The organism is Streptomyces sp. PKA51, assembly GCF_057552455.1.
Genome location: NZ_BAAJPZ010000003.1, coordinates 1 through 56,574 on the forward strand (window position 1 = coordinate 1; position 56,574 = coordinate 56,574).

Consider the following 56,574-nt stretch of genomic DNA (forward strand, 5'->3'; position numbering starts at 1 on the left):
CGGGGGGGGGGGGGGGGGGGGGGGGGGGGGGGGGGGGGGGGGGGGGGGGGGGGGGGGTGGGGGCTGCGCTCTTCGCGGTGCCTGGTAGGACGTCGTAGCGCCCCGCACCCGGCGCCAGGAGCGAAGAGCGCTTTACGCCCCCACCAACCCCCGCCCCACCCCGCCCCCTCCCGCCGTCCCCCACCTGCCGGTTTGCGGGCACGCAAAGCCGCGCCTGGTTGTGGGCAATCGTCCCGCTGGGCGGGACGGGTGGGCACAACCCGCCCACCGGGCCGCACCCGGACACCGTGCCCCCGGTTCGGGGTGATGAGGCGGGAGCCCGTCGCGGGCCGGGCCCGCGACCTCGTATGGTCGTACCCGTGTTGGAGGAGATGCGGATCCGGTCCCTGGGCGTCATCGACGACGCGGTCGTCGAGCTGGCGCCCGGTTTCACGGCGGTCACCGGCGAGACCGGTGCCGGCAAGACCATGGTCGTCACCAGCCTCGGGCTGTTGCTGGGCGGCCGTGCCGACCCGGCGCTCGTGCGGGTGGGTGCGAAGGCGGCCGTGGTGGAGGGGCGGCTCGCCGTGGACGGGGGTTCCTCCGTGGCGCTGCGGGCCGAGGAGGCCGGCGCGGAGCTGGACGACGGCACGCTGCTCGTCAGCCGTACCCTCTCCGCCGAGGGGCGTTCGCGCGCCCACCTCGGCGGGCGGAGCGTGCCGGTGGGGCTGCTGGGGGAGCTGGCCGACGACCTGGTGGCGGTGCACGGCCAGACCGATCAGCAGGGTCTGCTGCGGCCGGCGCGGCAGCGGCAGGCCCTCGACCGGTACGCCGGTGATGCCGTGGCCGCCCCGCTGGCCAAGTACGCGGATGCCTATCGGCGGCTGCGGGCCGTCTCCGCCGAGCTGGGCGAGATCACCGAGCGGGCGCGTGAGCGTGCTCAGGAGGCCGATCTGCTGCGCTTCGGCCTGGAGGAGATCGCCGCCGTCGAGCCGCGGGCCGGCGAGGACGTCGAGCTGGCCGCCGAGGCGGAGCGGCTCGGGCATGCCGAGTCGCTCGCCTCGGCCGCCACGGCCGCGCACGCGGCGCTGGCAGGGGATCCGGAGGATCCGGAGGGCGTCGATGCGACGACTCTCGTCGCCGGCGCGTGCCGGGCGCTGGAGGCCGTGCGTGCGCACGATCCCGCGCTGGCCGCGCTCGCCGACCGGCTGGGTGAGCTCGGGATCCTGCTGGCCGACGTCTCCGGCGAGCTCGCGGGGTACGCCTCGGATCTCGACGCCGACCCGCGCCGGCTGGCCGCCGTCGAGGAGCGCCGGGCGGCGCTGACGCATCTGACCCGCAAGTACGGCGAGGACGTCGGCCAGGTCCTGGCCTGGGCCGAGGCGGGTGCCGCCCGCCTGGCCGAGCTGGACGGCGACGACGACCGCATCGGCGAGCTGACCGCCGAGCGCGACGTTCTGCGCGCGGAACTGGGCGAGCTCGCGCAGGTGCTGACCGATGCCCGTACGGAGGCGGCGAAGCGATTCGCCGAGGCGGTCACCGCCGAGCTCGCCTCGCTGGCCATGCCGCACGCGCGGGTGACGTTCGCCATCCGGCAGAACGAGGTCGCCGACCCGGCGGCCGGCATCGAGGTGGGCGGCCGCGCGGTGGCCTACGGTCCGCACGGCGCCGACGACGTCGAGCTCCTGCTCACCCCGCACCCCGGGGCGCAGCCCCGGCCCATCGCCAAGGGCGCCTCCGGCGGTGAGCTGTCGCGGGTGATGCTGGCCGTGGAGGTCGTCTTCGCCGGTTCCGATCCGGTGCCGACGTACCTCTTCGACGAGGTGGACGCCGGTGTCGGTGGCAAGGCCGCCGTCGAGGTCGGCCGGCGTCTGGCCCGGCTCGCGCAGTCGGCGCAGGTCGTCGTGGTCACGCACCTGCCGCAGGTGGCCGCCTTCGCCGACCGTCACCTGGTGGTGGAGAAGACCCACGACGGCTCGGTGACGCGGAGCGGCGTGAAGATCATGGAGGGCGAGGACCGCATCCGCGAGCTGTCCCGGATGCTCGCGGGCCAGGAGGACTCGCAACTGGCCCGCGCCCACGCCGAGGAGCTGCTGCAGACGGCGCGGGCGGGGCGCTGACGGCAGGCGGGTAGCCTGGGCGGGCACATGATCATAAGGAGTGACATGCCCGCCCGGCCCCGCATCCTGTACGTGACCGACCTCGCCTACCAGGCGCGCGGCCGCAGGTACTGCGACGAGGACATCTTCCTGACCGCCCGGCTGCGCGAGGACTTCGACGTCGCCCTGTGCCACCCGCTGGACGCCGCGGAGCTGATGGCGGGTTTCGACGCGGTGGTCGTGCGCAACAGCGGGCCGGTGCTGCACTACCAGGCCGCGTACGAGGACTTCCGCGCCCGCGCGCTGCAGGCGGGGGTGCGGGTGTACAACCGGCTCACCGGCAGGGCCGACATGGCCGGCAAGCAGTACTTGGTGGACCTCACCGCGGCCGGGCTGCCCGTCATCCCCACCGCCGACCGGGCCGAGGACGTGGGCCGGCTGCCGCAGGCCGATCGGTACGTCGTCAAGCCGAAGGCCGGCGCGGACTCCATCGGCCTGCGCCTCGTCGACGCCGCCGAGCTGCCGGGGCTGGAGTACGGGGACGTCCTCGTCCAGCCCTGCATCGACTTCCGCTACGAGGTGTCGTTCTACTTCGTCGACGACACCTTCCAGTACGCGCTGTACGCCCCCGACCCGGACAGGCGCTGGGAGCTCGAACGCTACGAGCCGACGGCGGCCGACGTGGACTTCGCCCGCCGCTTCGTCGACTGGAACGCGATCGGCCACGGCATCCAGCGCGTCGACGCCTGCCGGGCGCCGGACGGCGCACTGCTGCTGGTCGAGCTGGAGGACCTCAACCCCTACCTGTCGCTGGACCTGCTCGACGAGGCGGCGCGGGAGGCGTTCGTGACCGCGTTCAAGCAGGCCCTGCACCGGCTGGTGGCCGCATGAGGACGCTGCTCACGGCTGCGGCGGCGACGCGCGGGACGTACGAGATCGTGCGGCGGATCCGGCCCGGGCTCGGGGCGCGCACCAACCGGGCGGGGCGGACCGTTCATCTGTGCGCCGGGCCGGCCGCGGTGCTGGGGACGGCCGTCGCCGTCGGTGCCGTGCGAGGCGTTCCGGGCCGGCACCGGGCCGCGGGGGCGCTGGCCGTGCTCGCGGCGGGGGCCTGCGGGGCGTACGACGACGTGGCCGGCGACCACCGGCGGGGCTTCCGGGCCCACCTGGACGCCCTGCGCGGGGGCGAGGTCACCAGCGGCGCAGTGAAGCTCTTCGGCATCGGCGCGGCCGGACTGGCGGCGGGGGCCGTGCTCAAGCGCAAGCCGCTCGACCGGTTGCTGGCCGGGGTGGTCATCGCCGGGGCGGCGCACGCCGTCAACCTGCTGGACGTGCGTCCCGGACGGGCCGGCGGTGCGGTCCTCGCGCTGGCCGCGGGCGGGATGCTGCGGGGCGCGCCGGGGGCGTCCGCGGTGGCGGGGGCGGCGGGTGTGCTGCTGCCCGACGACGTCGCGCAGCGCACGATGCTGGGCGATGCGGGGGCGCATGCGCTGGGGGCGGGACTGGGGCTGGCCGCGGTCGCGGCCAACGGCCGCGCGGGCCTTGCGGTGCACGCCGCGGTCCTGACGGCGGCGGCCGTCGCCGCGGACGCGCGCTAGGGCGCGGTTCTGCGGTGCCGTTCTGCGGTTGCCGCCGCGTGGGCGCGACACGGCAGCCCGTCTGCGGGCGCGTCGTGGCCGTTCGCGCAGTTCCCCGCGCCCCTTCGGGGCGCCGTGGGCTGGTGCAGTGCCCCGTCAGGGGCGCGGGGAACTGCGCGACAAGCCACCGACGGCCCGCAGTCGACGTGCCACCCGACAAAGACCCGCCGGACAGGCGCTAGCGGTCGGTCGGTGCCGGTACGAGCCCGTCCGCTACCAGGCCCGCGAGCACGGCTTCGCCGAGGGCGCGGACGGCCGACTGGGGCCGCACCATGACCGTGAACTCCTTGATCCGCCCGTCCTCGGCGAAGTGCAGCTGATCGATGCCGTGGATCTCCTTGCCGCCCGCCCGGGCGCGGAAGACCAGCACCGCCGACGGGGCGGACGTGCCGTCGCCGCTGGTGTGCGCGGTGCCGGTGTACCGGCCGACGTAGCGGAAGTCCTCGAACGTGCGCAGCAGGACCTTGAAGAGGCCCAGCACCATCGGCCTGCCCTCGAACGGCGTGAACTTCACCGGGCTGTAGAAGCGGATGTCCTCGGTGAACAGGTCGTCGAGCGCCGCGAGGTCGCGGCGGTCGACGGCGGAGCGGAAGCGGTCTGCGGTGGTCATCCGGCACTCCCGAAGTCACGAAGTAGTCATGAAGGTGATTAGTCATTTTCATGACTACCATGAGGAGCGCGAACGGCGACAGAGGCAGGAAAGGACGGATCCGATGGCGCTGCGCCATGCCGTACTGGCGGCACTGCTCGACGGAGAACTCAGTGGCTACCAGCTCACCAAGGCATTCGACCTGGGCATGGCCAACTTCTGGCACGCGCAGCCGCAGCAGCTCTATGCCGAGCTGAACCGGCTGGAGAAGGACGGCCTCATCGCGGGCCGCGAGGTCGTCCAGGAAACCCGGCCCACCAAACGGCTCTTCCACGTGACCGACGCCGGCCTGGCGGAGCTGGAACGCTTCACGTCCGCCACCGCGAAGCCCTCCTTCATCCGCGACGACCTGCTCGTGAAGGTCCAGGCCGCCGACCATGTCGACACCCCCGCCCTGATCGCGCAGCTCACCGAGCGGGCCGCCGTGGCCCGGGCACGGATCGAGCTGTTCACCGACCTGCTGCGCACCATGCGGGGCGAGCGCACGGAGGAGGAGTTCCTGCGCCACGGCGAGCGCATCGGCCCCTACCTGACCTGCACCCGCGGCCTGGCCTTCGAGGAGGGCAACCGTGACTGGTGCGAGCGGACGATCGGGATCCTGAGCGAGAGGCAGGCTGCTCGTGCCCGGCACTGACCTGCCCTACGAGCGCTACGTCGCCCTCACCCTGCCGGCCGGGTCGGCACCCGACGCCCCGATACGGAATCCCCAAAGCGGGTGAATCCGAAGAACTGCGGGCGAGGTGGGACGGGCCGGTCCCGCGGGGATGGCCCTCCTGCCGCGTTCCCGCCTGGCATCCTGGCCTTGAGCACCCCGCCCCGTACGCCCGCCCGACGTCGAGCCAGGAGCCCCCACCGCGTGAGCAGCACACCCGGCCCCGCCCACGCGCGGCCGCCTCTGCACGCCGTACAGGTCCTGGGCAGCGGGAGCGGCGGCAGCGGCGCGCACGTGCGGTCGCTGACCGGTGGGCTCGTGGCGCACGGGCTGCGGGTGACCGTGTGCGGGCCGCAGGTCGCCGAGGAGCGGTACGCCTTCACCGAGGGCGGCGCGGAGTTCAGCCCGCTCGTGCCCGAGGGCAACGCCCTGGCCGTCGGCGGGATCCGGGCGGCGAGCACCGGTGCCGACGTGGTGCACGCGCACGGCCTGCGCGCCGGCATGCTCGCCGCCCTCGCACTGCGCGGCCGCAGCACGCCGCTGGTCGTCACCTGGCACCGGCGCGTCCGGGCGCACGGGGCGCGCACGCACGTCGTACGGCTGATGGAGCGGCAGGCCGCCCGCGCCGCGGCCGTGGTGCTGGGCGCCTCCCCCGACCTGGTCGACCAGGCCCGGCTGCGCGGTGCGCGCGACGCCCGCCTCGCCCCGGTGGCCCTGCCCGCGCCGCGGACGGTGCCGGACGAGGACGAGTGCGTACGGCTCAAGGCCCGCGCCGAACTCGGCGCGACGGGGCGGTCCCTGGTGATGACCGTCGGGCGCCTGGAGCCGGGCCAGGGTCACGGGCCGCTGCTGGACGCCGCCCGCGCATGGCGGGAGATGGACCCCGAGCCGCTGCTGGTGGTGGCGGGCGAGGGCGGCGAGCGCCCCCGGCTGCAGCGGCGGATCGAGGACGAGCAACTGCCCGTCCTCCTCCTCGGCCGCCGCGACGACGTGCCCGAGCTGCTGGCCGCGGCGGACGTGGTCGTCATGCCCAGCCGCTGGGAGGCCCGGTCGCTGCTCGCGCAGGAGGCGCTGTACGCGGGCGTGCCGCTGGTGGCGACGGCCGTGGGCGGCGTACCCGACCTCGTGGGGGACGCGGCCGAACTCGTCCCCTACGGGGACGCGGCGGCGCTCGCGCTGGCCGTGGAACGGCTGCTCGGCGACCCGGTGCGATGCGCGGAGCTCGTGGCGGCCGGGCGCCGGCTGACGGCCAGCTGGCCCACGGAGGCCGACACGGTGGCGCACGTGCTCAGCGTCTACGACGAGCTCGTACGCCCCTGAGCGGCCCCGGCCCGCGGACCGGGACCGCAGCGGCGGTCAGACGCCGTTCTTGACGGCTTCCACGAACGACGACCACGCGGATGCCGGGACGGCTATTGCCGGACCGTCAGGGCGTTTGCTGTCCCGGACGGGGACGACGCCGGAGGGGGCGAATGCGGGGGCCCATTCGACGCAGGTTCCGCCGTTGCCGTCGCTGTAGCTGGACCTCACCCATATCGCGCGGTTGAGGTCGAGGGTGGTGCTCATGGGTGTACGCCTCCATAACGTGCCGGATGAGGGACAGGGAGTCAGGAAGGGTCAAGGCGTTTGCGCGTAGCCGCTCATACGTTGCCCGCGCTTCCTCGACCGTCTCCAGCGAGTCGTGCACCTGCCCCTGCACATAGCTCTCCGCGTACAGAACTTCTCTCCGGTCCTGCCGCTTGAGCAAGATAAACGGCGTTCCCCTGGCTGGAGAGCCGAAGGTGAAGACCTGGACCGTGATGCTCGGGTGCTCGGAGGCCGTCACCAGGTGCTGGAGCTGCCTGCGCATGACCTCTGGACCACCCACGCCGGACCACAGCACGGCTTCGTGCAGAACGACCCAGAACGATGGCGGATTGGGGGCGTCGAACACTTCTCGGCGCCGCAGGCGGTCTTCTACCCGCTGTTTGATCCGGCTTTCCGGATCGTTCGGACGGGCGGATCGGTACACGGCTTCGGCGTATTCAGGGGTCTGGAGTATTCCGGGGATCAGGACGGGCGAGTAATCACAGATGCTCAGCGCCTCCCGTTCCAACTGCAGATACGGGATCAGCCATGCCGGATTGCCCGCGTCCGCGGCCCGCTGGCGCATGCGCGCGTACGTGCCCGGCGTACCGAACACCCGGTCGCACTGTTCCGCGAACTGGGCGCTGGCCAGCTGCGTGCCCTGCTCGACCTTGCTCACGTACGGCTGCCGGCACAGGAGCTCGGACGCCAGTGTCGTCTGTGTCCACCCCAGTGCTTCACGCGCGGCCTTGATCTCCCGGCCGAACTCCTTGGCGGGCGTGTCGTGCTCCTCGGGTGAATCCTCGATCATGCGTCCAACCCCCCTGATTCCAATATCAGTTGGAATGCAACATAGCCTTTTCGGCCGGGCTGCGCGGGTGGAGTCTGAGTCTCACGGTTGATGCCCGCCCGCATCGGGCGGAACACATGGAGGCTCGAACATGAAGGCGAGTGGTCGTGTGGAAGTGATCTCGCTTCCGCACTCGTCCGGTCCCGGCAGCATCGTGGTCGGGGGGACGGTGCAGCGGTGTGCGGAGTGCGCCGCGGAACGGTCCCGGAAGAGGGAGGGCCGGTGGGGGTTCCTGCGGCGCTGGAGGGCGGGACGTCGTGCCAAGTGAGCCGTGCGCCGCATGGTCGCCCGAGCCGGGGGAGCTGATCACCGATCCCGTGCGGGACGCGGTCGGCAGGGTCGTCGGCCGGGACGGGCACGCGGTAGTCGTCGAACCGCTGGACGGCGGGCAGCCGTGGCACACCACGACCTTCCGGCCCGCCGACGCCAACGACCGGCTCAGGGCGCGCGTCGCGGTCCTCAACTGGGAGCGCCGCGGCGGGTGGAGCCGCATGCAGGGGACGAGGTGGGGAGCGTGATGATCGCCCTGCCGCCCGCGGCGCCGCTGACGTACCGCACCCCGGCCCCGTCCGCGGCCCAGGCCCCCGTGCCGGCGCCGGACGAGTCGGGGCCCGGCGTCCCCCGCACAGCGGGCCACCCGCCTTCCTCGCCCGCGGGGTGTTCACCTGCCCCGACCCCGCCCTGACCTGCGTGCCCGGTCATGGATGCGCGTATTCCCAGCACCGGGCCCAGGACTACGGAAGGATCGCCTGCATCGCAGCGCATCGTCAGGAGATTCCTTGACCGCCACTGTCCTCCTCACCGATCACCCCGCCTGGAGTCATCACCTCGATGGCACGGCGTCCCGCCTCATCACCTCAGGAACCGGCGCCAACTGGTATGCCCGCTGGTCAGGCACCACCCTGACGCTCAGCCCACTCGCCGGCACGGCAACGCCGGGACCCACGGCCCGCCTCACCCGGGCCGCAGACCTCCCCTCTCGAGCCCCCCGGGCATTGCTGGCCGGCCTGGCCCCCCTGGGGGCCGTGATGCGGTTGCCGAATCCTTCTCTGTGGGACGCGATCACCAGCGCCCTGTTGCGCCGCATCATTCGAGCCGAGCAGGCCCGCGCCCTGTACCGCCGCTGGTGCCTCACCTACGGGCCCCGTCACGACACCTCCACGGGGCCGGTCTGCGGTGTTCCGTGCCCGCGCACCGTTCTCGACCTGCACGAGAAGGCGTACGACGTCATTGGGGCACGCCTGCATCGCAAGGCGCTCACCGCCGCGGCGGTGGCTTATGTACGGCATGGTGAGGAGTGGATGCAACTCGACCCCGACGACCTGGTGAAGGTTCTGCAGGAGGTCCCGGGTATCGGGCCGTGGACCGCAGCGACTGCGGCTGCGGACTTCACGGGTGACTACTCGGTCTACCCGCACAGTGACCTGGCCGTGCGGACGTGGGCTCGTCAGGTTGCACCGGGCTTCGCCTGGCCCGAGGGCGAACGCGCCTTCGCCGCAGCCTGGCACCGGTGGGCGCCCGACCGGCTCCGGCTCCACGCTCTGACAACGTTCACACTCGCTTGGGGGATTCATGCCCGAACCGAGCACGACACGGACAGCAGCACATGACCTGATCTCCGGGGCCGATCCGGCCCGCACGCTCGACGCGGTGTTCGTCAACGCCCCATTACGCGACTATGCCCTGCGCCCGCGTACGAACGACTACACGCTTCCTGTGATCGGGATGGCTTACATCGCCACCTATGCTCAGCGGCGCGGCTTCAACGTCGGGCTCCTCGACGCCGAAGCGCATGGGCTCGGCATCAAGCAGGTCATCGACACAGTCAACACGGCCTGTCCCCGCTGGTTAGGGCTGAACCTGCTGGCTCCCACCTACGAGTTGTCCGCCCGTATCGCCGCCGGCCTGGACACCGGCATCAAGGTCATGGTCGGCGGCCACCACGCCAAGGCGATGCCCGCCCGCGTCCTGGGCGACCCCCGCATGAGGCAGGTGCAGGCACTTGTCCTCGGTGAAGCCGAGACGCGCGTCGCCGCTCTGTTGGAGGACCCGGGCCGGCGCAGCGACCTGCCCGGGGTGATGTGGCGGGACCGGCTCCTGGGCACCATCGCGTCAGGTATCGCCCGTCCGGGCAGCGGTGAGCTGTGGATGAGCCCCGACATCAACACCCTGCCCTTCGTCAGCCGCGCTTTCCTGCCCCAAGACCCGTATGTCAACGCGCACGGCCGGCGGGAGGCGAACATGGTCGGGGCGCGCGGCTGCCCGTACCAGTGCACATTCTGTGGTGCGGCAGCGCAGGTGAACCCGGATGTGAAGATCCGCGTTCGGACACCGGAAAACATCATCGCGGAGATGGACCACCTTCACCAGCAGTACCAGGTGACCGCGTTCCGGTTCGTCGACGATCTCTTCCTCGGCGCCCGCCGCGTCATCGCCACCATGATGGCCGCCTTCACCGCCCACCGCGTGGGGGAACGATTCACCTGGGACGCCACCGGCCGCATCAACGTCCTCGCCCGCGAGAGCGACACCACCCTCGACGCCCTCGTGGCCAACGGATTGAACGAAGTCGCGCTCGGCATCGAATCCGGCAGTGACCACGTCCTGGACGCCATGGACAAACGCATCACCGCCGACATGACCCTCACCGTGGTCCGACGCCTGATGGAACGCGGCATCAGCGTCAAGGGCTACTTCATCCTCGGCTACCCCGGCGAGACCCGCGACGACCTCGCCGCCACCGTCACGCACATTCACCGGCTCTGGGATCTCGACGACCGCCTGCCCGGCCGCTTCCGCGCCTCGGTCTTCGAGTTCCGCCCCTACCCGGGCACCCCCGTGTGGCATCAGCTCACCACCGCCGGCCACGCGCCGGACGACCTCCTCGCCTACAGCGACGTCGACCTCACCGACCAAGGAGCCGACGAGAGCATGCGCGCCCGCGACGAATTCAACTTCTCTGTCGGCATCCCCTTCGCCGACACGCCGCTGCAGGAGCTGCGCGCCACCCTGGCCGCTCTCACCCGCGAGCAGCACCAGCGCCTCGCCGGCGGAGGTGGAGTCGCATGAGTACGGGCATCTTCGTGACCGTGGACGGACCGGGCGGCTCTGGGAAGACCAGCGTCGTCGCCGCCCTCCACGCCGTGCTCGCCGCACGAGGGCACCGAGTCCATCCCACAGCCGAACCATCGACTTCATCGGTCGGCGTGTTCACCCGAGGCCACGCCGACCGGATCACCGGCCGGGCCCTGGCTTGCTTGGTGGCCGCCGACCGTCACCATCATCTCGACCACGAGATAGGGCCTGCCCTTGAGCAGGGGTACACCGTCGTCTGCGACCGCTACCTCGCTTCCACCTCGTCCTCCAACGCCTCGACGGCGTGCCGGAGGACTACCTCCTCGCTCTCAACGCGGGCATTCGGCTTCCCGATCTGGCCGTCATCCTCGCCGCCGAGCCCAAGACCATCGCAGAACGCCTGGCGGCTCGCGGGGCACATCACCGCTTCGAGCAGGACTCCGTGACACCAGCGCGAGAGATCGCCCTCTACCAGGACGCCGCTCGAACTCTTGGGCGACTCGATGTCCGCGTCGTCACCGTGGACACCGACACCCGCACTCCAACGGAGGCAGCCGAACAGATCGCCGGATACCTGCATCACCGGGCCGATAGCGTCAGCGGCAGCACTGCCCGCTGAACAGCCCCACGGAGAAGCGCAGTCATGGATCAGCACACCTGGGACACCGTCGACCGCCTCAAGGATTGGCTGGACGACAACAACCCTGCCCATGAGCAGACCCACCGCACCATGCGTGTGCTGAAGCTCGCCGAAGAGGTGGGCGAAGTCGCCCAGGCCGTCATGGGTGCCACCACTTACAACCCCCGCAAAGGCGCCAGCCACACCTGGCAGGACGTCGAAAAGGAACTCTGCGATGTCGTGATCACTGCCATGGTCGCCCTGCGCACTCTCACCCCCGACGCACACAAGGTCTTCGCCGAACGCCTCGAAACGGTCGCTGCCCGCTCCCTCACCCCCTAACCCACGTGATGACGCGCCCGCAGGGCGAGGTTGAGGGAGAGCACCGTGTGCGGGGCGTCCAGGTCGGCGCCGAGCAGGCGCGCGATGCGGGCCAGCCGGTCGTAGAGGGTCTGCCGGTTGACGTGCAGTTCCCGGGCCGTCTCGGCCTTGCGGCCGGCGTGCGCCAGATACGCCTCCAGGGTCGGCAGCAGTACCGGGCGGGTCGTGCCGTCGTGCGCGAGCAGGGGGCCGAGGACGCGGTCGACGAAGGCCGCGAGGTCGCCGTGCGAGCGCAGCTGCCACAGCAGGACGTCCACGTCGAGGTGGCGCGCGTCGTGCCAGGGTCGTTCCGCCGCGTCCGGCAGGCCGCGCGCCGCCGTGGCCGCCTGCGCGGCGTGGCGCAGCCCGGCGCCGGCCGTGGCCCAGGTGGCGGGGGCGCCGGCGACGATCACGGGCGTGCGGCCGAGCGCCCGCTGGGCCCCGGCCCGCAGGGCGGCCGCGACCTTGGCGGCGACCGCCGGGCGTTCGGCTTCCCCGCGCAGTCCCACGAGCAGCGGTACCCGGCCCTCGGGGAGGCGTACGCCGAGGAGTACCGGCGCGCCGACCGCGGCGAGTTCGCGCTGCAGCGCGCTCGCCAGCGGCGCCCAGGACTCCGCCGGCACGCCGTCCGCGGCCAGCCGCATCACCACCGGCAGCAGCGGGCCCGGTCCGGGCCGGAAGCCCAGGACGCGGGCCTGCGCGGGGGCCTCCGACGCATCGAGCCGGCCCTCGGCGAGGTCGGTGAGGAAGTCGCCGCGCCCGCGGGCGGCCAGTTCCTCCTCCTGGCGGGCCTGCAGCAGGACGACGGCGAGCAGGCCCGCCGTGCGTTCGGCGGCGATCCGGTGGACGGGGGCGAGCGGCGCGTCGACCGGCAGCACCGTCAGCCGTCCGCGGGGGGTGCCCTCCGGCTGTCCGCCGGGGACGTCGACCACCACGCCGCCGCCCGGCACGGCACCGCGCAGGCCGTCCCACACCTGCAGCGCGTCGGCCGGGCCCGCCGCGTACAGCAGCCGTCCGTCGGAGCCCTGGAGGAAGACGGGGTTGCCCGCGAAGTCGGCGAACAGCCGCAGTACTTCGGGGACGCCGCCCCCGCCGAGGAGGACCTCGGTGCAGCGCCGGTGCACCTCGTCGGCGCGGCGCAGCAGCGTGTAGTGCGCGTTGACGAGCTCGGTGTGGATCTCCTCGGTGACGGCGACGAAGGGCACCTCGCGGTGCAGCTGCACGAGCGGCAGGCCGAGGGCGTGGGCGGTGTCCACGACGGCCGGGGGCAGCGTGGTGAAGTGGGAGCCGAGTTCGACGACGAGGGCCGCCACGTCCCGGTCGACCAGGCCCCTGACGAAGGCCCGCTGCTCGGCGGGCCGGCTGCCCAGGCCCAGGCCGGTGGTCAGCAGCAGTTCGCCGCCCTTGAGCAGGGCGGCGATGTGGGGCGCCTCGCAGGCGTGCACCCAGCGCACGGGGCGGTGCAGCGCTTCGCCGCCGGCCATCACCTGGGGCAGGCCGCGCTTGAGCGCGGGCAGCTCAAGGGCCCGTGCGACGGTGATCGTCTCCTCCATGCCGTGAACCTAGACCATCGGCCCGGCAGCTTTACTCTCTGTGCATGACAACCGGCATACCCGGCGTCGGCGCCGAGCCGTCCGCGCCCGCCCTCCCCGACCGCGCCGCGGTGCAGCGGCGCACCGTACGGGTCCTCGTCGCGGCCCAGGCCGTGGCCGGTCTCGGCATGGGTTCGATGCTCTCCTCCGGCGGGCTGCTGGTGGAGCGGCTCTCCGGTTCGGCCTCGCTGGCCGGCATCGCCACGACGCTGATCACGCTCGGGGCGGCGCTGGCCGCCGTGCCGCTGGCGGCGCTGTCCCGGGCCCGGGGGCGGCGGGCCGGGCTGGGCACCGGCTGGCTGCTGGCCGCGGCGGGCTCGCTCGTGGTCCTGGCCGCGGCCCGGCTGGGCTGGTACCCGCCCGCACTGGCCGGCATGCTCCTGATCGGCGCGGCCTCGGCCGCCAACCTCCAGTCGCGCTACGCGGCCACCGACCTCGCCGAGCCGGGCGCCCGGGCGGGCGCCCTGTCGGTGGTGGTCTGGGCGACGACGGTGGGCAGCGTGCTCGGCCCCAACCTCAGCGGCCCCGGCGAGCACACGGCCCGCCTGCTGCACCTGCCGCCCCCGGCGGGCACCTTCGTCTTCTCCGTCGCGGCGTTCGTGGCCGGCTGGGCCGTGGTGCACACCCGGCTGCGCCCGGACCCGCTGCTGATGCTGCCGGCACCGGCGCCCACGGACACCCCGGGCGCCCCGCGCTTCACGGCCCGCATGGGCGGCGCCCTGCGGCACGTACGCAGCTCGCCGGCCGCGCTGACCGGGCTGGGCGCGCTGGTCCTGGGCCATGCGGTGATGGTCGCGGTCATGACGATGACGCCGGTGCACCTCGCCCACCACGGGGCGTCGCTGAGCATCATCGGCTTCACGATCAGCGTGCACATCGCGGGCATGTACGCCCTCTCGCCCCTGGTCGGCAAGGCCGCCGACCGGCTGGGCCGGGTGCCGGTGATCCTGCTGGGGCAGGCGCTGCTGGTGGTCGCGGCCCTGCTGGCGGGCACGGCGGGCAGCCGGCCGTGGCCGGTGACGTCCGGGCTGTTCCTGCTGGGGCTGGGCTGGTCGTGCGCGACGGTCGCCGGCTCGACGCTGCTGAGCGAGTCCGTCGCCGCCGGGCACCGCCCGGAGGCCGAGGGGCTGTCCGACACCCTGATGAATCTGGTCGGCGCGGCGGGCGGTGCGCTCTCCGGACCCGTCCTGGCCGACTACGGCTACGGCGGGCTCAACGCGGCGGCAGCGAGCCTCGTCGTTCCGGTGACCGCACTGCTCGTACTGCCGCTCCGGCGCAAGTGAGGCCATGCGGCTGCCGGCCGCGCCCCGCGGCGGCCCCGCGCCCCATAGGGGGCGCGTACCCGGGCTCTCCGGCCGATCACGCAGCGCCCCGTAGGGGCGCGGGGAACTGCGCGATCGGCCACCGACGGCCCGCAGCCGACGCGCCACCCCGAGGCTCGGGGCGAAGCACAGCACCCCGTCTGCGGGCCCGTCGTGGCTTGTCGCGCAGTTCCCCGCGCCCCTGACGGGGCGAAACCCGGGTTCTCCGGCGGCGCTAGCCGCCGAAGGCGCTGGAGGCCGTCAGCCGCAGCGCGGTGTCGATCAGCGGCACATGGCTGAAGGCCTGCGGGAAGTTGCCCACCTGCCGCTTCAGGCGCGGGTCCCACTCCTCCGCCAGCAGCCCCAGGTCGTTGCGCAGGCCCAGCAGCTTCTCGAACAGCTGCCGGGCCTCGTCCACCCGGCCGATCATCGCCAGGTCGTCGGCCAGCCAGAACGAGCAGGCGAGGAAGGCGCCTTCGTCGCCCTCGAGACCGTCCACGCCGGCCTCGTGGCCGGCCGTGGGGTAGCGCAGGACGAAGCCGTCGGGCGTGGACAGCTCCCGCTGGATCGCCTCGATCGTGCCGATGACGCGCTTGTCGTCCGGCGGCAGGAAGCCCATCTGCGGGATGAGCAGCAAGGAGGCGTCCAGCTCCTTGGAGCCGTAGGACTGCGTGAAGGTGTTGCGCTCCTTGTCGTAGCCCCGCTCGCACACGTCCCGGTGGATGTCGTCGCGCAGCTCGCGCCAGCGCTCCAGCGGCCCGTCGACGTCGCCGGACTCGATGAGCTTGATGGTGCGGTCGACCGCCACCCAGGCCATCACCTTGGAGTGCACGAAGTGCCGGCGCGGGCCGCGCACCTCCCAGATGCCCTCGTCGGGCTCGGTCCAGTGGTCCTCCAGGTAGCCGATGAGCCGCAGCTGCAGCAGCGAGGCGTAGTCGTTGCGGGCCAGGCCCGTCATGTGGGCCAGGTGCAGGGCCTCGGTGACCTCGCCGTAGACGTCCAGCTGGAGCTGGCCGGCGGCGCCGTTGCCGACCCGCACGGGTGCGGAGTTCTCGTAGCCGGGCAGCCAGGGCAGCTCCGCCTCGCCGAGCTCGCGCTCGCCCGCGATGCCGTACATGATCTGCAGGTTCTCCGGGTCGCCGGCGACCGCGCGCAGCAGCCACTCGCGCCAGGCGCGGGCCTCCTCGCGGTAGCCGGTGCGCAGCAGCGAGGACAGGGTGATGGCCGCGTCCCGCAGCCAGGTGTAGCGGTAGTCCCAGTTGCGCACGCCGCCGATCTCCTCCGGCAGCGAGGTCGTGGGCGCGGCCACGATGCCGCCGGTGGGGGCGTAGGTCAGGGCCTTGAGGGTGATCAGCGAGCGGACCACGGCGTCCCGGTAGGGGCCGTGGTACGTACAGTGGCCCACCCACTCGCGCCAGAACTCCTCCGTGGCCTCCAGCGAGCCCTCCGGGTCCGGCAGGGCGGGCGGCTCGCCGTGCGAGGGCTGCCAGCTGATGGTGAAGGCGATGCGCTCCCCGGGCGAGACGGTGAAGTCGGAGTAGGTGGTCAGGTCCTTGCCGAAGGTGTCGGCGGTGGTGTCCAGCCACACCGAGTCGGGGCCGGCGACGGCCACCGTGCGCTCGCCCACCTTGTGCACCCACGGCACGACGCGGCCGTAGGAGAAGCGCATGCGCAGCGCCGAGCGCATGGGCACCCGGCCGCTGACGCCCTCGACGATGCGGATCAGCTGCGGCGCTCCGTCGCGGGGCGGCATGAAGTCGATGATGCGGACGGTGCCGCGGGGGGTGTCCCACTCGGACTCCAGCACGAGGGAGTCGCCCCGGTACCGGCGGCGATCGGCCCTGGGTGGCGCGGCCCCCGAGGGGTGCGCCGGGCCGATCCGCCAATAGCCGTGTTCCTCGGTGCCGAGCAGTCCGGCGAAGGCCGCATGGGAATCGAACCGGGGCAGGCACAGCCAGTCGGCCGTACCGTCCCGGCAGACCAGTGCGGCGGTCTGCATGTCGCCGATCAGTGCGTAATCCTCGATACGCCCGGCCACGTCATCTCCAGTCGAACGGCATCCAGGACCCCAAAGGGCCTCTGACGGTCAAGCGATCTTCGACGAGCTCTGTTCCGGGAAGGGCCCCTCCCAGCGGTAGCTGGGGAAGGGCGGGAAGTGCCGTGCCGGCCGGCTCGCTGCGTGTGTCCGAGCAGGATACGACGCGCAGTTGGGAGACGCGCGACGCTTGATGGGGGAACATGTGCCGAATGGGTGGCCCGGTGCGCGCCGGGAGCGCGCCCCGTGCGCGAGCGGTGAGGCCCCCGTGACGGACGGTTCCGTCCCAGCTCGGGCCGCGTCACCGGACGCGCCCGGCCCCTGGCGCTGATACCCTGGTACCCCGTGGACCGGCGGGCCAAAGACCCCCCGACCGCAGCGACGGCACCCCCGACGAACGGCAGGGTGATCGCCGGTACGCACCTTCACCTCGCGACCACGGGAGCCCCCCTTTGGCAATTGCCGCTAAGCCCACGACGACCAAGCACCTCTTCGTCACCGGGGGTGTCGCCTCCTCGCTCGGCAAGGGGCTGACCGCCTCCAGCCTGGGCGCGCTGCTCAAGGCCCGGGGTCTGCGGGTGACGATGCAGAAGCTCGACCCGTACCTCAACGTCGACCCGGGCACGATGAACCCCTTCCAGCACGGTGAGGTGTTCGTCACCAACGACGGCGCCGAGACCGACCTGGACATCGGCCACTACGAGCGCTTCCTCGACGTCGACCTCGACGGCAGCGCCAATGTCACCACCGGTCAGGTCTACTCCACGGTGATCGCCAAGGAGCGGCGCGGCGAGTACCTGGGCGACACCGTCCAGGTCATCCCGCACATCACCAACGAGATCAAGCACCGCATCCGCCGCATGGCCACCGACGACGTCGACGTCGTCATCACCGAGGTCGGCGGCACCGTCGGCGACATCGAGTCGCTGCCGTTCCTGGAGACCGTCCGCCAGGTCCGCCACGAGGTCGGCCGCGACAACGTCTTCGTCGTGCACATCTCGCTGCTGCCCTACATCGGCCCCTCCGGCGAGCTGAAGACCAAGCCGACCCAGCACTCGGTCGCCGCCCTGCGCAACATCGGCATCCAGCCCGACGCGATCGTGCTGCGCGCCGACCGCGAGGTGCCCACCGCCATCAAGCGCAAGATCTCGCTGATGTGCGACGTCGACGAGGACGCGGTGGTCGCCGCCATCGACGCCAAGTCGATCTACGACATCCCCAAGGTGCTGCACGCCGAGGGCCTGGACGCCTACGTCGTGCGCAAGCTCGACCTGCCCTTCCGCGACGTGGACTGGGCGCAGTGGGACGACCTGCTCGAGCGCGTCCACCAGCCCGAGCACGAGGTCACCGTCGCCCTGGTCGGCAAGTACATCGACCTGCCCGACGCCTACCTGTCGGTGACCGAGGCCATCCGCGCCGGCGGCTTCGCCAACAAGGCCCGCGTGAAGATCAAGTGGGTCACCTCCGACGAGTGTAAGACCCCGGCGGGCGCCAAGCAGCAGCTCTCCGACGTCGACGCGATCTGCATTCCCGGCGGCTTCGGCGACCGCGGCGTCAACGGCAAGGTCGGCGCCATCACCTACGCCCGCGAGAACAAGATCCCGCTGCTGGGCCTGTGCCTGGGCCTGCAGTGCGTGGTCATCGAGGCCGCCCGCAACCTGGCCGGCATCGAGGGCGCCAACTCCACCGAGTTCGACCCCGCCACCGCCCACCCGGTCATCTCCACCATGGCCGAGCAGATGGACATCGTGGCCGGCGAGGGCGACATGGGCGGCACCATGCGCCTGGGCATGTACCCGGCCAAGCTGGCCGAGGGCTCCATCGTCCGCGAGGTCTACGGCGACGCCCCGTACGTCGAGGAGCGCCACCGCCACCGCTACGAGGTCAACAACGCCTACCGCGGCGAGCTGGAGAAGAAGGCCGGCATCGTCTTCTCCGGCACCTCCCCGGACAACAAGCTCGTGGAGTACGTCGAGTACCCGCGCGAGGTGCACCCCTACCTGGTGGCCACCCAGGCCCACCCGGAGCTGCGCTCCCGCCCGACCCGCCCGCACCCGCTCTTCGCGGGCCTGGTGAAGGCGGCCGTGCAGCGCCAGCAGGGCTGATCGGTACGGTTGAGCCGGGGTGAGGGTCCCACGGGGCCCGCACCCCGGCTTTTCCGTATCCGCCGGGGACTTTGTTGGAAGGACCGCACATGGGCATCAAGGACACCGCCGAGGAGTGGCAGGTCACCGCGACGAGGACGCCGTTCCAGGGCGCCAAGACGGGGGTCCGCACGGACACCGTGGTGATGCCCGACGGGACCACCGCCACCCGCGACTACCAGACCCACCCCGGCTCGGTCGCCGTCCTCGCCCTCGACGACGAGGACCGCGTCCTGGTCGTCAACCAGTACCGCCACCCCGTCCGCCAGCGGCTGTGGGAGATCCCCGCCGGCCTGCTCGACGTGCCCGGCGAGCACCCGCTGCGCGCCGCCCAGCGCGAGCTGTACGAGGAGGCCCACGTCAAGGCCGAGGACTGGCGGGTGCTGACCGACGTCTACACCTCGCCCGGCGGCTGCGACGAGGCGGTGCGCGTCTTCCTCGCCCGCGGCATCTCCGCCGTGGAGGGCGAGCGCTTCGCCGTCGAGCACGAGGAGCTCGACATGCAGGTGGACCGGGTGCCGCTGGCCGAGCTGGTGCGCGGCGTCCTGGCCGGCGAACTGCACAACACCTGCCTGGTCGTGGGCGTGCTCTCGCTGGCCGCCGCCCTGGCCGGCGACGGCCTGCAGGCCCTGCGCCCGGCCGACGCGCCCTGGCCGGCCCGCCCCTACGAGGCCTGACGCCCCGCCCTCCGGGGCTGTTTGATGCGACGATAGGTCAACCCGAATAGGTGATCTTCGCAGCCGGGGGACCGCGTCGCCCCCGGCTGTTACCCGGACCTCACGACACGGTGAACTAGGCTCGAAGCGTTCCCGGCCGCGGCCGCGGCCGGGCTCGTGCGTGCAGGGAGTGGACCCGTGGCGACCCGTCAGCGACTCGCGCCCCAAGCGGCCTTCACGGCGGAGCGCGGGGATCTGTTCGTCGGGCGGCTGCGCGAGCTCAAGGAGCTGCGCGCCGACATCGTCCGCGCCGGACTCGACACCCTCTCCGGCCGCAAGCAACCGCGCGGCCGGGTGCTGCTCATCGCCGGCCGGCCCGGATCGGGCCGCACCGCGCTGGCCGAGGAGCTCGCCCGGCAGCTGGTCACGGACTACCCGGACGGAGTACTGCGCGCCCGGCTCACGGGCGCCGACGGGGAGCCGGTGCCCACCGAACGCACCGCCCGCGCCCTGCTGGCCGCCCTGGACGCACCCGTACCGGCGGGTGCCGAGGAGGACGAGCTCGCCCAGGCGCTGCGCACCGCCCTGAACGGCAAGCGGGTGCTGCTGCTCCTGGACGACGCCTCCGGCGCCGAGCAGGTCGAGCCGCTGCTGCCCGACGAGCCCGAGTGCCTGGTCGTGGCCGTCTCCCGCGGCCCGCTGACCGGCGTGCCCGACGTGCGCCCGTGCACCCTGGGCGGCCTGGACGCGCCGGCGGCCGTCGAACTGCTGGAGTGGTACGCCGGGCCCACCCGCATCACCTGCGACCCGGTGGCCGCCTCCCGGGTCGTCGAGGAGTGCTGCGGGCAGCCCGCGGCCCTGGTCCTGGTCGGCGGCTGGCTGGCCGCCCTGCCCAAGACGACGGTGGTCGACGCGGCCCGGCGGCTGCGCGAGCTGCCCCCGGCGGGCGGGGGAGAGGCCGCCGGCGGGCCGCTGGCCCGCGCCTTCTGGCTCGCCTACGAGGCGCTGCCGGCCCCCACCGCCCGCATGCTGCACCTGCTGGGCCTGGCCCCCGCCGGGCTGGCCGACGCGCACGTCGCCTCGGCCCTGGCCGGCTGCTCGCTGTCCACCGCCCAGTCCGCCCTGGAGGACCTGGCCGCCCGGGGCCTGCTGCGCGCCGAGGGCCCGGCCGGCGAGGGCGAGACCCTGCCCCCGCAGTACCGGGTGCCCGGCTGCCTCGCCGCGATGATCGACTCGCTGCTGCACGCGCAGGAGCGGCCGGCCGAGATCGAGCTGGCCCGGGCGCGGATGCTGGAGCGCACCGTACGGCAGCTGCACTCCTGCCGGGCGGCCACCGAGCGCGACGACCCGGCGGTCCGGCGCCGGATCGAGCAGCTGCCCCGGGCCCTGCGCTTCCCCACCCGGCAGGCCGCCGAGGAGTGGCTGCTGGGCCGGCTGCCGGCCCTGCTGGCCGCCGCCCGGCTGGCCGTGGAGGACGGCCGGCTCGACACCCTCGCCCGCCGGCTGGTCTCGGCGCTGACCCGGGCGCTGACCGCCCACCTCGGCCCCGAGACCGCCGCCCCCGAGCTGTACGGGCTGCACCAGCTCGTCCTGGACGTCGCCCGGCGCTGCGAGATGCCGCTGGAGAAGGCGGCGGCCCTGCTCAACCTCGGCGACCTCGACGCCCGGGCCGGGCGCACCCACGAGGCCCTCGAACGCTACCGCCAGGCGCTGCAGTCGGCGCGCGAGGCGGGCGACCCGTACGTCACCAGCCGGGCACTGGAGTCGGTGGCCGCCGCCCACCATGAGCTCGGCGACTGGCAGCGCGCCGCCGACTGGTACGGCCGGGGGCTGGAGCTGCGGCTGACCCGCGGCGAGCTGGCCGACGAGGCCCGGCTGTACGGGCGGCTGGGCACCGTCCACGAGTACGCCGGCCAGTGGACGGAGGCGCTGCGCGACTGGCGGGCGGCCGCCGCGGCCCACCGCAGGCTGCGCGACCGCGCCGGGCACGCCCGGGCGCTGGCCGAGGTGGCCCGGGTGCTGCACGGCGCGGGCCGCACCGTGCAGGCCCGGCGGGCCTTCCTGGAGGCGGCCGAGGCCGCCCGCGGTGCGGGCGAGACGGCTCTGGAGGCGGCGCTGCGGCTGCGCCTGGCCGAGGCCCTCGACCGGCTCGGCGAGCACCGGGCGGCCGAGGAGCAGCGTGCGCTCGCGGCCGACCTGTCGGCGCACCTGCCGGCCGAGCGGCCGGCCGTGCCGCCGCCGGCGGACGGCGCGCACGAGGGGCGGCGCCCCTAGGCCCTGACAGGACAACTCACCGTACCGCCGGTATCAAATCCTCGACCTACGAAACCAGTGGTCTCGGCCACAAAGATTGGTGATTTGCAAGGCTAGACAGCGCGCAATCCTTCATTAGACTGGCAAGGCCGCGACCGACGCGGTCTGCCCTGGTATGCCCGGCATATCGGGAATAGCCTGTCATTCTCTGATTCAAGGACCGTGATCGACGTGAAGGTCGGCATCCCCCGCGAGGTCAAGAACAACGAATACCGCGTGGCCATCACCCCCGCGGGCGTGCTCGAGCTGGTGCGCAACGGCCACCAGGTCGTCATCGAGAAGGGCGCCGGTCTCGGCTCCTCCATCACCGACGCCGAGTACGTCGGTGCCGGTGCGACGATCCTCGACAGCGCCGACGAGGTCTGGGCCACCGCGGACCTGCTGCTGAAGGTCAAGGAGCCCATTGCGGAGGAGTACCACCGCATGCGCAAGGGCCAGACCCTCTTCACCTACCTGCACCTGGCCGCCTCCCGCGAGTGCACCGACGCCCTGCTGGAGTCCGGCACCACCGCCATCGCGTACGAGACCGTCGAGCTCGCCAACCGCGCGCTGCCGCTGCTCGCCCCGATGTCCGAGGTCGCGGGCCGGCTGGCCCCGCAGGTCGGCGCCTACCACCTGATGCGCTCGGCCGGCGGCCGCGGCGTGCTGCCGGGCGGCGTCCCGGGCACCCACGCCGGCAAGGCCGTCGTCATCGGCGGTGGCGTCTCCGGCTGGAACGCCGCCCAGATCGCCATCGGCATGGGCTTCCACGTCACCCTGCTGGACAAGGACATCAACAAGCTCCGCGAGGCCGACAAGGTCTTCGGCACCAAGGTGCAGACGATCGTCTCCAACGCCTACGAGCTGGAGAAGGCCGTCGTCGAGGCCGACCTCGTCATCGGCGCCGTCCTGATCCCGGGCGCCAAGGCCCCCAAGCTGGTCACCAACGAGCTCGTCGCCAAGATGAAGCCCGGAAGTGTCCTTGTCGACATTGCCATCGACCAGGGCGGCTGCTTCGAGGACTCCCGTCCCACCACCCACGCGGAGCCGACCTTCACGGTCCACGAGTCCGTCTTCTACTGCGTCGCCAACATGCCGGGTGCGGTGCCCAACACCTCCACCTACGCGCTGACCAACGCCACGCTGCCCTACATCGTGCAGCTGGCGAACCTCGGCTGGCAGGAGGCGCTGCGTCGTGACGCCGCGCTGGCCAAGGGCCTCAACGTGCACGAGGGTCAGGTCGTCTACGGCCCGGTCGCCGAGGCGCACAGCCTTGCGCACGTCGAGCTGAACACCCTGCTGGGCTGACGCCAACCGCGCGCCGAACGCAGTCACTTACCCGGCCGGGCCTTGTTCGCGCAAGGCCCGGCCGGGGTGTTTCGCCATGCTTTGACCCGCCCGTGATTCTTCCGGGTTATCCGCCGTAGACCCTTGACAGAAGGGTGTTCGATTGCCGACACATCGTGCCGTCTCCGGCGGATTGTGTTGCTGCGGACCGCCGACACGCCATAGAGTCGCCAACCGTCGGCATGGTGTCACGCTGACCTATCTAGATGTTTCCTGGTCACCAAGGAGGTAGGACGACTTGTGAATGAGTCGACATTTGCTCCCGGGGGTGGTCACCCAGGAACGCTTGCGCAGGGCCCGAGTCCCGTGGGACTCCACGCTGTCGGCTCCGTCGCCGTCCAGACCTTCGCAGCGCACCAGAACATCCAGAGCACGACGACAGCCCACCAGAGCATGGACGGTCAACACGTGAACGCCATGGCCGGCGACACGGGCGCCATGGAGCCCACCAGCCTCGCCGACTACGAGGAACTGCCGGACGGTCACTTCTACGACCCCGACGCCGAGTACGAGCCCGACCCCGAGTACGCGGCCACCCTCGCCCCCGACGCGGCCCGGCAGCGCCGCGAGCGCATCGGCCCCACCGGGCGGCCCCTGCCCTACTTCCCGATCCCCGGACCGCTGGCCGACCACGGCCCGGCCAAGATCATTGCCATGTGCAACCAGAAGGGCGGGGTGGGCAAGACCACCTCGACCATCAACCTGGGCGCGGCGCTCGCCGAATACGGCCGCCGGGTCCTGCTCGTCGACTTCGACCCGCAGGGCGCGCTCTCGGTCGGCCTCGGGGTCAACCCCATGGAGCTCGACCTGACGGTCTACAACCTGCTCATGGAGCGGGGCATGTCGGCCGACGAGGTGCTGCTGAAGACGGCCGTGCCCAACATGGACCTGCTTCCCAGCAATATCGATTTGTCAGCGGCCGAGGTCCAGCTCGTCAGCGAGGTCGCCCGCGAGTCCACGCTGCAGCGCGCCCTCAAGCCCCTGATGGCCGACTACGACTACATCGTGATCGACTGTCAGCCCTCGCTCGGCCTGCTCACCGTCAACGCCCTGACGGCCGCTCACAAGGTGATCGTGCCGCTGGAGTGCGAATTCTTCGCCCTGCGCGGCGTGGCCCTGCTCACCGAGACCATCGAGAAGGTCCAGGAGCGGCTCAACCCCGAGCTGGAGCTCGACGGCATCCTCGCCACCATGTACGACTCGCGCACCGTGCACAGCCGCGAGGTGCTCGCGCGCGTCGTCGAGGCGTTCGACGACCACGTCTACCACACGGTCATCGGACGCACCGTCCGCTTCCCCGAGACCACGGTCGCCGGCGAGCCCATCACCACGTACGCCTCCAACTCCGTCGGCGCCGCCGCGTACCGTCAGCTGGCCAGGGAGGTGCTCGCCCGTTGTCACGCCGAGTGAGCCTGCCCGGCGCCGACGAGCTGTTCCGCACCACGGGCGGCATGGGACTGCAGTCCTCCAGCCCGCGCCGCAAGGCCAACGGCGAGACGCCGCCCCGCGTGCCGGGACCGGGCGACGCGCCCGACGGCGACCGGCCGGCCCCCGCCGCGCCGGCCGCGGCAGCGGCCGGCACCGGCCAGGAACAGGACACCGAACGGCGCCCCGCCCCCACCCGCAACGACGGCACGCCCGCCGCCGCCCCCGCCAAGCGCCGCGGCCGCGCCGCCGGCCGCCGGCCCAGCGGGCGCGAACGCCACGACGAGAAGATCACCGTCTATGTCTCCGCCGAGGAGCTCATGGACCTCGAACATGCCCGGCTGGTGCTGCGCGGCGAGCACGGGCTCGCCGTCGACCGCGGCCGCATCGTCCGGGAGGCCGTCGCCGTCGTCCTGGCCGACCTGGAGTCGCGCGGCGACGCGAGCATCCTCGTACGACGCCTGCGCGGCCGCTGACCCACCCCGCCGCGCTAGCCTCGGGCCGTACACCGCGCCCCCTCCCCTGGAACCCTCCATGCCCGCAGCCGCCCCCCACCCGGCCCGCCGCCACCTGGGCCGCGGCCCCGGCATCCCGACGCCTGCCGGCACCGACCACGACGAGGGCGGCCCCCACGAGGAGGACAGCCCCCTCGCCACCCCGCAGCCCGCGCCCGCCGCCCCGGCCCCGGCCCCGGCCGCCCCGGACGGAGCCGGTCCGGCCGAGGCGGAGGCCGAGGGGGGTCGGTTCAGGGTGCGGCTGGAGAACTTCGAGGGGCCCTTCGACCTGCTGCTGCAGCTGATCTCCAAGCACAAGCTGGACGTCACCGAGGTCGCGCTGTCCAAGGTCACCGACGAGTTCATGGCGCACGTCAGGGCCATGGGCGAGGGCTTCGACCTCGACGAGATCACCGAGTTCCTGGTCGTCGCCGCCACCCTGCTCGACCTCAAGGCCGCCCGGCTGCTGCCGGCCGCGGAGGTGGAGGACGAGGCGGACCTCGCCCTGCTGGAGGCCCGCGACCTGCTGTTCGCCCGGCTCCTGCAGTACCGCGCGTACAAGCGCATCGCCGAGATCTTCTGCGAGCGGCTGGCGCACGAGGACCTGCGCCACCCCCGTACCGTCGGCCTGGAGCCGCAGCACGCCGAGCTGCTGCCCGAGGTCGTCCTCGGCATCGGCCCCGCGCGCCTGGCGGAGCTGGCCGTCAAGGCCATGCAGCCCAAGCCCGCGCCCCAGGTGTACGTCGACCACATCCACGCCCCGCTCGTCAGCGTCCGCGAGCAGGCCGAGGTGGTGGTCACCCGGCTGCGCGCCGCCGGGGAGGCGACCTTCGCCGCGCTCACCGAGGACGCCCCCGACACCCTGACCGTCGTCGCGCGCTTCCTGGCCCTGCTGGAGCTCTACCGCGAGCGCGCCGTCGCCCTGGACCAGGGCGAGGCCCTGGGGACGCTCACCGTCCGCTGGACGGGCGCGCAGGACGCGGCACCGGTGGTGACGGACGAGTTCGACCGCGAGCCGGACCCGGAGCCGGAGGAGGAGAAGGCATGAGCGAGCAGACGTACGAGGCACCCCCACTGGCGCTCAAGCCGGCCCTGGAGGCCGTGCTCATGGTCGTCGACGAGCCGGCCACCGAGGAGCACCTGGCGAAGGTCCTCGAGCGCACGCGGCGTGAGGTCGCCGACGCCCTGCGCGAGCTGGCGGACGAGTACGCGGCCCAGGGCCGCGGCTTCGACCTGCGCGAGGTCGCCGGGGGCTGGCGCTTCTTCACCCGGGCCGCGTACGCGCCGGCCGTGGAGGCCTTCGTCCTGGACGGCCAGCAGGCCCGGCTGACCCAGGCCGCACTGGAGACCCTGGCCGTCGTCGCGTACCGTCAGCCGGTCAGCCGTTCGAGGGTCTCGGCGGTGCGCGGGGTCAACTGCGACGGCGTGATGCGCACCCTCCTGCAGCGCGGTCTGGTGGAGGAGGCGGGGACGGAACCCGAAACAGGTGCGATCCTGTACAGGACGACGAATTACTTTCTGGAGCGGATGGGCCTGCGCGGCCTGGAAGAGCTTCCCGAGCTCGCCCCGTTCCTCCCCGAGGCGGAAGCCGTCGAGGGCGACTCCCCGGAGGGAGTCCCGTCCTTCGACCCGGACGCCCCGGACCACGACGCAGACGACAAGACGGAACTTTGATGCGAAGCAGCGGCAGGAACAGCGGAAGCGGCAACCGGGACAACCGGGGTGCCCGAGGAGGGTCCCCCCGTCCGGGGTCCGGTGGCGGGCGCGCGGGCGGCGGCCGTTCCGGCGGCGGGCGCCCCGAGAGCGGCGGCCGCTCCGGCGGCGGCTACGGCGGCCGCTCCGAGGGCGGGCGTTACGACGGCGGTCGCGGCGGGGACCGTCGTGACGACCGTCGTGACGACCGGCAGCAGGAGCGTCCGCGCCGTCCGCGCCCCGAGGAGCGCCGCTACGACGTGGGTCCCGACGCCGAGCGCACCCGGGGCGGTGCCACCAGCGGCCGCACCGGCGGCCGCGGCGAGGCGGCCCGCGGCGGCGCCAAGGGCGGCCCCAGGCGCAGCTCCACGGCCGGCTCCGGCGGCCGCAGCAGCGGGCCCGCCCGCGGCCACGGCTACGCCCCCGCCCGCCCGCGCGAGCTCGACGCCAAGATCGAGGAGCGCAACCGGGAGCGGCACAACAAGCCGCAGGTGAAGACGCCCAAGACCTTCCCCGGCGCCGAGCAGGAGGGCGAGCGCCTGCAGAAGGTGCTGGCCCGGGCCGGCATGGGCTCGCGCCGCGCCTGCGAAGAGCTGATCGAGATGGCCCGCGTCGAGGTCAACGGGCGCATCGTCACCGAGCAGGGCCTGCGCGTCGACCCCGAGAAGGACGAGATCAAGGTCGACGGCCTGACCGTGGCCACCCAGTCGTACCTGTTCTTCGCCCTGAACAAGCCCGCCGGCGTCGTCTCCACCATGGAGGACCCCGACGGCCGCCAGTGCCTCGGCGACTACGTCACCAACCGCGAGACCCGGCTCTTCCACGTCGGCCGCCTCGACACGGAGACCGAGGGCATCATCCTGCTCACCAACCACGGCGAGCTGGCCCACCGCCTCACCCACCCGCGCTACGGCGTCCAGAAGACCTACCTGGCCGCCATCACCGGCCCGCTGCCGCGCGACATCGGCAAGCAGCTCAAGAGCGGCATCCAGCTGGAGGACGGCTACGCCCGCGCGGACAACTTCCGCGTCATCCAGCAGACCGGCAAGAACTACCTGGTGGAGGTCACCCTCCACGAGGGCCGCAAGCACATCGTCCGCCGCATGCTGGCGGAGGCGGGCTTCCCGGTCGAGAAGCTGGTCCGCACCTCCTTCGGCCCCATCGCCCTGGGCGACCAGAAGTCGGGCTGGCTGCGCCGCCTGACGAACACCGAGGTCGGCATGCTGATGCGCGAGGTCGACCTGTAGCAGGCCCTGCGCCCGGCCGGTCCGGGGGCCCCACCCCCGGACCGGCCGCAGGCGCGCTCACCCCGCCGACGCGCGGCGCACCCGTATGAGGAAGTCCGCCACGCGCGCCGTGTCCGGCTCCTGCGGCAGGGGACTGCCGGGCAGCGCCTCCTCGCACTCCTCGAACAGGCGCGTCGCCCACGCCTCCACGCGGTCCCACGGCACCTGTCCGTGCCGTACGGCCAGGAAGCGCTCCCGCTCCGCCCCCACGTCCGGCGTCAGCGTCCCGGTGCGCAGCAGCTCGCGGCACGAGGTGAGCAGCCGCAGCATGTGCATGGCCGGCTTCCAGCGGGGTGCCTCCGAGCGGAGTCTGCGGTGCTGGGCCTGCGCGTAGCCCGCGAAGCTCCGGTGGGCCCGCCGGGAGAGGAACGCCCCGCGCAGCTCCAGCAGCTCGCGGCCCGTGGCGTCCGCGTACTCCACCAGCGGGGAGTGGAGGACCTCGAGCGCGTTGGGGTTGGCCCGCAGGGCCAGCTCGCAGAAGCGTTCCAGCTCCCACGAGAAGCGTTCCTCCTCGGGCCCCTCCACGTGCGTGGGCGGCTTGGTCAGGCCCCAGAACATCGGGGTGGGGGCCACGAACACCCCGCGCCGGTCGGTGTCGCTGGCCTCCGTCGCCAGGCCGAAGGCACGTGAGCCCATCACGCACGAGTAGATCGTGTGCTGCTCGACGAGGGTGCGGCCCCCAGTCACGACCACACCACCAGCCCCGTCGCCCGGCCCTCCGCGTCGCGCTGGATCTCCATCATCCCGTCCACCGCGTCGCGCGCGATGCGGCCGTAGACGTGCGGGAAGAGGGTGCCGGGGGCGACGCCGGGGGGCGGGGCGGGGTCGGCGGCCTCCCAGCGGACGAGGACGCCGAGTTTGTGCTCGTCGATGAGCAGGACCATGAGCGGGCCCGGCACCTCGCGGTAGAACGCCGTCGCCACGGCCAGCGTGGTCGCCTCGTCCGGCGAGCAGTGGACGAAGCCCTCGTCGGCCAGGGAGGCGGGGGAGTAGGGGCGGTCGGGCACGGCCAGCCAGTCGTCCAGCGGGACCACGTGAAAGATCATGGCTCGTTTCTACCCGACTAGGCTGGGCGGCGTGAGAACCGCGCTTGTCATCGGAACCGGACTGATCGGCACCTCCGCCGCCCTCGCCCTGGCCGCCCGGGGCGTCCAGGTGCACCTGAGGGACCACGACCCCGCCCAGGCCCGGACGGCGGCCGCGCGCGGCGCCGGCACGGACCAGGCACCCGAGGGGCCGGTGGACCTCGCGATCGTCGCCGTGCCGCCGGCGCACGTCGCCGCGACCCTGGCCGAGGCGATCGGCGACGGCGTGGCCCGCGCCTACCTCGACGTCGCGAGCGTCAAGGGCGGCCCGCGCCGCGAGCTGACGGCCCTGGGCTGCGACCTGGGCCGCTACCTGGGCACCCATCCGATGGCGGGCCGGGAGCGCTCGGGGCCGATGGCCGCGAGCGCCGACCTCTTCGAGGGCCGGCCGTGGGTGCTCACGCCCACCCACGACACCGACACCGAGGTCCTCAACGTCGCCCTGGAGCTGGTCTCCTTCTGCCGCGCGGTGCCCGTGGTGATGGACGCGGACGCCCACGACCGGGCCGTCGCGCTGGTCTCGCACACCCCGCAGCTGGTCTCCAGCCTGGTCGCGGCCCGGCTGGAGGACGCCGACGAGACGGCGGTGCGGCTGTGCGGCCAGGGCATCCGGGACGTCACCCGCATCGCCGCCTCCGACCCGCGCATGTGGGTCGACATCCTCTCCGCCAACCCCGGCCCCGTCGCCGATGTGCTGGCCGCCGTCGCCGGCGACCTGGACGAGGCCGTACGGGCCCTGCGCGCCCTGGACTCCGCCGACGAGGACAAGCGCCTGGACGGCGCCGCCGGCATCGAGGGCGTGCTGCGGCGCGGCAACAGCGGGCGGGCCCGGGTGCCGGGCAAGCACGGCGCGGCCCCGGCCACGTACGAGACCGTCACGGTGCTCATCGGCGACCAGCCGGGCGAGCTGGCACGGATCTTCGCCGACGCCGGCCGGGCGGGCATCAACATCGAGGACGTCCGCATCGAGCACGCCACCGGCCAGCAGTCGGGTCTGATCCAGCTGATGGTCGAGCCCGGCGCGGTGGCCCCGCTGTCGGCCACGCTGCGGGACCGCGGCTGGTCGGTGCGCCAGTAGCGCGGCAGCGGCTGCGCGGGGTGGTCCGGCGAGCCAGTAACCTTGTGTGAGCCCACCGAAGGGCTCACCATCGACCACCCCGTGCACGAGGAAGGTGTCCGACACCGTGGAAACCGCCGCCCGGACCGCCCCGGCCGCTGTCGTCGTCGGCATCGACGGCCCCTCCGGCACGGGCAAGTCCAGCACCTCCAGGGCCGTGGCCGCCAAGCTGGGCCTGCGCTACCTGGACACCGGCGCCCAGTACCGGGCGATCACCTGGTGGATGCTGGCCAACGGCATCGACGTCGACGACGCCGCCGCCGTGGCCCAGGCCGCGGGCAAGCCCGTGCTCGTCTCCGGTACGGACCCGTCCGCCCCGACGATCACCGTCGACGGCGAGGACGCCGCGGGCCCGATCCGCACCCAGCGCGTGACCGCCGCCGTCAGCGCGGTCAGCGCGGTGCCGGAGGTGCGCACCCGGCTGACCGAGCTGCAGCGCGCCATCGCCGCCGAGGCCCCGCACGGCATCGTCGTCGAGGGCCGGGACATCGGCACCACCGTCCTGCCCGACGCCGACCTCAAGATCTTCCTCACCGCCTCGCCCGAGGCCCGCGCGGCCCGCCGCAGCGGCGAGCTCAAGGGCAAGGAGGCCGCCGACCTGGCCGCCACGCAGGCCGCCCTGATCAAGCGGGACGCCGCCGACTCCGGCCGCAGGACCTCCCCGCTGGCCAAGGCCGCCGACGCCGTCGAGGTGGACACCACCGACCTCACGCTGGAGCAGGTCATCGAGTGCGTGGTCACGCTCGTCGAGGAGCGACGCAGCCGAGATGCAGCGCAGGTCGAGGGTCCCGACCGAGGTACGAGGGAGGGGCACTCGGCCGGAGCGGAGTCGAGGCGGAGCGCGACCGAGGGCGCAGAGAAGCGGTCCGCGTGAGCGGCACCGGTGCCGCCGTCGGGCGGCGGATCGGCATCGGCCTGATGTACGGGCTGTGGAAGCCGCGCGTGCTGGGCGCCTGGCGGGTGCCCGCCGCGGGCCCCTGCATCCTGGCCGTCAACCACTCCCACAACATCGACGGGCCGATGCTGATGGGCACCGCGCCCCGGCCGGTGCACTTCCTGATCAAGAAGGAGGCCTTCGTCGGCCCCCTGGGCGCCTTCCTGCGCGCCATCGGTCAGCTGGAGGTGGACCGCTCGGGCGCCGACCGCACCGCGGTCACCCGCGCCCTGGAGGTCCTGGAGCAGGACGGCGTGCTGGGCATCTTCCCCGAGGGCACCCGGGGCGAGGGCGACTTCGCCGCCCTGCGCGGGGGCCTGGCGTACTTCGCGCTGCGCTCGGGGGCGCCGATCGTGCCCGTGGCGGTCCTCGGCAGCGCCGAGCGCAGGGGCCGGGCCATAGCGGCGCTGCCGCCGCTGCGCAGCGGCGTCGACGTGGTCTTCGGTGACCCCTTCGAGGCCGGCGACGGCACCGGCCGCCGTACCCGCAGGGCGCTGGACGAGGCGACCGTCCGCATCCAGCAGCGCCTCGCCGCCCACCTGGCGGACGCCAAGCGGCTCACCGGCCGCTGAACGAGACTTGAGTAGCGGGCCGTAAGGGTCCGCCGATGAAGAAGAACGAGGAACGGACTTCATGGACGACCAGATCCACACCGGCGACGAGCACGGTGAGCTTGGCGACGCCGAGTACGCGGAGTTCATGGAGCTCGCGGCGCAGGAGGGCTTCGACGCCGAGGAGGTCGAGGGCGCGCTCGGCGAGGCCGGCCACGGCCCGCTGCCGGTGCTCGCCGTCGTCGGCCGCCCCAACGTGGGCAAGTCGACCCTGGTGAACCGCATCATCGGCCGCCGCGAGGCCGTCGTCGAGGACCGCCCCGGCGTCACCCGCGACCGCGTCACCTACGAGGCCGAGTGGGCCGGCCGCCGCTTCAAGGTCGTCGACACCGGCGGCTGGGAGCAGGACGTCCTCGGCATCGACGCCTCCGTCGCCGCCCAGGCCGAGTACGCCATCGAGGCCGCCGACGCGGTCGTCTTCGTCGTGGACGCCACCGTCGGCGCCACCGACACCGACGAGGCCGTGGTCAAGCTGCTGCGCCGGGCCGGCAAGCCCGTCGTGCTGTGCGCCAACAAGGTCGACGGCCCCTCCGGCGAGGCGGACGCCGCCATGCTGTGGTCGCTGGGCCTGGGCGAGCCCATGCCCGTCTCCGCGCTGCACGGCCGTGGCACCGGCGACATGCTCGACGAGGTCCTCAAGGCCCTGCCCGAGGCCCCCGCGCAGACCTTCGGCAACGCCGTCGGCGGCCCCCGCCGCGTCGCGCTGATCGGCCGCCCCAACGTCGGCAAGTCCTCCCTGCTGAACAAGGTCGCGGGCGAGGAGCGCGTCGTCGTCAACGAGCTGGCCGGCACCACCCGCGACCCGGTCGACGAGCTGATCGAGCTCGGTGGCAAGACCTGGAAGTTCGTCGACACCGCCGGCATCCGCAAGCGCGTCCACCTGCAGGAGGGCGCCGACTACTACGCCTCCCTGCGCACCGCGGCCGCGGTGGAGAAGGCGGAGGTCGCCGTCGTCCTCATCGACGCCAGCGAGAGCATCTCCGTCCAGGACCAGCGCATCATCACCATGGCCGTCGAGGCCGGCCGCGCCATGGTCATCGCCTACAACAAGTGGGACACCCTCGACGAGGAGCGCCGCTACTACCTCGAGCGCGAGATCGAGACGGAGCTGCAGCAGATCTCCTGGGCCCCGCGGGTGAACGTCTCGGCGCAGACGGGCCGGCACATGGAGAAGCTGGTCCCGGCGATCGAGACGGCGCTGGCGGGCTGGGAGACGCGGGTACCGACCGGGCGCCTGAACGCCTTCCTCGGTGAGCTCGTCGCGGCCCACCCGCACCCGATCCGCGGTGGCAAGCAGCCCCGCATCCTCTTCGGCACCCAGGCGGGCACCAAGCCCCCGCGCTTCGTGCTCTTCGCCTCCGGCTTCCTGGAGGCGGGCTACCGCCGCTTCGTCGAGCGCCGCCTGCGCGAGGAGTTCGGCTTCGAGGGCACGCCCATCCACATCTCGGTGCGCGTGCGCGAGAAGCGCGGCCGCAAGAAGTAAGGACCCCTCCGACGGCCCTGGACCCCGCCCGCGGGTCCGGGGCCGCTTGCGCGCCCGGGGCGCTAGTAGCCGCCGTCGCGCTGGCCGCCGCCCGGCGGCAGCGCCGGCAGGGCCGCGCGCGGCCGGCCGTGGTGGTACGAGTCCCAGGCCGGGTTGTAGCCGGACGGCCCGTGGTACGGGGCCGGGCCGGTGAGCTGGCCGGCGGGGCCGTACCCGCCCCGGTGCGGGCCGAAGGCCTTGAACGCCAGCTCCTCCTCGCCCGATCGGTCCCCGGGCAGCGCGCGGAACGAACGGCGGTACTCGGCGCAGAGGGCGTCGTAGATCGGGGTCACCGATGCGGTGTGGCTCTCCGCGTAGGCGTCGCGGGGTGGCCGCATGCCGGGGATGGGGTGCGGGTACGAGGACCGGGCTGGTTCGTATGAGTACACATCCCTGCCAACGACCCCGAGGGCCGACGGATGCGGTCCGGGACGCGAATGGGCGGCCGGGACCATACCGGCGGGGTACGGCACGTACGGCACGGGCCGGTGGTCGCCGCTCATGTGCCCGCGAGCGGCATCGTCGCACCCACCAGGCGCCCGGCCGCCGCCGCCCGGTCCAGGGCCTCGCGCAGCAGGTCCTCCCGCGGCTGCGCGCCGATCGAGCCCACGGGCGCGGCGAAGACCACCACCCGGCCGGTCTTGTTGACCGCCGCCCGCCACTCGTCGGCCACCTGCATCGCCTGGTGCGCCTGCCACCACGCCTGGGGCGCGGACCCGGCCGCCGGCGGCTGCAGCACCGCGTGCAGCCGGCCCATGGCCAGCAGCACCGACCAGCCCGGCAGCGGCGCCGGCACCTGCTCGACGTCGGTGACGGGCCGGAAGCCCTGCTCGGTGAGCAGGTCCAGGAAGACGTCGACGGGTCCGGTGGTGCCGGGGCGGGCGATGGCGGTCAGGGGCTCGACGACCAGGGCCGGGTGCACCTCGCCACCGATCAGCACCAGGCCGCTGGTCACGCCGAGTTCGGCCTGCAGGGGCACCTCGGCCTCGACGGTCCCGGGGCCGTTGCCGGCCTGGATGGAGGCCACCGCGCCCTGCAACTGCTCCTCGGAGACGGGCACCACCTGCGAGGGGATGCAACTGGCGTGCGCGAAGGCCAGCACCGCCGTCTCCTCGCCCACGAAGAGCACGGTGCTGGTGGGCATGTGCTCCGAATTGCCGGGGGTGCGGCAGGAGGTGCAGTCGTAGACGTCCGGGGCGTTGTTGCCGCCCAGCAGTCGCTCCGCTTCCTCGTCGCCGATCTCGGCGCGTACCTCGTCGCTGACTTCGAGCATGCGCGGCACAGGTGCTCCTCGAACTTGGGTATCGAAAATCCGATGTAACGAACGCGTCAGGCGAACCGGGCGCATCCCGGCTCGTAAGGAGACAACGGGAGATCCATGGCCTGGGTCACGCCCCGGAAAAGTTCCCGTTGCACCTACCGATTCGTCATCGCTTGGGGCACGACTTGGCGATCAATGCCAACCCCCGGTGGTCGCCCGCGGTCTAACCTCTCAGCAGAGGCGGACCGGGACAGGACGGTCCGCGCACACGGCTGCGTGAGGACGAATGCGCATCTCCTTCCTGATCCACAACGCGTACGCGATCGGCGGCACGGTCCGCACCACGTACACGCTGGCGGGCGTCCTCGCCGAGCAGCACGACGTGGAGATCGTCTCCGTCTTCCGCCACCGAGAGCAGCCCCTGTTCGCCCCCGCCGCCGCGGTACGGCTGCGTCACCTGGTGGATCTGCGCCGCGGTGGGCCCGCCTACGAGGGCGACCACCCCGACCACGGGCGCCCCGCCGAGGTCTTCCCCTGCGCCGAGGGCCGCTACCGGCAGTACAGCACGCTGACCGACCGGCGCATCGCCGAGCATCTGCGGGGCCTGGACTGCGACGTGGTGGTCGGCACCCGGCCCGGCCTCAATGTGCACATCGCCCGGCAGGCCCGCCGCGGGCCGGTCCGCGTCGGCCAGGAGCACCTCACGCTCGGCACCCACTCCGCGGCGCTCAAGCGCGTCCTGCGCGCCCACTACCCGCGCCTGGACGCCGTCACCACCGTCACCGAGGCCGACGCCCGCACCTACCGCCGGCTGATGCGGCTGCCCGGCGTGCACGTCGAGGCCGTGCCCAACGGGGTGTCCGCCCCTGCGCTCGCCCCCGCCGACGGCAGCGGCAAATGGGTCGTCGCCGCCGGCCGGCTCGCCCCCGCCAAGCGCTACGACGTCCTGATCCGCGCCTTCGCCCAGGTCGTCGCCCGGCGCCCCGACTGGCGGCTGCGCATCTACGGCGCCGGTGCCGAACGGGCCCGGCTGCGCGCCCTGATCGAGGACCTCGGCCTGTACAACCACGTCTACCTCATGGGCGCGGTCACCCCGATGGAGCCCGAGTGGGTCAAGGGCTCCATCGGGGTCGTCACCTCCAGCCTGGAGTCCTTCGGCCTGACCATCGTCGAGGCCATGCGCTGCGGGCTGCCCGTCGTGGCCACCGACTGCCCGCACGGCCCCGGCGAGATCATCGACGACGGGACCGACGGCCTGCTCGTGCCCGTCGGCGGACCCGACGCCGTCGCGGCCGGACTGTTGCGGCTCATCGACGACGACGACCTGCGCCGTGCCATGGGCGCCGCGGCGCTCGCCGCCTCCGCCCGCTTCGACCCCTGCCGCATCGCCGAGCGCTACGAGGCCCTCTTCACCGGCCTGCTCACGCGCGGTGGCCTGCGCGGCTCCCTGCACCGCACCCGCGGTGCCCTGCTCAGCGGTGCCTTCCGGGCCAAGGACCGGGGCCGCTCCGCCCTGCGGAAGGCGCGTGCCGCATGAAACCGACCTCCACGACTGAGGAGTTCACCATCGTGTCTGCCCCTGCCCCGGCCTTCGACGCGGGGAACCCCAGCGCCGACTGCATCGCGGACTCCGCGGGCGGACTGACCTTCGACCTCGACGCGCCGCACGGCACCGACGCCACCGCGCACTGGTCGGGAGCGCTCGTCCTGCGCCCGCGCGGCGCCGAGGACGAGTCGGCGGACGTCCTGCTGCCGCTCGCCCCCGCCGGCGCGGGCCGGCTGCGGGCCGTCCTGCCCAGCACGGTCGCCCTGCCCGAGGGCCGCTGGGACGTGCACGTGGCCAGCGGCGAGGAGCCACCGCGCCGGCTGCTGCCGGGCCTTGCCGACCTGCGCTCGCTCGTCGACCGCCGCCCCGGGCCCAGCATCTCGCCGCTCGCGGTGCGCATCCCGTACGCCACCAAGCACGGCAATCTCTCGCTGCGCAGCTGGCTGCGCGGGCCGCACGCGGAAGCGGGCGACGTGCACGTGGGGGAGGGCGGGCTGACGGTGTGCGGCACGCTGTACCGGGTGGAGGACGCGCCGGCGTGGCTCGCCGGCGCGGCCGTCGAGGCCCGTCTGCGGCGCGATCCCGCCGTCCGCGTCGGGGCTCCTGTCACGGTGGGCGAGGAGCAGGACCGCGCGGACTTCTCGGCGGTGCTGCCGTGGGCGGCCCTGGGGGAGCACTGGCGGGGCGGGACGGACGTGTGGGACCTGTGGCTGGTTCGGGAGGCGGGCGAGGAGGTGCGGATAGCCCGGCTGTTGGACGACGTCGCCGACAAGCGCCACGTTTTCGTCTACCCGGCGCGGAGCCTCTCCACCACTGGTGCCCCTGCCCAGGCGAGCCCGTACTACACGTGTGACAACGACCTTTCGGTGAAGGTGGAGGAACGCCCCCCGGTGGGGTGAGCAACCGCCCCCGTCACGGCGCCGGCGCCGGCGTTTCCGTGGCGCGCACCGTCTCGGGGTGGTGGAGGTCGAACGCCGGGGACTCCGACCGGATGCGCGGCAGCGTCACGAAGTTGTGCCGCGGAGGCGGGCAGGAGGTGGCCCACTCCAGGGAGCGGCCGAAGCCCCAGGGGTCGTCGACCTCCACCTTCCTGCCGTGCTTCGCCGTCTTCCAGACGTTGTACAGGAACGGCAGCGTCGACAGGCCCAGCAGGAACGCGCCGATCGACGAGACCGTGTTCAGCGCCGTGAAGCCGTCGGCCGCCAGGTAGTCGGCGTAGCGGCGCGGCATGCCCTCGGCGCCCAGCCAGTGCTGCACGAGGAAGGTCAGGTGGAAGCCCGTGAAGAGCGTCCAGAAGTGCATCTTCGCCAGCCGCTCGTCGAGCATCTTCCCCGTCAGCTTGGGCCACCAGAAGTAGAAGCCCGCGAACGTCGCGAAGACCACCGTGCCGAAGACCACGTAGTGGAAGTGGGCGACGACGAAGTACGTGTCGGTGACGTGGAAGTCCAGGGGCGGCGAGGCGAGGATCACGCCCGTCAGGCCGCCGAAGAGGAAGCTGACGAGGAAGCCCACGGCCCACAGCATCGGTCCTTCGAAGGACACGGAGCCGTGCCACATGGTGCCGATCCAGTTGAAGAACTTCACGCCCGTCGGCACGGCGATGAGGAAGGACATGAAGGAGAAGAAGGGCAGCAGCACCGCCCCGGTGGCGAACATGTGGTGGGCCCAGACGACCAGCGACAGCCCCGTGATGCAGATGGTCGCCGCGATCAGCGACCCGTAGCCGAAGATCGGTTTGCGGCTGAAGACGGGGATGATCTCCGAGATGATGCCGAAGAACGGCAGGGCGATGATGTAGACCTCGGGGTGGCCGAAGAACCAGAAGAGGTGCTGCCACAGCAGCGCCCCGCCGTTGTGGGCCTCGAAGACCTGGGCGCCGAAGCGGCGGTCGGCCTCCAGCACGAGCAGGGCCGCGGCCAGCACGGGGAAGGCCACCAGGATCAGCACCGAGGTGAACAGCACGTTCCAGGTGAAGATCGGCATCCGGAACATCGTCATGCCGGGCGCCCGCATGCCGATGATGGTGGTCAGGAAGTTCACCGCGCCGAGGATCGTGCCGAAGCCGGACAGCGCCAGGCCCATGATCCACATGTCGCTGCCCAGCCCCGGCGAGCGGGCGTCGCTGCTCAGCGGCGCGTACGCGGTCCAGCCGAACGCCGCGCCGCCCTCGGGCATCAGCAGGCTGGCCACCACGATCAGCCCGCCGAAGAGGTAGAGCCAGTAGGCGAACATGTTCAGGCGGGGGAAGGCCACGTCCGGGGAGCCGATCTGCAGCGGCATGATGGCGTTGGCGAAGCCCGCGAAGGCCGGGGTGGCGAACAGCAGCAGCATGATCGTGCCATGTGCGGTGAAGGCCTCGTTGAACTGTTCGTTGGTCACCAGCTGCAGCCCCGGCCGGGCCAGCTCGGCGCGCATCAGCATCGCCAGCAGCCCCGCGACGAGGAAGAAGCCGAACGACGTGATCAGGTAGAGATTGCCGATCTTCTTGTGGTCGGTGGTGGTCAGCCAGTCGACCACCATGCGTCCGGGAGTGCGCTGCCTGGCCGGCCGGGCCGGGCCGGCCGCGGCCTGCGCGGTGTCGGTCCCCATCCGTGCCCCCTGCTGTCTCGTTCCCACTGGGCTCCGGGCACCCGCCATGATGCTCGTGTCGCGGGCGCGGCGCGAGAGTGCCTCGGTGGCAAGGCGCCCCGCACGGCTGCCGGAGCGTCAAATTCCGAATGCCGTGGAGCCGTCGGCGGACCGGAGCCCGGAATTCGATTCGATCATTCCCCGGAGCGGTCCCCGGAACGGGAATTCCGGCGGGCCCTCCCGGCGGTCGGCGACCATCCTTCCGGAAGGGCCCGGTGAATTGCCCGGCGGGTTTATGTGGAGGCTCCGGGAAGGAAAAGGGAAGGCCCGTACGGGTGATGCGGGCCGGGCAAACTCCCCTGAGTTGTCTGTGACAGAAGTGTGACCAGTGGCGCGTCCGGCCGGGACGGACCCCGCCTACCGCACCCGTCCGCCGCCACCTACGGTGGCTGTCATGGCACCCCTGACGAACCTTCCGAAGGACCCCGACGACGACCCCGAGGGCTACACCGGTCTGCCCGCCGGCCCGGCCGCCGAGCGGGCCCGCGAGCGCGGCTGGACGGACGTGCGGACCCTGCCACCGGGCGCGATCATCACCATGGAGTACCGGGCGGGCCGGCTGAACTTCGAGGTCGAGGACGGCGTCGTACGGCGCTCCTGGAAGGGCTGAGACGCCGAAGGCGGCCCCGGGACGTCCGTCCGGGGCCGCCTTCGGCGTTGTGTGCGTACCGTGTGCGGGCGGGTGGCTGCGGCCCGGCGGGCCGTCAGGTGCCGGCGCGGCCGCGGCCGGCGGCCGGGACCGGCGGGGTGCGCGGCAGGCGGTCGGCGTGCGGCGGCCGGCGGCTGCCGGTCGGGGTGACCGGCGTGCGCTCGGAGCGGGCCGTGTGCGGCCGGGGCGGCAGGTGCGGCCGGCCGTCGGCGATCCGGGCCGCGGCGCGGCTGCCGGCGCCCACCGGTTCGCGGACCGGGAGGTCGTCGTCGGCCGGGTTGCGCGGACCGCCCAGCGACACGCCGGCGGCGGCCGGCAGCGCCACCGGCAGCGCGGGCACCACGCGGCGGGCCCGCAGCCGGCGCCAGGCCTCCTGCAGCCAGACGTCGGCACGCGCCATCGCCGGCTCGAACCAGGGCAGGGCCAGCAGCACCAGCAGGCCGGCCGTCCAGCCCAGGGTGACGTCGCTCATCCAGTGCGTACCGAGGTAGACCGTCGTCATCCCCACGCCGAGGGCGAGCAGCGCGGCGCTCACCGAGGCGATGCGGCGCGCGCGGGGGGTGGTGGCCAGGTAGGCCAGGACACCCCAGGTGACCACGGCGTTCGCGGTGTGGCCCGAGGGGAATATGTCGCCGCCGGCGAACATCTCGTTCGAGCCGACCGCGGTGGCGTAGTGCGGGCCCAGCCGCCCCATGCCCAGCTTCGCCGCGCCCACCGTCGCGTTGAGCAGCAGCAGCGAGGTGCCCAGCACCAGCAGCGGGCGCATCGTGCGCAGCTTGTAGGTGCGCCAGCCCAGCCAGGCGGCCACGGCCACGGCGGTCGGTCCGCGCTGGCCCAGGACCACGAAGTAGTCCAGGAAGGTGTGGATCTCCGGCCACTGCTTGTACGGCCGGAAGAGCATGACCTGCCAGTCGAACCGCACCGGCCAGGACGTGGTGAGCACACCGACCACGATCGCCGCGTACACCACGGAGGTCGCCACGAAGATCCCCAGACGGGTCCGGGTCATCCGTGGCGGCACGGCATCGGTCGGGTGCTCCTCCGCTGGGACGAGCTCGTCGTTGGTACGCACTCAATGGACGTTACATTGCGTGACAGGAGGGTCCGGCCGATCGAGCCGCTTTGTGATGACGATGTGATGTGGAATGCGTCTCAATCGTGCTGCCCGGCATGTTTGGAACAGCCGCATAAGAAAAAGTTAAAGAAACCCCGGACGGTGCTCGGCAAAGGCCGGGAAATCTTGAATTGCTTTCCCTGGCGAGCTGTTTATCGCTGATTGACCGAGGGGTTCCCCGGCGTTTGCCGGACCGCTCCGCACCGCCCGCCGAATTACGATCATGGCGGGCCGGAACCGTGCAGCCAGAACGCGCCGTAGACCGCCGACACCAGCGTCACGACCGACACCACCGCCACCGCGCGCACCGTCCGTAGCCGGGCCAGCGCCACCGCGAGGGGCAGCAGCAGCGGAAAGGCGGGCAGCATCAGGCGCGGCTTGGAACCGAAGTAGCCCTTCGCGGTGAGCGCCAGCAGCACCACCGTGCCGGAGTACGCCAGCAGCGGCAGCGGCTGCCCCTGCCGCACCCCCTTCACATACAGCAGCACCACCAGCACGACCCCCGCCAGCAGCGCCAGCCCCGCGGGGAAGGCGGGCCCCGCCAGCCGTTCCCCGATGAAGGAGGCGAAGGCCAGGCCGCCGTCGAAGCCGTTGCCCCAACCGCCCTGCACCTCCAGGTAGCCGGTGACGCTGCCGGTGCGCGCCCCCACCCAGGCGACGTACCCCAGCCAGCCCAGCGGGGCCAGGGCCGCCCCGGCCAGGACGCGGGCCACGGGCGTACGGCGCTCCCCGCGGCGCGCCCGCACCAGCTCCAGCGCCGCCCCCAGCCACACGGCCGCGACCACCGCCGCGCCCACCGGCCGGGTCAGCCCGGCCAGCGCCGCCAAGGCGCCCGCACCCGCCCACCGGCCGGTCAGCACGCAGTACACACTCCACGCCGCCAGCGCCGTGAACAGCGACTCCGAGTACGCCATCGACTGCACCACGCCCACCGGCAGCGCGGCCCACAGACCCACCAGCGCCAGGCCCGCCCGGCGCCCGTACCGCAGCTCGCCGACGGCGAAGATCCCCCAGGCGGCCAGCAGACCGGCCACGGCCGACACCACCAGGCCCGCGTCCGCGACCGACAGCGGCGAGACAAACGAGACCAACCGCTCCAGCCACGGCAGCAGCGGGAAGAACGCCAGGTCGGAGTGGACCTTGCCGCCCGCCAGGTGCAGCGTGAAGCCGTACCCCTGCTCGGCTATTCGGGCGTACCAGATGGAGTCCCAGCGCGCGGAGAGCAGATGGCGGGCACCCTTGTCGTCCGCGAGCCCCCACAGCACCAGCGCCACCAGGCCCACCGCCCGGATCCCCGCGTACAGCCACAGCGCCGCGGCCGCCCGGCGCAGGGCGGCCGCGGCGCCGGAGCGCGACAAGGAGGGGACGGCGGCCGGGGCCGGCCCGGACGCCGGTCCGACCGGGGAACGCAGATCACTCACCGATCGATTGTCCCAGGCGGCGCGATGTGCCCCACGACGTGAGAGGCGCCACGTGGGATCCGGCAGGACCTCGCGTACTCTGTCGATTCACTCGCCCCTCTCATCCGCCGGGGCTCTTCCCGACCCCAGGCCCACGGCGGCCGCGAGCGCAGGACACGGAGGTGTGTGGATGTCCGGGACGACCACCGCCGGCCCCCGACGGCCGGTCGGCGTTCCCCGGCAGCGGCGCTCCCGCCGCGCGGACGACCACGGCGGCGCCCTCGCCGGCCGCTGGACCGTGCTCGTCGTCCTCTGCGTCAGCCTGCTCCTGGTCGCCGTCGACGCCACCGTCCTGCACGTCGCGGTGCCGGCCGTCACCGAGGACCTGCGGCCCGGCGCGATCCAGCTGCTGTGGATCGTCGACGTCTACCCGCTCGTGTGCGCCTCGCTGCTGATCCTCTTCGGCACCCTCGGCGACCGGGTCGGACGCCGGCGCGTGCTGCTCTTCGGCTACGCCCTCTTCGGCATCGCCTCCGCGCTCGCCGCCCTCGCCACCGCCCCCGAAGTGCTCATCGCCGCCCGCGCCCTCCTCGGCGCCGGCGGCGCCATGATCATGCCGGCGACGCTGTCGATCCTCCGCCAGGTCTTCCCCGACCGGCGCGAGCGCGCCCTGGCCATCGGCGTCTGGAGCGCCGTCGCCGCCGTCGGCGCCGCCGTCGGACCGCTGCTCGGCGGCTTCCTGCTCGAACACTTCTGGTGGGGCTCCGTCTTCCTCATCAACGTCCCGCTGATGATCGTCAGCCTGCCCGTCGGCCGCTGGCTCCTGCCGGAGTCCACCGGCGAACGCGACGGACCCTGGGACGTCCTCGGCGCCCTCATGGCCGCCTTCGGCCTCTTCGGCGTCGTCTACGGCGTCAAGCACGTGGGCGGCCCCGAGGCCCTCTCGCTCGGCACCGTCGTCCCGGCCGGCGTCGGCGCCGCCCTCCTCGTCCTGTTCGTCCGGCGACAGCGGCGGCGCGCCCACCCCCTGGTCGACCTCACGATGTTCGCCCGGCCCGCGTTCGGCACCTCGGTCGGCTGCATCGTGCTCGCCATGCTGGCCCTCGTCGGCCTCGAACTCATCGCCGCCCAGTACCTGCAGCTCGTCCTCGGCCTGACACCCCTGCAGACCGGACTGCGCCTGCTGCCCCTGACGCTGGCCGCCATGGCCGCCGGCCTCGCCGGCTCCCGCGTCCTGCAGCGCTTCGGACCGCGCACCATGGTCTGCGCCGGCTTCGTGCTCACGGCCATGGCCGTGCTCTCGCTCACCGCCATGGGCCGCACCGACCGGCCCCTCACCCTCGTCGCCGCCTTCGTCGTCCTCGGCTTCGGGCTGGAGACGACGCTGTTCGGCGCGTACGAGTCGATGCTCAGCGAGGCGCCCGCGGAATCCGCCGGCGGCGCGGCGGCGATCGGCGAGACGTCCTACCAGCTCGGAGCCGGCATCGGCATCGCCCTGCTCGGCAGCGTCATGAACGCCGCCTACGCACCGGGCGTCGTCACCGTCCCGGGAGTGCCGTCGGCGGCCGGACTGGCGGCCCGGCACTCGCTCGGCGAGGCGTACGACGTCGCCGACCGCCTGGGCGGACCGGCGGGCGGCGCACTGCGGGCGGCGGCGCGCGACGCGTTCGTCTTCGGGCTGCATGTGACGCTGGCGGTCAGCGCGGGGCTGCTGCTGCTCGGTGCACTGGCGGCGCTGCGGCTGCCGCGGGCGATGGACTGCGGCGCGGCGCCGGTGCCGACGTCGACGCCGGTGCCGGCGGCCCGCGAGGGCTAGGGCCTGCCCGGCGGATCTTCGCTCACGCGGCCGCCACGGCGCCCCGTAGGGGCGCGGGGAACTGCGCGATCGGCCACCGACGGCCCGCAGGCGAAGCACAGCCCCCATCTGCGGGCACGCCGTGGCTTGTCGCGCAGTTCCCCGCGCCCCTACGGGGCGCTGCGTGATCCGCCACTGCCCCGCGCCCCTGACGGGGCGGGGTGGGCTCGGCCCGCTGCGGGCGGACCCGCACTGGACGGGGTGGGTTACTGCGCCGTAACGTCGTCGGCGCACTCGAAGATCACGCCCGCATCCGCCGGAGGCCCTCGTGTTCGACGCCCACGACCCGCTCGGGATCGACGACCTGCTCGGCGACGAGGACCGCGCCATCCGCGACGCCGTACGGCAGTGGGCCCGCGAGCGCGTGCTGCCGCACGTCGCCGAGTGGTACGAGCGCGGCGAGGTCCCCGCCCGCGAACTGGCCCGTGAGCTCGGCGCCCTCGGCGCCCTCGGCATGCAGCTCACCGGCCACGGCTGCGCGGGGGCGAGCGCGGTGCAGTACGGCCTGGCCTGCCTGGAGGTCGAGGCCGCCGACTCCGGCATCCGCTCCCTGCTGTCCGTCCAGGGTTCCCTGGCGATGTATGCGATCCACCGCTTCGGCTCGGAGGAGCAGAAGCAGCAGTGGCTGCCGGCCATGGCCACCGGCGAGGTGATCGGCTGCTTCGGGCTCACCGAGCCGGACCACGGCTCGGACCCGGGCGGCATGCGGACGTACGCCAAGCGCGACCCCGGCGGCGACTGGGTGCTGACGGGCCGCAAGATGTGGATCACCAACGGCTCGGTGGCCGGCGTGGCGGTCGTCTGGGCGCGCACGGACGAGGGCGTCCGCGGCTTCCTCGTACCCGCCGGCACCCCCGGCTTCTCGGCCCCGGAGATCCGGCACAAGTGGTCGCTGCGCGCCTCGGTCACCAGCGAGCTGGTGCTGGACGAGGTGCGGCTGCCGGCCGACGCGGTGCTGCCGGAGGCCACCGGCCTGCGCGCCCCGCTGGGCTGCCTGAACCACGCCCGGTACGGGATCGTGTGGGGCGCGATGGGCGCCGCGCGCACCTGTTTCGAGACGGCGCTGGAGTACGCGCGCACGCGCGAGCAGTTCGGCAGGCCCATCGGCGGCTTCCAGCTGACGCAGGCCAAGCTGGCCGACATGGCGGTGGAGCTGCACAAGGGGATCCTGCTGGCCCACCACCTGGGGCGGCGGATGGACGCGGGGCGGTTGCGGCCGGAGCAGGTGAGCTTCGGCAAGCTCAACAACGTGCGGGAGGCGATCGAGATCTGCCGTACCGCCCGGACGATCCTCGGCGCCAACGGGATCTCGCTCGAATACCCCGTCATGCGCCATGCGACGAACCTGGAGTCGGTGCTGACCTACGAGGGCACCGTGGAGATGCACCAGCTGGTGCTGGGCAAGGCGCTCACCGGCCTCGACGCGTTCCGGTGAGCGGCTTGCCCCTCAGAGCCGGTCGGCTCCGGTTGCCGTGCTCGCCCGGGGGGCACCCCTCGGACCCCCGGCGGGCTTTGCCGCCTCAGCTCTGGTTGCTGTGCTCGCCCGGGGGGCACCCCCCGGACCCTCGGCCGGCTTTGCCGCCGCCTCAGCTCTGGTTGAAGAAGCCGCCGTTCGAGCGGCCCACGGGCTCGCCGCTGACGACCTGGTAGTCGGCCGGGGTGAGGAGGAACACCCGGTTGGCCACGCGTTCGATCGAGCCGCGCAGGCCGAAGGTCAGTCCGGCGGCGAAGTCCACCACCCGCTTGGCGTCGCTGGGCTCCATGCTCGTGAGGTTGACGATGACCGGTACGCCGGCCCGGAACAGCTCGCCGATGCCCCGGGCGTCCCGGAATCCGTCGGGGGTGACCGTGGCGATGCGGGTGCCCTGCTCCTGGGCGACCTCGTCGGCCACCCGGACCTTGGGGTTGGTCACCCAGGAGTCGCCGGGCCCCTCGTCGGAATCCTCTTCGTAGCCGCCGTAGTAGCCCTCGTCATCGCTGTCGTCGACGAGGCCAAGCCAGGCACTCGCCTTGCGCACCGATCCCATGGACGCCTCCTCTCACACGCGGTGTGTTCCGCCCGCTCCTCTATGGTCGTCCATGATGCGGATGATGTGCCAAGTGGATGGCGGCCATGCGGGGATTTCGTGACGCATCTGGTGCAAAGCGGGTGGCGGTGCGTCAGAAACTCCTATGAGTGGACCGCAGGCGCTGGACCTGGGCATATGCGGCATCGTGCGGGCGAGCGGGCTCCGCCCCGGAACGATTGTCCCCGGTGACTAGGATGCCCGGGCGCATCGACACCACACACGGGGGCACGTTTTGTTCGGGATCATCAGGCCATGCCGTCACCGGCTCTCCGAGAGCATGCGGACGGAGTGGATGGCGCATCTTTGCGGTTTGTGTCTGGCACTCAGGGGCGACCACGGTCAGTTTGCTCGAATAGCAACCAACTACGACGGTCTGGTCATATCGGTACTCGTCGAAGCCCAGTCCGCGGCACCCGCGCCCGGCGGCGCCGGTTCGTGGCGGCGTACGGCCGGGCCCTGCCCGCTGCGCGGCATGCGTTCGGCGCCGGTCGCCCAGGGCGAGGGGGCCAGGCTGGCCGCCGCGGTCTCGCTCGTCCTGGCCTCGGCCAAGATGCGCGACCATGTCGCCGACGGCGACGGCGTGTTGGCACGCCGCCCCGTCGCCGCGGCGGCGCGCCGCGTCGCCGCCGGCTGGGATCGGGCGGGCGCCCGTACGGGAGCGGAACTCGGCTTCGACACCGCCGTCCTGGTGGAGGCGGTGGAGCGGCAGTCCGGCCTGGAGGCGCTGGCCGGCCCGGGCACCTCGCTGCTGGCCGTCACCGAGCCCACGGAGACCGCCACCGCCGCCGCGTTCGGCCACACCGCCGTCCTGGCCGGCAGGCCGGGCAACCGGGCGCCGCTGGAGGAGGCGGGCCGGCTCTTCGGCCGGCTCGCGCACCTGCTGGACGCCGTGGAGGACCTGTCCGAGGACGCCCGCACCGGGGCGTGGAACCCCATCGCCGCCACCGGCACCGCACTTGAGGACGTGCGGCGGTTGTGCGACGACGCGGTGCACGGCGTGCGGCTCGCGCTGCGCGACGTGGAGTTCGCGAGCAGGAGCCAGGGCCGGCTCGCGCACCTGCTGCTGGCGCACGAGCTGGACCGGGCCGTGGACCGGGCGTTCGGGACGACGTCCGGCGGCACCTGTGCCGTACGACACGAGGGAGCCGTACGGCACGAGGGGGCGACCCCCGAGGCCGCGTTCGGACCGCCGCCGGTGATGCCGCCGCCGCCCGCACCGCCGCAGCCGCCGCGCCGCAGGCGCGGGCTGATCGCCGGCTGCGCGGTGTGGACGCTCATGTTCTGCTCGTGCCAGGTGTGCTGCAAGGACCCCTACGACGACCCCTGGACGGGGCAGCCGCGCGAGGGCTGGTGCGCCAAGTGCTGTGACAACTGCGATGGAGGCGACTGCAACGGTTGCGACGGGTGCTGCGATTGCTGCAACTGCTGTGACGGTTGCGATTGCTGCGACGGCTGCTGCTGCGACGGTTGCTGACCGCGCAGCGGAGAGCGAGGGGAGGGGTGCGGCCACGGGCCGCGGGCGCGAAGGCGGCGGGAGACGCCGCGCGGGGCGGCGTCAGCCCGTGCAGGAAGCCGTACAGGAGGCGGACCACACCCGACCGAAGTCGATGTGGTCCCGGGTGACCAGCCGCAGCCGTGAGCGCATGGCGCAAGTGGAGCAGGCATCCGCTTGTGCCGTCAACCGCCGTCCCGCCGCTGTGAGACGGGCCGTTCACAGTGCGGGACGCGGTTGACAGCCCACCCGCGCCCCGCCGTAGCCTCGGCACCCGGCCGTGCTGAGGGGCGCGGCCCGCGCGAAGGCGACCGACCACCCGTCCGGTCCCGCACCCACGGAGCCTTCGCATGCCCGCGCACCCCTTACGCCCGGCCGCAACCCCCCGCCTCGCCCTCGTCGGCATGGGCCCCCGCGGCACCGGCCTCCTCGAACGCCTCGCCGCCAACGCGCCCGGCCTCCTGCGTGGTTCGCCGCTCGAGCTGCACCTGATCGACCCGTACCCGCCCGGCGGCGGGCGCATCTGGCGGCGCGAGCAGTCCCCGTTGCTGTGGATGAACTCCCATGCCGAGGACGTCACCATGTACACCGACGAGAGCGTCGCCTGCGCCGGACCGGTGCGGCCCGGCCCCTCGCTCGCCGAGTGGGCGGCGCTCGTGCGGGACGGCGGACCGGGTGCGGAAACGATCCGCCTCGATCCGGGCACGGCCGCCGAGGCCCGGGCGCTGCGCCCCCGCGACTTCGCCGGCCGCCGCCTGCAGAACGCCTACCTGTCCTGGGTGTACGAGCGCGCCGTCGCCGCCCTGCCGCCCGGCATCACCGTCCACCGGCACCGCCGCCGCGCCGTCCGCCTCGACCGGGCGCCCGACGGCCGGCAGCGCCTGTGGCTGGACGGCGCCGCCGCACCCCTGCTCGCCGACGCCGTCGTCCTGTGCCTCGGCCACCTCGACGCCGCACCCGACCCCGCCCAGCAGGCCCTTGCCCGCTTCGCCGCCGCCCACGACCTGACCTACCTGCCCCCGCAGTTCACCGCCGACAGCGACCTGCGCGCACTGCGCCCCGGCGAACCCGTCCTCGTACGCGGCCTCGGCCTCGCCTTCACCGACCTGATGGTCCTGCTCACCGAGGGCCGCGGGGGCCGCTTCACCCCCGACGGCCCCGGCCGCCTCGCGTACCGCCCCTCCGGCCGCGAACCCGTGCTGTACGCCGGGTCGCGGCGCGGCGTGCCCTACCGGGCGAAGATCGGCTACCCCTGGGACGGCGGACCGCTCACGCCGCCCCGCTTCCTCGGCCCCGCCCAGGCCGAGCAACTGCGCCGGCTGCCCCGGGACCCCGGCCTCCACCGCGACCTGCTGCCGCTCGTCGCCAAGGACCTGGGACACGCCCACTACCACCGCCTGTTCACCGCCCACCCCGAACGCACCCGCACCACCTGGAGCGACTTCGCCGAGACGTACGCCGCGAGCCCGCCCGGCAGCGCGGAACTCGACGCCCTGGTGGCGGCGTCCGTGCCCGACCCCGCCGACCGCTTCGACCTCGCCGCGCTCGACCGGCCGCTCGGGCCGCGCACCTTCCCCGGCACCGCCGCCCTGCAGGAGGCGGTGCGCACCCACATCGAGGCCGACATCGCCCGCCGCGACGACCCGCGGCACAGCGCCGACTTCGCCGTCTTCCTCGCCCTGCTGTCCCTCTACGGACAGCTCGGCAGCGCCGGCGGGCCCGCGTGGCACGGCTTCTTCAGCTACCTCGCCTCCGGGCCGCCCGCGCCGCGGCTGCGGCAACTCGTGGCACTCTCGCGCGCCGGAATCGTCCACTTCCTGGGCGCGGACGCCGTCTTCACGACGGACCGGGGAAGCGGCGTCTTCCGCGCGCACGCCGCGAGCGTGCCCGGGCACGTGGTGCGGGCGCGGGCCCTGGTCGAGGCGCGCGTGCCGGAGCCGACCGTGGAACGGTCCCGGGACCCGCTGCTGCGGAGCCTGGCGGCGAAGGCCACCGGGCGCGGACTGCTCGCCGTCGACCCCGCCGACGGGCGGGTGCGGGCGGGGCTCTACGCGCTGGGGCCCTTCACGGACGCGGGCGGCACGGGGGCGGCGTTCGCCCGGCCGGGGACGAACGCGGTGGCGTTCCGCCAGAACGATGCGACGGCGAGGGCGGTGCTTGCGGTGCTGGGTGGGGGAGTTGTTCCCCGCCCCCGCCCTTTCACCGTTTCCGAGGGGGCTGCCGCCCCCTCGCACCCCCGCCCCGGGGCTCCGCCCCGGGCCCCGGCGGGCTGACACGTGCACCTGGTTGTGCCCACCCCCCGTACCCACCGAGGAGCTCCCATGCCGCACCCCACCCGTCCCCTGCACCTCGCCGTCGCGCTCGACAACGTCACCTCTCCCACCACGGCGGAGTCGTACGTGCGTGCCGCCCGGCTCGCCGAGCGGGGCCGGTTCGACTTCGTCACCCTCGACGACTCCTTCGCGGTCCCCGGCCGCGGTCGCGGCCGGCTCGACGCGCTCGCCGTGCTGGCGCGCGTCGCGCCCGTCACCGAGCGGATCGGGCTGGTGCCCACCGTCACCACCACCCACACCGAGCCGTTCCACGTGTCGTCCGCCGTGGCCACCCTCGACTGGGTCAGCCGGGGCCGGGCCGGGTGGCAGGTGGGGGTCTCCTCCTCCGAGGCCGAGGCGCGTGTCTTCGGGCGCCGGTCCGCGCCGTCGCCCGCCGAGGCGTGGCGGGAGGCGGACGCGGTCGTCGACGTCGCCGCCCGGCTGTGGGACAGCTGGGAGGACGACGCGGAGATCCGCGACGCGGCCACCGGTCGCTTCGTCGACCGCGACAAGCTGCATCACGTCGACTTCGAGGGACCCGGCTTCCGCGTGCGCGGCCCGGCGATCGTGCCGCGGCCACCGCAGGGCCATCCCGTGGTCGTGGTCGACGCGACCGCCCCGCAGGCCCGGGAGGCCGCGGTCCGGCGCGCCGACGTGGCGTGCATACGCCTGCCCCGCACGCGGGGCGCCGACCGGGTGCGGGCCGCCGCGCAGGACTTACGGCGCCGGGCCGGCGCCCACGGGCGGGATGCGGGGGCGCCGGCCGGGCGCCTCGTCGTCCTCGCCTCGCTGCCGGTGGCGCTGCACACGTCCGCCGATGCCGTGGCGCTGGCCTCGTTGCTCGGCTCCTGGTACGCGGACGGCGTGGCCGACGGCTTCCACTTGAGGCCCGAGCGGCCCGACCGCGACCTGGCGCTGCTGGTGGACGCGACGGTGCCGGTCCTGCAGCACCGGGGTCTGCTGCGGGTGTTCTATCCGGGTGCCACGTTGCGCGAGCACCTGTGCCTGGCCCGTCCCGCCAACCGTTACGCCCGCACGGGGGAGTCCGCATGAGCCGGCACCTGCATCTGGCCGCCCACTTCCCGGGCGTGAACAACACCACCGTCTGGCAGGATCCCCGGTCGGGCAGGGGCAGTCAGATCGACTTCTCCTCCTTCGCGCACATGGCGCGCGTGGCGGAGCGGGGCCGGTTCGACTTCTTCTTCCTCGCCGAGGGGCTGCGGCTGCGCGAGCACAAGGGCGCCGTGCACGACCTGGACGTGGTCGGCCGGCCCGAGTCGGTCACGGTGCTCGGTGCGCTGGCCGCCGTGACCGAGCGCCTGGGGCTGGCCGCGACGGTCAGCGCCACCTTCAACGAGCCCTACGAACTCGCCCGCCGCCTGGCGTCGCTGGATCACCTCAGCGCCGGCCGGGCGGCCTGGAACGTGGTGACGACCTCCGACGCCTTCACCGGCGAGAACTTCCGGCGCGGCGGCTACCTCGACCACGCCGAGCGCTATACCCGCGCCGCCGAGTTCCTCGCCCTGGCCCGTGGGCTGTGGGACTCCCGGGCGCCCGGCGGCGGGGGCCGCCCCTTCGCCCACCGGGGGCGGCACTTCACGGTCTCCGGCGAGTTCGACGTGCCTCGTTCGCCGCAGGGGCATCCCGTGGTGATCCAGGCCGGCGACTCGGGGGAGGGCCGGGAGTTCGCCGCCTCGGCCGCGGATGTCGTCTTCACCCGGTACGGCACCATGGAGGCCGGCCGCGCCTTCTACGCCGACGTCAAACGGCGCCTGGCCGCGTACGGCCGGCGGCCGGAGCAGCTGAAGATCATGCCGGGGGTGACCTTCGTGCTCGGCGACACCGCGGCCGAGGCCCAGGAGCGGGCGCACGCCCTGCGCGAGCAGCAGGTCTCCCCGCAGACCGCGCTGCTGACGCTGGAACAGGTCTGGGGCCGCGACCTGTCGGACCTCGACCCCGACGGGCCGCTGCCGACGTGCGACCCCGATCCGCAGGGCCGGCTCTTCCAGGGCCGGGTGGCCCTGGGCGACCCCTTCGCCGTCGTCGCCAAGTGGCGTGCGCTGGCGGAGGCGAAGGGCCTGTCCGCCCGGCAGACCGTCATCGAGGCGACGGGCCGTCAGTCGTTCATCGGCACGCCGCAGCAGGTGGCGCATGCGATGGCGGAGTTCGTGGCGGCCGACGCCGCCGACGGGTTCATCCTCGTCCCTCAGCTCGTCCCGGGCGGGCTCGACGAGTTCGTCGACCGCGTGGTGCCGCTGCTGCAGGAGCGTGGCGTCTTCCGCGAGGAGTACACGGGCTCGACACTGCGGGACCACCTCGGGCTGGAGGTGCCGGTGTGGAAGGGTTGACCGTCATGAGCACGAGCGAGGCGCACCGGCAGTGGCGGGAGTGGTGCGAGCAGCGCACCGGGACGGTCGCGGCGCCGTACGGGCCGCCGGCCCTCACCGGGACGCACTGGCTCCCGGAACTTCCGGACGGGCGGATTCCGGCCATTCCCGGGCACTGGACCGAGGCGCCCGAGGGGGACGGGGTGCTGCTGCGCGCCCGCAGCGAGGACGGTCTGGTGGTGGACGGCAAGCCGTTCACCGGCGAGACCGTGCTGGCCGCGGACCCCTCCCCGGAAGCCGCCCGGGTCGCCTCCGGCGCGCGGAAACTGCTGGTCATGCACCGCGAGGGGGTGTGGGCGGTACGCGTCTTCGACCCGGACTCCGCCCGCCGCCGGGCGTTCGCCGGCATCGACGTCTTCCCCTACGACGAGCGCTGGGTGCTGCCGGGGCGCTTCCGCCCGTACGAGCGCGACCAGCGGATCACCGTGGAGAACGCCGACGGGCGCGCGCGGGGCCTGGCCCTGGCCGGCGAACTGGTCGTCGGCCCCGTCGGCGTCCTGGACGGCCGGGAGTTCACGCTGCGGATGGCGGCGGAGGCCGACGGCGCGCTGTGGGGCGTCTTCGCCGACGGCACCAGCGGGGTGTCCGGCTACCGTTTCCGCTTTCTGCGGCCGGGCGTCCCGGACGCCGACGGCGCGCTGACCGTCGACCTCAACCGCGCCCTGCTGCCGCCGTGCGCCTTCGCCGACCACTTCATCTGCCCCCTCCCGCCGCCCGGCAACCGGCTGCCGTTCGCCGTCGAGGCGGGGGAGCGGAACCCGCTCGCACGCTGATGCGTCGAACCGCCGGACGGGGCCGCCCCCGCCGTGGACGGGGGCGGCGTCCCGCGGACCCCGGCGGCGGGAGAGGCGGCCGGGGCGCTTCGGTGTGCGCGGGGGCGCGTCCGAAAGGAGCCCTTGCGCCGCGCGGTGCAGCGACCGAATACTCCCGAACAGCGCTTGTCAGGGGCACGGCGAAAAACGGAATGTGCCGTGCCCTTCGGCCGCGCCTCACGGGCCCGCCCACCGCGGACCCCCGACCCCACTCGGGAGGACATACGTGAGGATCAGGCGCACCACCCCCCGCAGCACCACCGCCCGGCGCGCCCGGGTCACCGCCGTCGCAGCCGGCCTCCTGGCCGCCTCCGCACTCGTCTCCACCCAGGCCCGGGCCGAGCCCGCCGCCACCACGAGCGCGGCGGCGCTCACCGCCGCGGCCTCGGCCGTCGAGACCGCCGACGTTCCCGGCACCGCCTGGTACGTGGACGACACCGGCCGCACCCTCGTCGTCACCGCCGACGCCACCGTCCCCGCCGCCGGACTGGAACGGATCAGACATCAGGCGGGCCGGGCAGCCGGCGCCATACGCATCGAGCGCACCCCCGGCACCTTCCGCCCACTCCTCGCGGGCGGCGACGCGATCTACGCCCCCACCTGGCGCTGCTCCCTGGGCTTCAACGTGCGCAAGGGCAGCACCTACTACTTCCTGACCGCCGGCCACTGCACCCAGGGCAAGCCCGCCTACTACGCCAACGCCGGCCACACCACCAGCATCGGCCCCACCACCGGCACCAGCTTCCCCGGCAACGACTACGGCATCGTGCAGTACACCAACGGCTCGCTGCCGCATCCCAGCGAGGTCGACCTCTACAACGGGCGCACCCAGCGCATCACCGCCGCCGGCAACGCGAGCGTCGGCCAGAGCGTCCAGCGCAGCGGCTCCACCACCAAGGTGCACGGCGGCAAGGTCACCGGACTCAACGCCACCGTGAACTACGGCAACGGCCAGATCGTGCGCGGCCTGATCCAGACCAATGTGTGCGCCGAACCGGGCGACAGCGGCGGCGCGCTCTTCGCCGGCTCCACCGCCCTCGGCCTGACCTCCGGGGGCAGCGGAAACTGCACCTCGGGCGGCACGACCTTCTTCCAGCCGGTCACCAAGGCGCTCAGCGCCTACGGGGTGAGCATCTTCTGACCCTTCCGACCCCTTCCCACCCTTCCAACCCTTCCGACCTGACCGCGAGCGTGCATTCCGCCCTTCCCCACGCCCGCCTGCGGCCAGCAGCAGGCCGAGCCCCCGGCATCCGCGCCGGGGGCTCGACCGTGCCCCGGCACGGGCATACCGTGGACGTAACAGCGGACCTTGTACGCATGTACGCAGGGGGTCGAGATGCTCGAAGACCTCGTGGTGGCGTTGGTGGCGGCGGGATCGGCCGGGCTGGTGTCCCTGCTGGCCTCGGCGCGGGTGGTCAAGCAGTACGAGCGCGGCGTCGTGCTGCGGCTCGGGCGGCTGCGCTCGCAGATCCGGCAACCCGGCCTCACTCTGATCGTTCCGTTCGTCGACCGCCTGCGCAAAGTGAACATGCAGATCGTCACGATGCCCGTGCCCGCCCAGGAGGGCATCACCCGTGACAACGTCACCGTCCGGGTGGATGCGGTCGTCTACTTCAAGGTCGTCGACCCCGCCGAGGCCGTCATCCAGGTCGAGGACTACCGCTTCGCGGTCTCCCAGATGGCCCAGACCTCGCTGCGCTCGATCATCGGCAAGAGCGACCTGGACGACCTGCTCTCCAACCGCGAGAAGCTCAACCAGGGCCTGGAGCTGATGCTCGACAGCCCCGCCGTCGGCTGGGGCGTCCACATCGACCGGGTCGAGATCAAGGACGTCTCCCTGCCCGAGACCATGAAACGCTCCATGTCGCGGCAGGCGGAGGCCGAGCGCGAGCGGCGGGCCCGCGTGATCAACGCGGACGCGGAGCTGCTGGCGTCGAAGAAGCTCGCGGAGGCCGCGGCGACGATGTCCGCCCAGCCGTCCGCGCTGCAGCTGCGGCTGCTGCAGACGATCGTGGCCGTCGCGGCGGAGAAGAACTCCACGCTGGTGCTGCCCTTCCCGGTGGAGCTGCTGCGCTTCCTGGAGCGGGCGGGCCGTGCGGCGCCGGAGGCCGCGCAGCGGCCGGAGACGGAGCCCGCGGCGCCGCCGGTGCGGGGGCCGGTGCCGGTGGAGCCGGTGCCGCTGGAGTTCGGGCATGTGGAGGCGGGGCGCCCGCAATCCGAGGAGACCGAGGCGAATATCGGACACGCCTGAGAGGACGTCGGTCCTCACCACGCCGGACGGGCTGCCCTGCAGCCCGTCCGGCGTCGTGAGGACGCCAGGCGTACGCCCACGGCGCGCGCATGGGCATGCGCGCGACCGGAAGTCGCCCTTGTGCACTCCCTTGCCCGGTCGGGACACTCGACGGACCAACTTGGCATGGACGCGACCTCCAACGGGGGTGCGGCTGTGTCGTTCGTCCTCCGGGCCCGGCCGATCCCGACCGACGGGTCCCACCCCCCACTGGAGGTGCCGAGTTGAAGATCCGTCGGTTGCCCGTGCGGGCCGTCCTGGCGGGAGCGGCGGCCGCCGTGCTGGCCGCCCTCACCCTCGCCCCGCACCCCGCCGTGGGGGCACAGCCGTGGCAGGCGCGGTTGGAGGAGGCCCGGCGCACGCTGGACGCGCGGGCGGCCATTCCCGGCACCGCGTGGATGACCGACCCGAGAACGCACCGCGTCGTCGTGACCGCCGACAGCACTGTCAAAGGGGCGAAGCTGGCCCGGTTGAAGGAGGTCGCCTCCGGTCTCGGCGAGGCGGTCACGGTGCGCTCGATCCCCACCCGGCTCACCCGTTACCTCGCCGGGGGCGAGGCGATCTGGGGCGGCTCGGCCCGCTGCTCCGCCGGGTTCAATGTGGTCAAGGACGGCCGGCCGTACCTGCTGACCGCGGGCCACTGCGGCAAGGCCGCGAACGTCTGGGCGGCGGTCCGCGGCGGGGCGCAGATCGCGAAGACCGTCGCCGCCACGTTCCCCGGGCACGACCACTCCCTCGCCGAGTACACCGCCGGTGTCGCGCATCCCGGTGCGGTGATGCTCTCGGGCGGCCGTACGCAGGCGATCCGGCAGGCCGCCGCGGCGCACGTCGACGAGCCGGTCTCCCGCAGCGGGTCGACCACCGGCGTGCACACCGGCAAGGTCACCGGTCTCGACGTCACCGTCAACTACCAGGAGGGCCGCGTCGACGGGCTGATCCGTACCGACGTCTGCGCGGAGCCCGGCGACAGCGGCGGCCCGCTCTTCGACGGCGACAAGGCGATCGGCCTGACCTCCGGCGGCAGCGGCAACTGTACGCAGGGCGGGGAGACGTACTATCAGCCGGTGCCCCAGGCGCTGCTGGCCTACGGGGCGTCCCTGGAGACGGGTACGGGCTGACGGCGGACCGGCCCCCACGAACAGCGGCCCCCGGACACACCTCCACGGTGTCCGGGGGCCGCGCCCACGCCGGGCCGGTCAGAACTCGAAGACCAGGCCCTTGCCCGCCTTCAGCTCGCACGGGTTGGCGAAGGTGTGCTCGAAGTTCACCCGGCGGCCCTCCCACACGCCCTGGGCGGTGACCACGCTCGGGTTCCACTCACGGGTGCAGAACGTACCCTCCTTGACCTGGGTGATCTTGGTGAAGTCACCGCCGGCCTGGCGCAGTTGCGCACAGGCGCCCTGGGTGTTCGGGTGAGTGCCGCTGGGCTTGGGCGTACAGGTGAGCGTCACTGCACGCTGTACGCCCGAGGCGACCGAGGAGTCGCCCTGGCCGATGGTCAGTACGAGCGCTGAGGGCGCGTACAGACTCTGCGTCTGTGCCGCGGGTATGGGCGTGGGGGCGGCGCTCGCCGACGTTCCGGCTGCCATCAGGCCGCCCAGCGCCACCGCGGCTCCCAGCGCGAGTCCCCCAGTGATGTACCGCATTCCGAACACTCCCTTGCTCGTGGCTGCAGATAACGGACGGCAGTCTTGCTCAACTCGTGCATGAACGCACTCTCATCGAACACTTTCAGTCGTG

50 protein-coding genes and 2 pseudogenes are annotated in these 56,574 nt (G+C 73.3%); 37 read left to right on the plus strand and 15 right to left on the minus strand.

Annotated elements, in window-relative coordinates:
- The first annotated feature begins 347 nt into the window (after positions 1-347).
- The 3 genes from recN to AC27L3_RS05070 are packed head-to-tail and all read left to right on the plus strand — an operon-like array spanning position 348 to position 3,676.
- Complete coding sequence (recN, locus tag AC27L3_RS05060; protein WP_487232815.1) at positions 348-2,099, plus strand: DNA repair protein RecN; 1,752 nt, start codon at positions 348-350, stop codon at positions 2,097-2,099.
- A 45-nt stretch (positions 2,100-2,144) separates the two neighbouring features.
- Positions 2,145-2,969, plus strand: coding sequence for an ATP-grasp domain-containing protein (locus tag AC27L3_RS05065; RefSeq protein ID WP_487232816.1), 825 nt, complete (start codon positions 2,145-2,147; stop codon positions 2,967-2,969).
- Entirely contained in the window at positions 2,966-3,676 is a 711-nt protein-coding gene (locus AC27L3_RS05070; protein WP_487232817.1) for a hypothetical protein, read from the plus strand. Before AC27L3_RS05065 ends, AC27L3_RS05070 begins: the two co-directional genes overlap by 4 nt.
- Before the next feature lie 217 nt (positions 3,677-3,893).
- Here the strand turns inward: AC27L3_RS05070 and AC27L3_RS05075 are convergent, their stop codons facing one another.
- Positions 3,894-4,325: a nuclear transport factor 2 family protein gene (locus AC27L3_RS05075; protein ID WP_487232818.1), complete on the minus strand. Its 432-nt coding sequence runs from the start codon at positions 4,323-4,325 to the stop codon at positions 3,894-3,896.
- Between the two features lie 103 nt (positions 4,326-4,428).
- On the opposite strand from AC27L3_RS05075, the gene AC27L3_RS05080 reads away from it, so the two are divergent.
- Both AC27L3_RS05080 and AC27L3_RS05085 read left to right on the plus strand, forming a co-directional pair.
- A complete protein-coding gene (locus AC27L3_RS05080) occupies positions 4,429-4,998 on the plus strand; it encodes a PadR family transcriptional regulator (RefSeq protein ID WP_487232819.1) in 570 nt (189 codons plus the stop codon).
- Between the two features lie 222 nt (positions 4,999-5,220).
- Positions 5,221-6,336 (plus strand): glycosyltransferase family 4 protein, encoded by a 1,116-nt coding sequence (locus AC27L3_RS05085; RefSeq protein WP_487232820.1) that lies wholly within the window; start codon positions 5,221-5,223, stop codon positions 6,334-6,336.
- A gap of 36 nt (positions 6,337-6,372) precedes the next feature.
- Here AC27L3_RS05085 and AC27L3_RS05090 read toward each other — a convergent pair.
- Positions 6,373-6,489: pseudogene (locus AC27L3_RS05090) on the minus strand (DUF397 domain-containing protein); the annotation flags it as partial.
- The gene (locus AC27L3_RS05095; RefSeq protein WP_487232821.1) at positions 6,443-7,393 is read right to left on the minus strand and encodes a helix-turn-helix domain-containing protein; all 951 of its coding nucleotides are present in this window, start codon (positions 7,391-7,393) and stop codon (positions 6,443-6,445) included. The gene AC27L3_RS05095 and the pseudogene AC27L3_RS05090, both read right to left, overlap by 47 nt.
- Positions 7,394-7,689: 296 nt before the next feature.
- Here AC27L3_RS05095 and AC27L3_RS05100 point away from each other — a divergent pair, with 296 nt between their 5' ends.
- The 4 genes and pseudogenes from AC27L3_RS05100 to AC27L3_RS05115 form a co-directional block, all read left to right on the plus strand.
- Positions 7,690-7,950 (plus strand): hypothetical protein, encoded by a 261-nt coding sequence (locus AC27L3_RS05100; protein ID WP_487232822.1) that lies wholly within the window; start codon positions 7,690-7,692, stop codon positions 7,948-7,950.
- Positions 7,951-8,211: 261 nt separating this feature from the next.
- Positions 8,212-9,042 (plus strand): DNA glycosylase family protein, encoded by an 831-nt coding sequence (locus AC27L3_RS05105; RefSeq protein WP_487232823.1) that lies wholly within the window; start codon positions 8,212-8,214, stop codon positions 9,040-9,042.
- Complete coding sequence (locus tag AC27L3_RS05110) at positions 9,005-10,501, plus strand: B12-binding domain-containing radical SAM protein (RefSeq protein ID WP_487232824.1); 1,497 nt, start codon at positions 9,005-9,007, stop codon at positions 10,499-10,501. Before AC27L3_RS05105 ends, AC27L3_RS05110 begins: the two co-directional genes overlap by 38 nt.
- Positions 10,498-10,728 (plus strand): annotated as a pseudogene (locus AC27L3_RS05115) (dTMP kinase); the annotation flags it as partial. The gene AC27L3_RS05110 and the pseudogene AC27L3_RS05115, both read left to right, overlap by 4 nt.
- 44 nt (positions 10,729-10,772) lie before the next feature.
- Here the strand turns inward: AC27L3_RS05115 and AC27L3_RS05120 are convergent.
- Positions 10,773-11,087 carry a hypothetical protein gene (locus AC27L3_RS05120; RefSeq protein ID WP_487233180.1) on the minus strand — a complete coding sequence of 105 codons (315 nt, stop codon included), beginning with the start codon at positions 11,085-11,087 and terminating at the stop codon, positions 10,773-10,775.
- A gap of 63 nt (positions 11,088-11,150) precedes the next feature.
- On the opposite strand from AC27L3_RS05120, the gene AC27L3_RS05125 reads away from it, so the two are divergent.
- Positions 11,151-11,468: a MazG-like family protein gene (locus AC27L3_RS05125; protein WP_487232825.1), complete on the plus strand. Its 318-nt coding sequence runs from the start codon at positions 11,151-11,153 to the stop codon at positions 11,466-11,468.
- Here the strand turns inward: AC27L3_RS05125 and AC27L3_RS05130 are convergent.
- A complete protein-coding gene (locus AC27L3_RS05130; protein ID WP_487232826.1) occupies positions 11,465-13,039 on the minus strand; it encodes a PucR family transcriptional regulator in 1,575 nt (524 codons plus the stop codon). The genes AC27L3_RS05125 and AC27L3_RS05130 overlap by 4 nt on opposite strands.
- A 44-nt stretch (positions 13,040-13,083) precedes the next feature.
- Here AC27L3_RS05130 and AC27L3_RS05135 point away from each other — a divergent pair, with 44 nt between their 5' ends.
- On the plus strand, positions 13,084-14,361 hold the full coding sequence (locus AC27L3_RS05135) for an MFS transporter (protein WP_487232827.1): 1,278 nt from the start codon (positions 13,084-13,086) through the stop codon (positions 14,359-14,361).
- A 253-nt stretch (positions 14,362-14,614) separates the two neighbouring features.
- Here the strand turns inward: AC27L3_RS05135 and AC27L3_RS05140 are convergent, their stop codons facing one another.
- Complete coding sequence (locus tag AC27L3_RS05140; protein ID WP_487232828.1) at positions 14,615-16,417, minus strand: glycoside hydrolase family 15 protein; 1,803 nt, start codon at positions 16,415-16,417, stop codon at positions 14,615-14,617.
- Positions 16,418-16,866: 449 nt separating this feature from the next.
- Here AC27L3_RS05140 and pyrG point away from each other — a divergent pair, with 449 nt between their 5' ends.
- From pyrG to AC27L3_RS05185, 9 genes are all read left to right on the plus strand, one after another.
- Positions 16,867-18,519 carry a CTP synthase gene (gene pyrG, locus AC27L3_RS05145; protein ID WP_487232829.1) on the plus strand — a complete coding sequence of 551 codons (1,653 nt, stop codon included), beginning with the start codon at positions 16,867-16,869 and terminating at the stop codon, positions 18,517-18,519.
- 89 nt (positions 18,520-18,608) lie between these two features.
- The gene (locus AC27L3_RS05150) at positions 18,609-19,235 is read left to right on the plus strand and encodes an NUDIX domain-containing protein (RefSeq protein WP_487232830.1); all 627 of its coding nucleotides are present in this window, start codon (positions 18,609-18,611) and stop codon (positions 19,233-19,235) included.
- A gap of 177 nt (positions 19,236-19,412) precedes the next feature.
- Positions 19,413-21,488, plus strand: coding sequence for a tetratricopeptide repeat protein (locus tag AC27L3_RS05155; RefSeq protein ID WP_487232831.1), 2,076 nt, complete (start codon positions 19,413-19,415; stop codon positions 21,486-21,488).
- A gap of 210 nt (positions 21,489-21,698) precedes the next feature.
- On the plus strand, positions 21,699-22,814 hold the full coding sequence (gene ald, locus AC27L3_RS05160; RefSeq protein WP_487233165.1) for an alanine dehydrogenase: 1,116 nt from the start codon (positions 21,699-21,701) through the stop codon (positions 22,812-22,814).
- Between the two features lie 279 nt (positions 22,815-23,093).
- A complete protein-coding gene (locus AC27L3_RS05165; protein WP_344440087.1) occupies positions 23,094-24,263 on the plus strand; it encodes a ParA family protein in 1,170 nt (389 codons plus the stop codon).
- Positions 24,248-24,754 (plus strand): hypothetical protein, encoded by a 507-nt coding sequence (locus AC27L3_RS05170; RefSeq protein WP_487232832.1) that lies wholly within the window; start codon positions 24,248-24,250, stop codon positions 24,752-24,754. The genes AC27L3_RS05165 and AC27L3_RS05170 overlap by 16 nt, the downstream gene beginning before the upstream one ends.
- 58 nt (positions 24,755-24,812) lie before the next feature.
- Positions 24,813-25,820, plus strand: coding sequence for a segregation and condensation protein A (locus AC27L3_RS05175; RefSeq protein ID WP_487232833.1), 1,008 nt, complete (start codon positions 24,813-24,815; stop codon positions 25,818-25,820).
- A complete protein-coding gene (gene scpB / locus AC27L3_RS05180) occupies positions 25,817-26,446 on the plus strand; it encodes an SMC-Scp complex subunit ScpB (RefSeq protein ID WP_487232834.1) in 630 nt (209 codons plus the stop codon). Before AC27L3_RS05175 ends, scpB begins: the two co-directional genes overlap by 4 nt.
- The gene (locus AC27L3_RS05185; protein ID WP_487232835.1) at positions 26,446-27,711 is read left to right on the plus strand and encodes a pseudouridine synthase; all 1,266 of its coding nucleotides are present in this window, start codon (positions 26,446-26,448) and stop codon (positions 27,709-27,711) included. The genes scpB and AC27L3_RS05185 overlap by 1 nt, the downstream gene beginning before the upstream one ends.
- Positions 27,712-27,768: 57 nt before the next feature.
- On the opposite strand, the gene AC27L3_RS05190 is transcribed toward AC27L3_RS05185, so the two are convergent.
- Both AC27L3_RS05190 and AC27L3_RS05195 read right to left on the minus strand, forming a co-directional pair.
- Entirely contained in the window at positions 27,769-28,443 is a 675-nt protein-coding gene (locus tag AC27L3_RS05190) for a nucleotidyltransferase domain-containing protein (RefSeq protein ID WP_487232836.1), read from the minus strand.
- On the minus strand, positions 28,434-28,796 hold the full coding sequence (locus AC27L3_RS05195) for a DUF952 domain-containing protein (protein ID WP_487232837.1): 363 nt from the start codon (positions 28,794-28,796) through the stop codon (positions 28,434-28,436). Before AC27L3_RS05195 ends, AC27L3_RS05190 begins: the two co-directional genes overlap by 10 nt.
- A 31-nt stretch (positions 28,797-28,827) precedes the next feature.
- On the opposite strand from AC27L3_RS05195, the gene AC27L3_RS05200 reads away from it, so the two are divergent.
- The 4 genes from AC27L3_RS05200 (at position 28,828) to der (ending at position 32,980) form a co-directional block, all read left to right on the plus strand.
- Positions 28,828-29,913, plus strand: coding sequence for a prephenate dehydrogenase (locus tag AC27L3_RS05200; protein ID WP_487232838.1), 1,086 nt, complete (start codon positions 28,828-28,830; stop codon positions 29,911-29,913).
- 94 nt (positions 29,914-30,007) lie between these two features.
- Positions 30,008-30,826: a (d)CMP kinase gene (gene cmk / locus AC27L3_RS05205; RefSeq protein WP_487232839.1), complete on the plus strand. Its 819-nt coding sequence runs from the start codon at positions 30,008-30,010 to the stop codon at positions 30,824-30,826.
- 44 nt (positions 30,827-30,870) lie between these two features.
- Complete coding sequence (locus AC27L3_RS05210; RefSeq protein WP_487233166.1) at positions 30,871-31,458, plus strand: lysophospholipid acyltransferase family protein; 588 nt, start codon at positions 30,871-30,873, stop codon at positions 31,456-31,458.
- Between the two features lie 61 nt (positions 31,459-31,519).
- Positions 31,520-32,980, plus strand: a complete 1,461-nt coding sequence (gene der, locus AC27L3_RS05215) for a ribosome biogenesis GTPase Der (RefSeq protein ID WP_487232840.1) — start codon at positions 31,520-31,522, stop codon at positions 32,978-32,980.
- 62 nt (positions 32,981-33,042) lie between these two features.
- On the opposite strand, the gene AC27L3_RS05220 is transcribed toward der, so the two are convergent.
- Both AC27L3_RS05220 and AC27L3_RS05225 read right to left on the minus strand, forming a co-directional pair.
- Entirely contained in the window at positions 33,043-33,357 is a 315-nt protein-coding gene (locus AC27L3_RS05220) for a hypothetical protein (protein ID WP_487232841.1), read from the minus strand.
- Between the two features lie 161 nt (positions 33,358-33,518).
- Entirely contained in the window at positions 33,519-34,301 is a 783-nt protein-coding gene (locus AC27L3_RS05225; RefSeq protein ID WP_487232842.1) for a hypothetical protein, read from the minus strand.
- 265 nt (positions 34,302-34,566) lie between these two features.
- On the opposite strand from AC27L3_RS05225, the gene AC27L3_RS05230 reads away from it, so the two are divergent.
- Together AC27L3_RS05230 and AC27L3_RS05235 are read left to right on the plus strand one after the other, a co-directional pair.
- Entirely contained in the window at positions 34,567-35,817 is a 1,251-nt protein-coding gene (locus tag AC27L3_RS05230; RefSeq protein ID WP_487232843.1) for a glycosyltransferase, read from the plus strand.
- A gap of 32 nt (positions 35,818-35,849) precedes the next feature.
- On the plus strand, positions 35,850-36,725 hold the full coding sequence (locus AC27L3_RS05235; protein ID WP_487232844.1) for a hypothetical protein: 876 nt from the start codon (positions 35,850-35,852) through the stop codon (positions 36,723-36,725).
- A gap of 13 nt (positions 36,726-36,738) precedes the next feature.
- On the opposite strand, the gene ctaD is transcribed toward AC27L3_RS05235, so the two are convergent.
- Positions 36,739-38,415, minus strand: coding sequence for an aa3-type cytochrome oxidase subunit I (gene ctaD, locus AC27L3_RS05240; protein ID WP_487232845.1), 1,677 nt, complete (start codon positions 38,413-38,415; stop codon positions 36,739-36,741).
- Positions 38,416-38,848: 433 nt separating this feature from the next.
- Between ctaD and AC27L3_RS05245 the strand changes: the two genes are divergently transcribed.
- Positions 38,849-39,064 carry an I78 family peptidase inhibitor gene (locus AC27L3_RS05245; RefSeq protein ID WP_344438076.1) on the plus strand — a complete coding sequence of 72 codons (216 nt, stop codon included), beginning with the start codon at positions 38,849-38,851 and terminating at the stop codon, positions 39,062-39,064.
- A 94-nt stretch (positions 39,065-39,158) separates the two neighbouring features.
- On the opposite strand, the gene AC27L3_RS05250 is transcribed toward AC27L3_RS05245, so the two are convergent.
- Together AC27L3_RS05250 and AC27L3_RS05255 are read right to left on the minus strand one after the other, a co-directional pair.
- Complete coding sequence (locus AC27L3_RS05250; RefSeq protein ID WP_487232846.1) at positions 39,159-40,175, minus strand: phosphatase PAP2 family protein; 1,017 nt, start codon at positions 40,173-40,175, stop codon at positions 39,159-39,161.
- 263 nt (positions 40,176-40,438) lie between these two features.
- Positions 40,439-41,638, minus strand: coding sequence for a glycosyltransferase family 39 protein (locus AC27L3_RS05255; RefSeq protein WP_487232847.1), 1,200 nt, complete (start codon positions 41,636-41,638; stop codon positions 40,439-40,441).
- A gap of 169 nt (positions 41,639-41,807) precedes the next feature.
- Here AC27L3_RS05255 and AC27L3_RS05260 point away from each other — a divergent pair, with 169 nt between their 5' ends.
- Together AC27L3_RS05260 and AC27L3_RS05265 are read left to right on the plus strand one after the other, a co-directional pair.
- Entirely contained in the window at positions 41,808-43,433 is a 1,626-nt protein-coding gene (locus tag AC27L3_RS05260) for an MFS transporter (RefSeq protein WP_487232848.1), read from the plus strand.
- 307 nt (positions 43,434-43,740) lie between these two features.
- Positions 43,741-44,907 carry an acyl-CoA dehydrogenase family protein gene (locus AC27L3_RS05265; protein ID WP_487232849.1) on the plus strand — a complete coding sequence of 389 codons (1,167 nt, stop codon included), beginning with the start codon at positions 43,741-43,743 and terminating at the stop codon, positions 44,905-44,907.
- Between the two features lie 151 nt (positions 44,908-45,058).
- On the opposite strand, the gene AC27L3_RS05270 is transcribed toward AC27L3_RS05265, so the two are convergent.
- Positions 45,059-45,499 carry a cell division protein SepF gene (locus AC27L3_RS05270; protein WP_344438067.1) on the minus strand — a complete coding sequence of 147 codons (441 nt, stop codon included), beginning with the start codon at positions 45,497-45,499 and terminating at the stop codon, positions 45,059-45,061.
- 274 nt (positions 45,500-45,773) lie between these two features.
- Here AC27L3_RS05270 and AC27L3_RS05275 point away from each other — a divergent pair, with 274 nt between their 5' ends.
- The 8 genes from AC27L3_RS05275 to AC27L3_RS05310 all read left to right on the plus strand — a co-directional run bounded on the left by AC27L3_RS05275 (position 45,774) and on the right by AC27L3_RS05310 (position 55,952).
- Complete coding sequence (locus tag AC27L3_RS05275) at positions 45,774-47,015, plus strand: DUF5685 family protein (RefSeq protein ID WP_487232850.1); 1,242 nt, start codon at positions 45,774-45,776, stop codon at positions 47,013-47,015.
- Between the two features lie 368 nt (positions 47,016-47,383).
- Entirely contained in the window at positions 47,384-49,306 is a 1,923-nt protein-coding gene (locus tag AC27L3_RS05280; protein WP_487232851.1) for an FAD/NAD(P)-binding protein, read from the plus strand.
- Positions 49,307-49,354: 48 nt separating this feature from the next.
- On the plus strand, positions 49,355-50,398 hold the full coding sequence (locus AC27L3_RS05285) for an LLM class flavin-dependent oxidoreductase (RefSeq protein ID WP_487232852.1): 1,044 nt from the start codon (positions 49,355-49,357) through the stop codon (positions 50,396-50,398).
- Entirely contained in the window at positions 50,395-51,693 is a 1,299-nt protein-coding gene (locus AC27L3_RS05290) for an LLM class flavin-dependent oxidoreductase (protein WP_487232853.1), read from the plus strand. The genes AC27L3_RS05285 and AC27L3_RS05290 overlap by 4 nt, the downstream gene beginning before the upstream one ends.
- 5 nt (positions 51,694-51,698) lie before the next feature.
- Entirely contained in the window at positions 51,699-52,505 is an 807-nt protein-coding gene (locus AC27L3_RS05295; RefSeq protein ID WP_487232854.1) for a DUF1684 domain-containing protein, read from the plus strand.
- Positions 52,506-52,770: 265 nt separating this feature from the next.
- Positions 52,771-53,685 carry a S1 family peptidase gene (locus tag AC27L3_RS05300; protein ID WP_487232855.1) on the plus strand — a complete coding sequence of 305 codons (915 nt, stop codon included), beginning with the start codon at positions 52,771-52,773 and terminating at the stop codon, positions 53,683-53,685.
- A gap of 195 nt (positions 53,686-53,880) precedes the next feature.
- Positions 53,881-54,795, plus strand: a complete 915-nt coding sequence (locus AC27L3_RS05305; RefSeq protein ID WP_487232856.1) for a slipin family protein — start codon at positions 53,881-53,883, stop codon at positions 54,793-54,795.
- 263 nt (positions 54,796-55,058) lie between these two features.
- Positions 55,059-55,952 carry a S1 family peptidase gene (locus tag AC27L3_RS05310; protein ID WP_487232857.1) on the plus strand — a complete coding sequence of 298 codons (894 nt, stop codon included), beginning with the start codon at positions 55,059-55,061 and terminating at the stop codon, positions 55,950-55,952.
- Between the two features lie 78 nt (positions 55,953-56,030).
- Here the strand turns inward: AC27L3_RS05310 and AC27L3_RS05315 are convergent, their stop codons facing one another.
- Positions 56,031-56,480 (minus strand): subtilase-type protease inhibitor, encoded by a 450-nt coding sequence (locus AC27L3_RS05315; RefSeq protein ID WP_487232858.1) that lies wholly within the window; start codon positions 56,478-56,480, stop codon positions 56,031-56,033.
- Between the last annotated feature and the right edge of the window lie 94 nt (positions 56,481-56,574).

Excerpts from the sequence above, each read along its gene's own strand:
- recN (WP_487232815.1), top strand. The coding sequence starts at position 348 with ATGGTCGTACCCGTGTTGGAGGAGATGCGGATCCGGTCCCTGGGCGTC.
- AC27L3_RS05065 (WP_487232816.1), top strand. The coding sequence starts at position 2,145 with ATGCCCGCCCGGCCCCGCATCCTGTACGTGACCGACCTCGCCTACCAG.
- AC27L3_RS05070 (WP_487232817.1), top strand. The coding sequence starts at position 2,966 with ATGAGGACGCTGCTCACGGCTGCGGCGGCGACGCGCGGGACGTACGAG.
- AC27L3_RS05075 (WP_487232818.1), bottom strand. The coding sequence starts at position 4,325 with ATGACCACCGCAGACCGCTTCCGCTCCGCCGTCGACCGCCGCGACCTC.
- AC27L3_RS05080 (WP_487232819.1), top strand. The coding sequence starts at position 4,429 with ATGGCGCTGCGCCATGCCGTACTGGCGGCACTGCTCGACGGAGAACTC.
- AC27L3_RS05095 (WP_487232821.1), bottom strand. The coding sequence starts at position 7,393 with ATGATCGAGGATTCACCCGAGGAGCACGACACGCCCGCCAAGGAGTTC.
- AC27L3_RS05110 (WP_487232824.1), top strand. The coding sequence starts at position 9,005 with ATGCCCGAACCGAGCACGACACGGACAGCAGCACATGACCTGATCTCC.
- AC27L3_RS05120 (WP_487233180.1), bottom strand. The coding sequence starts at position 11,087 with ATGCAGGTATCCGGCGATCTGTTCGGCTGCCTCCGTTGGAGTGCGGGT.
- AC27L3_RS05125 (WP_487232825.1), top strand. The coding sequence starts at position 11,151 with ATGGATCAGCACACCTGGGACACCGTCGACCGCCTCAAGGATTGGCTG.
- AC27L3_RS05130 (WP_487232826.1), bottom strand. The coding sequence starts at position 13,039 with ATGGAGGAGACGATCACCGTCGCACGGGCCCTTGAGCTGCCCGCGCTC.
- AC27L3_RS05135 (WP_487232827.1), top strand. The coding sequence starts at position 13,084 with ATGACAACCGGCATACCCGGCGTCGGCGCCGAGCCGTCCGCGCCCGCC.
- AC27L3_RS05150 (WP_487232830.1), top strand. The coding sequence starts at position 18,609 with ATGGGCATCAAGGACACCGCCGAGGAGTGGCAGGTCACCGCGACGAGG.
- AC27L3_RS05175 (WP_487232833.1), top strand. The coding sequence starts at position 24,813 with ATGCCCGCAGCCGCCCCCCACCCGGCCCGCCGCCACCTGGGCCGCGGC.
- scpB (WP_487232834.1), top strand. The coding sequence starts at position 25,817 with ATGAGCGAGCAGACGTACGAGGCACCCCCACTGGCGCTCAAGCCGGCC.
- AC27L3_RS05185 (WP_487232835.1), top strand. The coding sequence starts at position 26,446 with ATGCGAAGCAGCGGCAGGAACAGCGGAAGCGGCAACCGGGACAACCGG.
- AC27L3_RS05195 (WP_487232837.1), bottom strand. The coding sequence starts at position 28,796 with ATGATCTTTCACGTGGTCCCGCTGGACGACTGGCTGGCCGTGCCCGAC.
- AC27L3_RS05210 (WP_487233166.1), top strand. The coding sequence starts at position 30,871 with ATGTACGGGCTGTGGAAGCCGCGCGTGCTGGGCGCCTGGCGGGTGCCC.
- der (WP_487232840.1), top strand. The coding sequence starts at position 31,520 with ATGGACGACCAGATCCACACCGGCGACGAGCACGGTGAGCTTGGCGAC.
- AC27L3_RS05220 (WP_487232841.1), bottom strand. The coding sequence starts at position 33,357 with ATGCGGCCACCCCGCGACGCCTACGCGGAGAGCCACACCGCATCGGTG.
- AC27L3_RS05230 (WP_487232843.1), top strand. The coding sequence starts at position 34,567 with ATGCGCATCTCCTTCCTGATCCACAACGCGTACGCGATCGGCGGCACG.
- ctaD (WP_487232845.1), bottom strand. The coding sequence starts at position 38,415 with ATGGGGACCGACACCGCGCAGGCCGCGGCCGGCCCGGCCCGGCCGGCC.
- AC27L3_RS05245 (WP_344438076.1), top strand. The coding sequence starts at position 38,849 with ATGGCACCCCTGACGAACCTTCCGAAGGACCCCGACGACGACCCCGAG.
- AC27L3_RS05260 (WP_487232848.1), top strand. The coding sequence starts at position 41,808 with ATGTCCGGGACGACCACCGCCGGCCCCCGACGGCCGGTCGGCGTTCCC.
- AC27L3_RS05270 (WP_344438067.1), bottom strand. The coding sequence starts at position 45,499 with ATGGGATCGGTGCGCAAGGCGAGTGCCTGGCTTGGCCTCGTCGACGAC.
- AC27L3_RS05280 (WP_487232851.1), top strand. The coding sequence starts at position 47,384 with ATGCCCGCGCACCCCTTACGCCCGGCCGCAACCCCCCGCCTCGCCCTC.
- AC27L3_RS05285 (WP_487232852.1), top strand. The coding sequence starts at position 49,355 with ATGCCGCACCCCACCCGTCCCCTGCACCTCGCCGTCGCGCTCGACAAC.
- AC27L3_RS05290 (WP_487232853.1), top strand. The coding sequence starts at position 50,395 with ATGAGCCGGCACCTGCATCTGGCCGCCCACTTCCCGGGCGTGAACAAC.
- AC27L3_RS05295 (WP_487232854.1), top strand. The coding sequence starts at position 51,699 with ATGAGCACGAGCGAGGCGCACCGGCAGTGGCGGGAGTGGTGCGAGCAG.
- AC27L3_RS05305 (WP_487232856.1), top strand. The coding sequence starts at position 53,881 with ATGCTCGAAGACCTCGTGGTGGCGTTGGTGGCGGCGGGATCGGCCGGG.
- AC27L3_RS05315 (WP_487232858.1), bottom strand. The coding sequence starts at position 56,480 with ATGCGGTACATCACTGGGGGACTCGCGCTGGGAGCCGCGGTGGCGCTG.